General features: G+C 43.9%; 35 protein-coding genes (2 of these 35 cut by a window edge). 9 read left to right on the top strand and 26 right to left on the bottom strand.

Annotation, left to right across the window (positions count from 1 at the left end; translation table 11 throughout):
- The 5 genes from AAE02nite_RS15505 to AAE02nite_RS15525 all read right to left on the bottom strand — a co-directional run.
- A protein-coding gene (locus AAE02nite_RS15505; protein WP_146899321.1) for a SusC/RagA family TonB-linked outer membrane protein crosses the window boundary here: on the bottom strand, positions 1-2,660 show its 5' portion. 466 nt of this gene lie to the left of the window's left edge; the window shows 2,660 of its 3,126 coding nt (coding positions 1-2,660); its start codon is at positions 2,658-2,660; its stop codon lies beyond the left edge, outside the window.
- A gap of 61 nt (positions 2,661-2,721) precedes the next feature.
- Entirely contained in the window at positions 2,722-3,612 is an 891-nt protein-coding gene (locus AAE02nite_RS15510; protein WP_146899324.1) for a carbohydrate kinase family protein, read from the bottom strand.
- A 39-nt stretch (positions 3,613-3,651) separates the two neighbouring features.
- Complete coding sequence (locus tag AAE02nite_RS15515; RefSeq protein ID WP_174761958.1) at positions 3,652-4,986, bottom strand: sugar porter family MFS transporter; 1,335 nt, start codon at positions 4,984-4,986, stop codon at positions 3,652-3,654.
- Between the two features lie 595 nt (positions 4,987-5,581).
- Entirely contained in the window at positions 5,582-8,350 is a 2,769-nt protein-coding gene (locus AAE02nite_RS15520; RefSeq protein WP_146899331.1) for a substrate-binding domain-containing protein, read from the bottom strand.
- Between the two features lie 346 nt (positions 8,351-8,696).
- Entirely contained in the window at positions 8,697-9,683 is a 987-nt protein-coding gene (locus AAE02nite_RS15525) for a universal stress protein (protein ID WP_170252614.1), read from the bottom strand.
- Between the two features lie 1,264 nt (positions 9,684-10,947).
- Here AAE02nite_RS15525 and AAE02nite_RS15530 point away from each other — a divergent pair.
- Together AAE02nite_RS15530 and AAE02nite_RS15535 are read left to right on the top strand one after the other, a co-directional pair.
- Complete coding sequence (locus AAE02nite_RS15530; protein WP_146899337.1) at positions 10,948-12,339, top strand: aldehyde dehydrogenase; 1,392 nt, start codon at positions 10,948-10,950, stop codon at positions 12,337-12,339.
- Positions 12,340-12,838: 499 nt separating this feature from the next.
- On the top strand, positions 12,839-13,870 hold the full coding sequence (locus AAE02nite_RS15535; protein ID WP_146899340.1) for a spore photoproduct lyase family protein: 1,032 nt from the start codon (positions 12,839-12,841) through the stop codon (positions 13,868-13,870).
- Positions 13,871-13,935: 65 nt separating this feature from the next.
- Here AAE02nite_RS15535 and uxuA read toward each other — a convergent pair whose 3' ends face one another.
- The 7 genes from uxuA to AAE02nite_RS15570 form a co-directional block, all read right to left on the bottom strand.
- Entirely contained in the window at positions 13,936-15,105 is a 1,170-nt protein-coding gene (gene uxuA / locus AAE02nite_RS15540; RefSeq protein ID WP_146899343.1) for a mannonate dehydratase, read from the bottom strand.
- Between the two features lie 210 nt (positions 15,106-15,315).
- Complete coding sequence (locus tag AAE02nite_RS15545; RefSeq protein WP_146899347.1) at positions 15,316-16,119, bottom strand: SDR family oxidoreductase; 804 nt, start codon at positions 16,117-16,119, stop codon at positions 15,316-15,318.
- Between the two features lie 284 nt (positions 16,120-16,403).
- Positions 16,404-18,245 carry a RagB/SusD family nutrient uptake outer membrane protein gene (locus tag AAE02nite_RS15550; RefSeq protein WP_146899350.1) on the bottom strand — a complete coding sequence of 614 codons (1,842 nt, stop codon included), beginning with the start codon at positions 18,243-18,245 and terminating at the stop codon, positions 16,404-16,406.
- 32 nt (positions 18,246-18,277) lie between these two features.
- Entirely contained in the window at positions 18,278-21,442 is a 3,165-nt protein-coding gene (locus tag AAE02nite_RS15555; RefSeq protein WP_146899353.1) for a SusC/RagA family TonB-linked outer membrane protein, read from the bottom strand.
- A 582-nt stretch (positions 21,443-22,024) separates the two neighbouring features.
- Positions 22,025-23,461, bottom strand: a complete 1,437-nt coding sequence (locus AAE02nite_RS15560) for a Gfo/Idh/MocA family protein (RefSeq protein ID WP_146899356.1) — start codon at positions 23,459-23,461, stop codon at positions 22,025-22,027.
- Positions 23,462-23,513: 52 nt separating this feature from the next.
- Positions 23,514-24,371, bottom strand: a complete 858-nt coding sequence (locus AAE02nite_RS15565; RefSeq protein ID WP_146899359.1) for a ThuA domain-containing protein — start codon at positions 24,369-24,371, stop codon at positions 23,514-23,516.
- Between the two features lie 24 nt (positions 24,372-24,395).
- Entirely contained in the window at positions 24,396-24,716 is a 321-nt protein-coding gene (locus tag AAE02nite_RS15570) for a hypothetical protein (protein WP_146899362.1), read from the bottom strand.
- A gap of 715 nt (positions 24,717-25,431) precedes the next feature.
- On the opposite strand from AAE02nite_RS15570, the gene AAE02nite_RS15575 reads away from it, so the two are divergent.
- The 3 genes from AAE02nite_RS15575 (at position 25,432) to AAE02nite_RS15585 (ending at position 30,073) form a co-directional block, all read left to right on the top strand.
- Complete coding sequence (locus tag AAE02nite_RS15575; protein ID WP_146899365.1) at positions 25,432-26,481, top strand: LacI family DNA-binding transcriptional regulator; 1,050 nt, start codon at positions 25,432-25,434, stop codon at positions 26,479-26,481.
- 21 nt (positions 26,482-26,502) lie between these two features.
- Positions 26,503-28,671: an alpha-glucuronidase family glycosyl hydrolase gene (locus AAE02nite_RS15580; RefSeq protein ID WP_146899368.1), complete on the top strand. Its 2,169-nt coding sequence runs from the start codon at positions 26,503-26,505 to the stop codon at positions 28,669-28,671.
- A 280-nt stretch (positions 28,672-28,951) separates the two neighbouring features.
- Positions 28,952-30,073: an endo-1,4-beta-xylanase gene (locus AAE02nite_RS15585; protein WP_146899371.1), complete on the top strand. Its 1,122-nt coding sequence runs from the start codon at positions 28,952-28,954 to the stop codon at positions 30,071-30,073.
- A 262-nt stretch (positions 30,074-30,335) separates the two neighbouring features.
- Here AAE02nite_RS15585 and AAE02nite_RS15590 read toward each other — a convergent pair whose 3' ends face one another.
- Both AAE02nite_RS15590 and AAE02nite_RS15595 read right to left on the bottom strand, forming a co-directional pair.
- Entirely contained in the window at positions 30,336-33,740 is a 3,405-nt protein-coding gene (locus AAE02nite_RS15590) for a PVC-type heme-binding CxxCH protein (RefSeq protein WP_246151084.1), read from the bottom strand.
- A gap of 127 nt (positions 33,741-33,867) precedes the next feature.
- On the bottom strand, positions 33,868-35,109 hold the full coding sequence (locus tag AAE02nite_RS15595) for an SGNH/GDSL hydrolase family protein (protein ID WP_146899377.1): 1,242 nt from the start codon (positions 35,107-35,109) through the stop codon (positions 33,868-33,870).
- A gap of 354 nt (positions 35,110-35,463) precedes the next feature.
- Here AAE02nite_RS15595 and AAE02nite_RS15600 point away from each other — a divergent pair, with 354 nt between their 5' ends.
- Positions 35,464-36,585 carry an acyloxyacyl hydrolase gene (locus tag AAE02nite_RS15600; RefSeq protein WP_146899380.1) on the top strand — a complete coding sequence of 374 codons (1,122 nt, stop codon included), beginning with the start codon at positions 35,464-35,466 and terminating at the stop codon, positions 36,583-36,585.
- Positions 36,586-36,712: 127 nt separating this feature from the next.
- Here AAE02nite_RS15600 and AAE02nite_RS15605 read toward each other — a convergent pair whose 3' ends face one another.
- From AAE02nite_RS15605 to AAE02nite_RS15630, 6 genes are all read right to left on the bottom strand, one after another.
- A complete protein-coding gene (locus tag AAE02nite_RS15605) occupies positions 36,713-38,155 on the bottom strand; it encodes a TolC family protein (RefSeq protein ID WP_146899383.1) in 1,443 nt (480 codons plus the stop codon).
- Between the two features lie 6 nt (positions 38,156-38,161).
- Positions 38,162-39,541 (bottom strand): HlyD family secretion protein, encoded by a 1,380-nt coding sequence (locus tag AAE02nite_RS15610; protein ID WP_146899386.1) that lies wholly within the window; start codon positions 39,539-39,541, stop codon positions 38,162-38,164.
- Between the two features lie 3 nt (positions 39,542-39,544).
- On the bottom strand, positions 39,545-41,248 hold the full coding sequence (locus AAE02nite_RS15615; RefSeq protein ID WP_146899389.1) for a peptidase domain-containing ABC transporter: 1,704 nt from the start codon (positions 41,246-41,248) through the stop codon (positions 39,545-39,547).
- 55 nt (positions 41,249-41,303) lie between these two features.
- Positions 41,304-41,990, bottom strand: a complete 687-nt coding sequence (locus tag AAE02nite_RS15620) for a TetR/AcrR family transcriptional regulator (RefSeq protein ID WP_146899392.1) — start codon at positions 41,988-41,990, stop codon at positions 41,304-41,306.
- Between the two features lie 318 nt (positions 41,991-42,308).
- Positions 42,309-42,767 (bottom strand): peptide-methionine (R)-S-oxide reductase MsrB, encoded by a 459-nt coding sequence (gene msrB, locus AAE02nite_RS15625; protein WP_146899395.1) that lies wholly within the window; start codon positions 42,765-42,767, stop codon positions 42,309-42,311.
- 165 nt (positions 42,768-42,932) lie between these two features.
- On the bottom strand, positions 42,933-43,382 hold the full coding sequence (locus AAE02nite_RS15630; RefSeq protein WP_146899398.1) for a GNAT family N-acetyltransferase: 450 nt from the start codon (positions 43,380-43,382) through the stop codon (positions 42,933-42,935).
- A 295-nt stretch (positions 43,383-43,677) separates the two neighbouring features.
- On the opposite strand from AAE02nite_RS15630, the gene AAE02nite_RS15635 reads away from it, so the two are divergent.
- The 3 genes from AAE02nite_RS15635 to AAE02nite_RS15645 all read left to right on the top strand — a co-directional run bounded on the left by AAE02nite_RS15635 (position 43,678) and on the right by AAE02nite_RS15645 (position 49,043).
- The gene (locus tag AAE02nite_RS15635; protein WP_146899401.1) at positions 43,678-44,100 is read left to right on the top strand and encodes a hypothetical protein; all 423 of its coding nucleotides are present in this window, start codon (positions 43,678-43,680) and stop codon (positions 44,098-44,100) included.
- A gap of 127 nt (positions 44,101-44,227) precedes the next feature.
- The gene (locus AAE02nite_RS15640; RefSeq protein ID WP_146899404.1) at positions 44,228-44,665 is read left to right on the top strand and encodes a hypothetical protein; all 438 of its coding nucleotides are present in this window, start codon (positions 44,228-44,230) and stop codon (positions 44,663-44,665) included.
- A gap of 1,294 nt (positions 44,666-45,959) precedes the next feature.
- Entirely contained in the window at positions 45,960-49,043 is a 3,084-nt protein-coding gene (locus AAE02nite_RS15645; RefSeq protein ID WP_170252615.1) for an AAA family ATPase, read from the top strand.
- A 42-nt stretch (positions 49,044-49,085) separates the two neighbouring features.
- On the opposite strand, the gene AAE02nite_RS15650 is transcribed toward AAE02nite_RS15645, so the two are convergent.
- The 6 genes from AAE02nite_RS15650 to AAE02nite_RS26710 form a co-directional block, all read right to left on the bottom strand.
- A complete protein-coding gene (locus AAE02nite_RS15650) occupies positions 49,086-50,093 on the bottom strand; it encodes a 3-oxoacyl-ACP synthase III family protein (RefSeq protein ID WP_146899411.1) in 1,008 nt (335 codons plus the stop codon).
- On the bottom strand, positions 50,090-51,784 hold the full coding sequence (locus AAE02nite_RS15655; protein ID WP_146899414.1) for a flavin monoamine oxidase family protein: 1,695 nt from the start codon (positions 51,782-51,784) through the stop codon (positions 50,090-50,092). Before AAE02nite_RS15655 ends, AAE02nite_RS15650 begins: the two co-directional genes overlap by 4 nt.
- Positions 51,785-51,811: 27 nt before the next feature.
- On the bottom strand, positions 51,812-53,620 hold the full coding sequence (locus AAE02nite_RS15660) for a thiamine pyrophosphate-binding protein (protein WP_146899417.1): 1,809 nt from the start codon (positions 53,618-53,620) through the stop codon (positions 51,812-51,814).
- A gap of 257 nt (positions 53,621-53,877) precedes the next feature.
- Positions 53,878-55,299, bottom strand: coding sequence for a YitT family protein (locus AAE02nite_RS15665; protein WP_170252616.1), 1,422 nt, complete (start codon positions 55,297-55,299; stop codon positions 53,878-53,880).
- Positions 55,300-56,116: 817 nt separating this feature from the next.
- Positions 56,117-57,469, bottom strand: a complete 1,353-nt coding sequence (locus AAE02nite_RS15670) for a protein adenylyltransferase SelO (protein ID WP_307725549.1) — start codon at positions 57,467-57,469, stop codon at positions 56,117-56,119.
- A gap of 9 nt (positions 57,470-57,478) precedes the next feature.
- Positions 57,479-57,671 carry the 3' portion of a hypothetical protein gene (locus AAE02nite_RS26710; RefSeq protein WP_246151079.1) on the bottom strand. 5 nt of this gene lie beyond the right edge of the window, so only the last 193 of its 198 coding nucleotides appear in the window; the start codon falls outside the window, past its right edge; its stop codon occupies positions 57,479-57,481.

Genomic DNA, 57,671 nt, shown 5'->3' on the forward strand with positions numbered 1-57,671 from the left:
TCCAGGCTCGGTAAAAGGGTACCTAACCAATCCCGGTCCGAGGCATTTATTACACCATCATTGTTAAGGTCTACGTAGCGAATGCGGCCTACATCTTTTCCGGTTTGGGCGGCGTGGGCATCCACTTCGGCCTGGTTCTGGAATATGCCGTTGGTTTTATAGCCAAATACCGCCAGTTGCGATTGCCCGATGATGGATTTTTCGACACTACCTGGATAAGCGGTACGCACTTCTGCCGGGAGCTCGGTTATTTTATCTCTAAAGTGAGCGGCATTGCCAGTGATGCTGTAGTTTAGCCCTCCTGGCGTGGTATTCTGGTAAGTCAGCAACATTTCCCAGCCTTTATTACTTTTGGTAGCACCGTTCAGCCACTTTACTTTGCCTTCGCCCACCGCGCTGGCAACTGGAGGCTGAATTAATATATCTTCTGTTCTGCGGGTGAAATAATCAAAGGAGCCAGTTAACTTTTCGTTTAAAAAACCAAAATCTACCCCCACGTTTAATTCTTCAGTTGATTCCCATTTCAAACTTTGGTTCTCACCCTGAATCTGAACATAACCCGAAGGCAAGGTTCCCTGATTGGCACCGTTCAGATCATAGGCAGTTCCGGTGTTTAAATGGTCGCCTATTCTGGTACCATAATTTGGCTGGTATAACCCGTATCTGGCAATATTGCCAATTTCCTGGTTACCCACCCGGCCTACCCCGGCTCTTAATTTTAGGTTGGATATTGCACCAATGTTTTTGAGAAATTCTTCTTCATTAATCCGCCAACCCAAGGTAAAAGCCGGGAACAAGCCGTATTGGTTTTCGGAACCAAACCTAGAAGAACCATCTCGCCGCAATGTGACAGAGGCTAAATATTTTTCGCCGTAGGCATAGTTAACTTTACCGAATAACGAGAATAAACGATAACCGGTAACCATACCATTATTTGTGCTCCGGCCGGTACCCGCATTCAGCACATAATAATTTTCATCTTCGGTGGTAAAACCTTCCCGAAAAGCGCCAAAGCCCTGAAAGTCGTTGCGGATAGCTTCGGTACCAGCCAAAGCATTAATGCGGTGCTGACCAACTTCAAACTGATAATTAGCAGTATTAGCCCAGGTTAAGGTGAGTTCATTGCCCTGCTGTAGCGACAAGCTGTTAATATCTCTGCCTAAGAAACCTTCCTGAAAAGCCGGCTCAATATTTTTGAATAAGGAATTTGAATAATCTGCTCCTAAGGTAGTTCTAAATACCAAACCTTTTTTGGGGGTAACTTCGGCATACACATTACCGATAGCATTTAACCGGTTATTCTTATCCCAGCGGTTCAGGTATTGCATATGAACCGGATTATTCCGGTCGGAGTAACCCGCACCAATCGGACCAGCATAGGTTCCATCTGTTCTGAAAATCGGTAATGTAGGGGCCAGTGTTACGGCCAGTTCGGTTGTAGGCACCCCGCCTAAATCATTAACTTGTAAAGTTTCGGATGACCGGGATAATTGCATATTTTCACCTATTTTAACTTTGTCGTTCAGGAAAGTGGTGTAGGCATTAATGCGGGTGCTGTACCTATCGAAATTGGTATATTTTAGCATACCGGTATTTTTAAAATACCCCATATTAATAAGCAAACTGCTTTTATTTGTTCCGGCCGTTAGGGTCAGGTCCTGTTGGGTAACAATGGCTCTTTCGTAAGCAGCATCCTGCCAATCTGTATTGCCGGCTGGCTGAAGCGGATCGCCGCCTACGATAGGGACAATATTTACTTTATTCAGCACCGGGTTGTTAAAATCACCATTCCAGTCGTAGGTATAAAGGGCGGAAGTCGGGTTAGTTCGGTCATTAACGGCGCCCTGCCAAAGGGCGCGGCCCCGCTCTTCGGCGGTAAGTACATTTTCCCGCCAAGGTTTCTCAGATTGAACCGAAACGTTGGAATTAAACTGAACCGATATTCTTTCCTGTCCTTCTTTTCCTTTCCCGTCTTTGGTGGTAACGATGATTACGCCATTAGAGGCCCTGGCCCCATAAATAGAAGCGGCCGATGCATCTTTTAACACCTGTACCGAAGCAATAGAGCTGGGGTTTATACTGGCGAATACCTGCGCATCTTTAGTCGGCACGCCATCTATAACATAAAGCGGATTGGGATCGCCTAAGGTATTTAACCCTCTGATTAATACCCGGCTGTTGCCGCCGTTGGGCTGACCGGTTGCCTCTACGTAAAGCCCGGGTACCCGGCCTTGTAATGTACGCATGGGGTTACCAGCCGGAATATCTTTTACCTGGGTCAGGTTTACTACCGCCACCGCACCGGTTAAATCGGCTTTTTTCTCGGTTTGGTAGCCTGTTACTACCACTTCTTCCAAAGCCTTGGCATCGGGCTGTAGGGTAATATTTAGGGTAGTCTGGTTATTAACGGGCACCTCCTGGTTGGTATAACCAATAAAGGAAACCACTAATACAGCATTGGGATTAGGCACCGACACCGAAAACGTACCATCTGCATTGGTGGTGGTACCGGAAGTGGTTCCTTTTATGGCAAGGCTTACCCCGGGCATGGGTTCTCCGATTTCGGAATTAACCTTTCCGGATACGGTTATGCTATTCTGGGCGTACAGGATTTGCGCCGCACAGAGAAATAGCATAATTAAGTACAAGATTCTTTTCATGTGTTTAAGATTTAGATTAGTAATTATTAGGTGGTAATTCAGGTATTCAAGAATTCAGGAATTAGGAAGCTATTTCGGCAAAGGAAGCCTCCAGATTTTGCGGGTCGTATGCGGGGGTGGCACCTTTTTGGGAAGCTACAAAAGCACCAACCAGACAGGCTTTTTGCAAACACGCTGCTATGGGTTGCTCCTGGAGGTAATTGCTGAGGAAAGTAGCCAAAAAGGAATCGCCGCTGCCAATGGTGTCTTCTACTTCTACCTTGTAGCCCTGATGTTGGAAATATCCTTCATCCGTTAAAACCGAAGCTCCTTTTTCGCCGCGCGTTAAGATTACCATTTGCAGTCCGAACTTCTCGCGGATATAGGCCATCTGCTGCTCTTCGGCTCCGGCCCGGCCAAACCAACCCATAATCAGGTCCAGTTCCTGGTTGTTCATCTTCACGATGTCGGCAAACTGCAGCAGGTGCTGAATGCGCTCCGGGTTATAGTGGGGCGGCCGCAGATTTACATCAAACACTTTTAGTTTGGCGATGGGCAAATATTGCAGCAGCGTTTCGCGGGTAGTTGTGCTGCGAGCGGCGAGGCTACCGTAAACAAATACATCGCTTTGAGCTACCACCTGGGCTACTTCTTCCTCGTATTGAATGTAATCCCAAGCCACCGGCTCTACTATTTTGTAGCTGATTTCATTCTTATCATCTACATTCACTTTTACCACGCCGGTTAAATGCGTTATGCCAATCTGGATGTACTCGGTAGAGACTTCTTTCTTCTTTAAAAAATCTAAAAGCGCATCGCCTAAATCGTCGGTACCTACCCGGCTGATGACAATGGGGTTGTAATTATTATATTTTAAATGAATGGCTACATTCATGGGAGCACCGCCGGGCATGTGGCCGCTGGGCAGCATATCCCACAAGGTTTCTCCAAAACAGATTATTTTGTGATTCATGATTATAATTTTTAGGTGGGTGAAAATGAAATTGAATAATTAGTGCATGACAACGGTTTGCCCAATTTGCTCCAGCGAGGTACCTTTGGTTTCGGGCATTAGGCGCCACACAAATATTAGTTGCAATACCATCATGCCGCTAAAAACCAGGAAGGTGTTGCCGCCGCCAAGCGTTTCGGAGATGTAGGGGAAGGTAAAGGCAATTAAGGCGGCCATAATCCAGTGGGTAAAACTGCCCAGCGCCTGGCCGGAAGCTCGTACCTGGTTGGGGAATATTTCGGAAATAAATACCCAAAGCACGGCACCTTGCGAGAAAGCAAAAAAGGCGATGTATACAAATAAATAAATCGGAACGGAGAAGGAATCGAACTCTTCGAGATAGAAAGCTTTGGCCACCAGGCTAAGCGTTAAAATTAAACCCACTGAACCAATAAGCATGAGCGTACGACGGCCAAAGCGGTCGATCAGGTTAATGGCCAGCAGCGTAAACAGGAAGTTAATTAAACCGATACCGGCGGATGATAAAAGAGCCGAACTTTTGCCTAAACCGGCCATTTCGAAAATGCGGGGCGCATAATAAATAATAGCGTTGATACCCGAAGCCTGGTTGAAAAAGGCAAATAATACCGCTAATGTAACCGGGGTAAAATACTGCTTCGAGAACAAAGAAGTCTGCATTTTCTTCCCCTGCTCATCCTGCGCCGAGTTCTTTATTTCAAAAATTATTTGCTTTACATCCATGCCCGGATTGGCGATGGCTAAGGTTCTTTCAGCCTCGGCCACTTTGCCTCTTTTCAGAATTAACCAACGCGGACTCTCCGGTACAAATAATACCAATACCAAATAAATAAAGGAAGGAACGGCCTGTATGCCCAACATCCAACGCCAGTCGTTCTCGCCTACGCCAGCAAATGCATAATTAGACAGATAAGCTATCAGAATACCAAATACAATATTAAACTGGAACAAAGCCACCAGTTTACCCCTTGATTTAGCCGGCGCAATTTCAGAAATATACATAGGCGCGGTTACCGAAGATATCCCCACGCCAATGCCGCCCAAGAAGCGAAAAATCAGGAAAGTATACCATTCCGGCGCCAGGGCCGTACCAAGCGAAGCAAGCAGATACAAAACCGCAATTCCAAAAAGGGTAGTTTTACGACCGTATTTATCTGAAGGAATACCGCCTAATAAGGCACCCATTACGGTACCTATAAGCGCGATGGCAACTGTAAGGCCGTGCTCAAAAACATTTAAATGCCAGAGTTGCTGAATTGATTTTTCGGCCCCCGATATTACTGCGGTATCGAACCCGAACAGAAAGCCGCCTAGCGCTACCACTACCGACCAGAAGAAAACCTTTTTGTTAGCCATTATTTTGATTTTATTTTTATCAAAAGTAGGCAGTCTGTAAGCGGATGAAGTTAAGGATCATATCAAAAAAAATTAAACTTTGATACATGCCTTATAAATTATTTAACACTCTGATATTCAGATTATTAAATTCATTAACCTTATGCTAGATATTAAAATTTGTAACATGGATTTAAATTTTGATACAGACATAATCTTGCATTATTCTGTTTTAACTTTAGATTTTGCTGGAGATAGCTTGAGAAGAGGGGACTCTTAATGGTTTTGGTTTTAGAACTAGCAGATTAAAACATAAATCTGGCAAGTCAAATAAAATAATAGTCTGCTTAAAATAAGTTTTGCGGGCATCCACGCTCGTGCATATTTGTTCAGGCTGCTGGTCTGAGTAAAGTCTAATACTATAAGACATACACAGGCACAAGTGACGCTTCGCTTAACACTTGCGCCAGTTGGACCTATTTATTAATACAGAATAATCTTCTTAGTATAAAAGGTATTTTATGGGATAGCTTATTCTTTACTCGGAGAAGTTAGAGGTGGGTTCACAATTTTTATTGCAAAATATTCAAATTGAATACCAACTCAGCTACGCAGTTTAAACAGGCTCAGTACGTAAATGCTGGTTTTTGTAATCGGTGGGCGAAACCCCGAACTTGCTTTTAAAAGCGGTAGAGAAATAGGTAGCCGAAGAAAACCCAACCTGAAAAGCAACATCCGCAATAGAAGCTTGGGGTTGCCGCAAAAGCGTACAGGATTTATTAAGCCTTACTGTTTGGATGTAATCATTTACATTGCAGCCAATCAGGGCTTTTACCTTGCGGTATAACTGCACCCTTGACAAGCCAATTTCCCTACCTAAGAACTCCACACTTAGGTCTGGATCAGGCAGCTTGGCGTCAATAATTCGTTTAAAGTCTTCCAGAAACTTTTTATCCAGCTTAGAAATAGTAACGCCTTCAGTTGGGGGCAAATGCAGTACTTCGCCGGCAGAAAAACGCTCCTTAACCAGTTGCCGATTAGTCAGCAAACTGCGAACACTTTCTTTTAAAACCTGCGGGCTGAAAGGCTTCGTTAAATATAAATCGGCACCTACCTGCATACCTTCTACTTGCTGTTCCAGGCCGGTGCGGGCAGTTAAAATAATTACCGGAATATGAGAAGTACGAAGATCGGTTTTTAAGGAAGCAACTATTTTTAACCCATCCGTATCGGGCAGCGTCAGGTCGCAGATAATTAAATCCGGAATATTTTCGTAAGCTTCGGCTAATCCTTGCTCGCCTTCGGAGGCCGCTGAGACCTGGTAATTGGTTTGGAGGGTAAACTTCAGGAAATTACGCAGATCCGGGTGATCTTCAATAACCAGAACATGATGCTTTTGAGGTGTTATATTGGTAGGTGTTTCCCAAACCGGACTGGCATCTTCCAATAAATTTTTACTTAGCTGGTGCTCGCCGGTTATTACCTGGCTGGTGGTTTTTTCTTCTTCCGTAAAATGGTTGTTGCCCAATTGCAATTGTACCGTAAAGGTGGTGCCTTTATTTGGTTCGCTAATTAAATTAATATTGCCGTGGTGTAACAATACAAACTCTTTCGAAAGCGGCAATCCTAAACCGGTTCCTTTATTGGCAGCGTGCTGGCCTTGGTAAAACATTTCGAAAGCGCGGGCTGCTTCGGGTTCCGACATTCCAATACCGGAATCTTTTACTTTAATATTTACACAGTTCAGACTCAAATCCTTTTCTACCACAATCTGAATCCGGCCATAATCTTTGGTAAACTTAAAAGCATTGGATAAAAGATTAAAAAACACTTTATCCATCATGTTGGTATCAAACCAAACCGATAAATTAGAAAGGTTGGTAACTAACTTAAATTCAATATGGTGCTTTTTAGCCAGTTGCTCAAACGGCAGCATGATCTCCCTTATAAAAGAGATTAAATCATTTTCGGTAGCGGTAACCCTTATTTTGCCACCTTCCAATTTCCGGAAATCCAGCAATTGGTTCACGAGCCAGAGCAAACGCTGCGCATTCTTCTGAATCAGTTTTAAATTCTGCTTTACCATTAAATGGTCGGCTTTGCCGTGCAACAAACCTTCTATGGGCCCCAGGATAAGCGTCAGCGGCGTCCGGAACTCATGCGAAATATTGGTAAAAAATCGGAACTTCGATTCGGTAGCCGCCTGGGCCTCTTCGGCCATTTCCTGAATTTTATTCCGTTGCTCTATAATTTGTCGGTTTTTGGTCTTTAACTTCTTGTTTATCTTTTTTCTCTCTACAGAAGAATACAAGGCCCAAGCCCCCAACACCACCGAGCAAACCAGCAGCCCCGACAATGAATACAATAATATTTGCTGGTTTTGGTAAAGCGCAATCTGCTCTTCGTTCCGTTTCTGTTGGCGCTCAATATCTTCCTGCTGGGTCAGGATTTTATCGGTTTGCATTTTAATCATGCGGGCATTCGACGAATCGATAACGGCAGTACTTAAAATATTCTCTTTATTAAAAGGCTTGTTCTGCAATATTTGCATAGCCGTCCGGATAGCTTCTTCGCCCCCGGTTGGGTATAACATGGTGGCATTTAAAATGCCATCGTTTACCATCTGAATTCCACCCAAAGGACCTGCCAGTCCATCTATGCCAACAAATTTGGTATTCGCTACTAATCCTTTTTCTTTAAATACTTCGTAAGCACCCAGGGCCATTTGGTCGTTGTGGGCAAAAACCAAATCTACGGTGGGCAGGCCGGCAATATTTTTTTGCAGTCGAGTTTTGGCTATGTTCTTTTCCCAATCTCCCGGAAAGGTTTTTACTAACGTTATACCCAGATATTTGCTGATTGCCTCAGAGAAACCCCGGTGCCGCTCTACGGTAGGAGAAGATTTGGGCAATCCGGATATTTCCAGCACCCGGCCCCGCCCCTGTAAAGCAACCCCAATATATTGCCCGGCGGTTTTGCCTACTTCGTAATTATTGCCGCCTACGTAAGCCGTGTAAAACGAGGAAGCCGTTTTGCGGTCTACCACCACCACCGGAATGCCTTTTTGGTAAACTTCTTCTACAATGGGGGTTATGGGTTCAGCTTCGTTCGGCGAAACAATGAGGAGGTCGGGTTTGGCCTGAATTAATTCTTTTATCTGGCTAATCTGGGTTTGGCTGTTACCTTTGGCATCTAGGTATAGTAAACGGGTATTCGGGTGAAAAGCCAGTTCCCGCTGCATGCCCCGGAGCATATCCTGGCGCCAGACATCATTACCGGTACACTGCGAAAAGCCAATAGTATAGGTTGGTTCTTCTTTTTCTTTACAACCGCACAGAAATAAGAAGCCAATAATTAAAAAGAAAAGTTTTCCCCGGAAAGGCATCTAAGTCAAACAATTAATTCCGATAAGTCTTACCGCTTAACAGACTGACTAATTTAACATAATTAAATCAGATGCAATATTATACCACTTTGATAAATTACAATACAACAGATTATTTATTTATAATAAAGCAACATTAAAGGTGTTTTATTATTAAAGGATGTTCCATAATCTGCAAAAACTAAAATATTCTGATATTTAACTTTGGTAAGGCAATTACCACCAAAGTCGCGCTTCCTCATTGTTTTAAAAAGGTTTGACTTAACCAATGCTTAAACCAAGGCTATTATACCCGGCGTTTTTTTCAATGTTCCTATAAATACTTCCTTGTATTAACTAATAAATATTAAATGGTTCTTGCTTCCCGAGAGAGTGGTTTGATTGTGCTGGGCAAAATAAACAGGGGCAAATTAGCTTTTTGCGTAAATTGGCCGGTTATGCTTTTCCGAAGTAATTTTTCCAGAAAGGTATGGCGATGCGGCACCAGCGCTAATAAATCGGCCTGCTGCTCCTGCGCAAACTGCTGAATACCGGTTGCAATGTCGGCCTCCTGCCGGAAGTGTACTTCAAAATCCAAATCACGCAATTGTTCATCCAGCAATTCCAATGCTTTTAGAACTTTAGCCTGTTCCACCTGGGGGCTATTATCCTGGTAAAGATGCAGCACCTGCAAATGCGCGTTAAAAAGCGAAACAATCTGCTGCAACGAACGCAGTGAAAAAGCCTCCGGTAAATGGGTAAGATCGCTCGCAAAAACGATATTACGGATTGGTTTATTCGGTGCTACGGCCGGTAACGCCAGCACCGGTACGCGCGTCGATTGAATTACCTCAGAAACGGTACTGCCCATAAAAGCCTGGCTTACGGCACCCGCACCGCGCATGCTCATTATTATCAAATCGGGTTTGGAAGCGACAGTCTCTTCCAGGATTGCCTCCGCAGCCAGACTAAATTTACTTACACAATTAATTTTCACGGCGGCTTTTCCGGCGGCTATGGTATCGCTTACCAATACATGGTTGCCGCTTTTAGTTAAAGGCTGGTTAGCGGGTATATCCGGCGCAACGTTTTGAGGCCTGATAAATCTTAAACTAAAGTTTTTGGCGGTATCGCTTTGTACCTCCGCCGCAAATTCTTCCAGAACCCGGTTCTTTTCTTTTTCCAGTTGCGCAACAGCCTCATCCACTCTTAAAGCGCTTCCGGTAGATAATGGCTCATGAAAAGCATGTAATAAAACTATTTTGGCCTGTGCCAAACGGGCTAAGTCGATTGCAAAAATCAAGGCCTGACGCGAATCCAGAGAATAATCAACCGGAACTAAAATAGTTTTCATGGTGGCAGGTTTTAGAATGCTGAAAAGAGGAATGATACTAAAAACGAATAACAATAGCCAAAGGTAGCCATTCGCTTTCTCGATTTCGATGATCCGCATTCCCTACCAGTATGATCCTGATCAGTTAATATATATTGATTTTATATTATTTATTTTTAAGCTATTATGGTGATTTAGTGTCAGTCCGGAAAAGCCTTTGTAACCGGGATTAAAAAACAAGGTAAACGGCAGTCCAGCACCAGGAGAAATTAAGGTCGCCAAAAAGAACCCCGGTGCATCAGTTTTATCTTCCGGATTGCATTTTGCTACGCTCCTTTTTTCTTTTCCAGGTACTATGAACTTTGGCAGCCCCGATAGACACGACCAGCCACAGGGTGATACATATATAATTCAGATCGGAAATATGTTTCATAATGGTGTCTTAAAAGGTCGGTTTATTATAAAGTACAAATTAAGCTAATTATCAATCAGATTAAAAACTAAAATATTAAATTTACATAATCCAATTGTTTAAAATATTTTAAAGAATAAATAAAATTAAACTCCACCCCATACCCCTATAAATCAATCATCAAACAGATACAAATCAACAACACCCTTTTAACTTAAAAAAACAAATACTAATTACTAACCCGCATAACTAATTTGTTAAGGCTATATCTTTATTAAATTATTCCTATTTACTAAAGTTACGCAGAGGAGTAGTGATGGACACCTCATCCCCCAGCCCCTCTCCTCTGGAAGGGAGAAGGAGAGTTGCGGTAATGTATTGTTTAAGGAAAAAGCTTCTAGCAGCAGAAGAAATATTGTACTGTAATGCACAGTAATTTACCATATAGCGGATGAGGTAATTAGCCGATGCATTAAATTCCTTTAGAACTACTTTGTTACTGATTATTGCATTCGGAATATCAGGATTATTTATTCATTCCCTTTATAAACCTTCTAAAGAGAAAAAACAACATTATTACACCAGTAATTCTCCAAAATAGATTTTAGAAATAGATGAAGACTGATATATCAAAATAGCTCTTCTAACCTAAAATTTATAATTTCTAATTTTTAACTTGGTGAAGCACTAGCTGTAACATTAATCAAAGTGCCTCTCCTTTTTCAGGAGAGGGATTTAGGGTGAGGTCCTCCCGCAACCGCAGTTAAACTAATACTCAACAATTGGGTTTATCAGTAATTACACGATGCCGGCACCAACCCTCTAATACCGATATCGTTTATAACAGCAATTTTTTATTTTAATAAATACGTTATGAACGAAGCGCCAATAGAAGAATTTAAACGTCTGTACAATCAGCAGCGACAATTCTTTGAGAGTGGAAGAACCAGAAGTTATGCTTTCCGGCGTCAGCAGCTAATCCGGCTTAAAAACGCGGTGCGCTCACACGAGGAACTGATAACAGAAGCTTTGTACCAGGATTTGCACAAGGCGCCCACCGAAAGCTACACCACCGAAATTGGCTTCGTTTATGAAGAAATTAATTATGCCCTGAAGCACCTGAAAGAATGGATGAAGCCCCAACGGGTGCCAACCCCTTTGATTGCGCAACCCGCACACAGTAAAATTTACCGCGACCCACTTGGGCTTACTTTAATTATTGCTCCCTGGAACTATCCCTTTCAACTCATGCTTTCGCCGCTGGTGGGAGCCATCGCCGGCGGTAATTGTGCCATTTTAAAACCATCCGAAGAAACCACCCGCACTGCCGAGGCTATTGAAAAAATAATTAAAGACACTTTTCCGCCGGAATATATTGCAGTAGTGCAGGGTGCGGGTGCCGTGGTAGTGCCGGCGCTGATGGATAATTTTCCCTTCGACCACGTTTTCTTTACGGGCAGTGTACCGGTTGGGAAAATTATTATGGCTGCGGCGGCTAAACACCTGACACCAGTAACCTTAGAACTAGGTGGTAAAAGCCCCTGCATTGTAGACGATACGGCCAACTTACACGTAGCAGCCCGCCGGATTGCCTGGGGCAAATTTCTGAATGCCGGTCAAACCTGCGTAGCGCCGGACTATTTAATTCTGCATCAATCTGTTAAAGACCAGTTTGTAACTTTAATTAAAGAAGCCATCCGTGATTTTTACGGCGATGACCCGGCCCAAAGTCCTGATTACCCCCGGATGCTTAATCAAAAACGGTACAATGCGGTGGCTAAATTTCTGAAGAGCGGAAAGATTCTGGTTGGTGGCCAAACAGATGAAGAAGAAAAATATATCTCCCCTACCCTGCTGGATAATATTTCTCCAGATGACCCCATCATGCAGGAAGAAATATTCGGGCCGGTATTGCCTATCCTGACGTACCAGCACCTGGAAGAAGTACCCCGGATAATCGCCCGCCAGCCTTACCCCTTGGCTTTATATTTATTTACCGGCAGCAGCGCCCACGAAAAATATATTATGGAACAGGTACGGTTTGGGGGTGGCTGTGTAAACGATACGGTTTTACATTTAGCCAACCCAGCTATTCCGTTCGGTGGCGTGGGCACCAGTGGACTGGGCAATTACCACGGCAAATACAGTTTCGATACCTTTACCCACGCCAAAGGTGTATTAAAGGCCACTACCAAATTAGATATTCCGCTGCGGTATCCGCCCTATGAGAAAAAAGCCCGGTACGTTAAATGGTTTATGGATTAACTGTGAAGCTTTTTATTATCTCAATTGCCAGCATTTATAGTTACCATTGGCGGTGTTATCACAGCCAACCATAAAGCAGACTACTTGCCGGCGAAAACTCACACTCACGGTAAGGGCTGCTGACTAAGTAATTTCAAAATGCCAAACAGCTTCTAAAATACTTAACAGCTTTCATTTCAAAGAAAATTAATATTTTCTTTGAACTATTACTTACAAAATTCCGGCTTAGTTCTCAATGCTTTTCACCCAAACCTTATTAATCAGAATGATGAGGAGGTTTTCGGGTTTCCGTTAAATTTAGAAAACTTAATTCGATTGAGTTGGTTTATCTCTACAAATCAGGTTCTTTTAGTTTTGTTTTTACACCCGGTTTTCGCAAATAATTTTTGTTTATCCCGGAGCATATCTGTTAAAAATATATTTATAAACTATTGATAATCAATAAATACAATTAGTACTCTTCTGAACCAAGCCCAGGTTACACCTGTTATAATTCTGTATGCAGAAACTTAATCCTTCTACTATTTTATATACTCCCGACGCCCTGAACCAGCGCGGGTTACAGGCTTTGGCAGACTACCCGAATGCTATCCGCGAAGAGATAAAACAACATAACCGTTTGCCGATTTTAGACGGCAATCATTACCAGGTAAAGTCTAATGTATTGGTACTAGGCCGCCTGAAAACGCTGGTTTGCAAGGAAAGTGGCCGGAGTTCTGATTTTATTTCGCCAAGTTTGGCAAACGGCTGTTTAGGAGCCTGTGCTTATTGCTACGTAGACCGCAACAAGCCCGTAAACCCGATTACCTTGTTTACTAATACCGAAGAAATATTGGCCGCCGTAGACAAGCACGTGCAAAAGCAAGTTTGGCCCAAAGTGCCTAATCAAACACACCCCTTGTATTACAGCTACGATATTGGCTGTAACTCCGATATTTCGGTAGATGCTTCTATTTCGGACAATGTAAAAGTAGCCGTAGATTTTTACCGGAAACACCCGAAAGCTTTTGCCACTTTCGCCACTAAATTCGTGAACTCCGACATGCTTACTTGCGACCCGCAAGGCAAAGTTCGCATTCGGTTTAGTTTATTGCCGCATAAGGTAAGTAAGTTAGTAGATGTACGCACCGATTCGGTAGACAAGCGTATTGCTGCTATTAATGATTTTTACCAGGCCGGTTACGAAGTCCACGTTAACTTTTCGCCGGTGATTGTCTACGAAGGTTGGCAAGATGATTACCGCGAGTTGTTTGAAGAACTAAACGAAGCGGTACACCCGCAGGTAAAAGCACAGATGAGTTGCGAAGTAATATTTTTAACGCATAACTTCTGGCAACACGAAGCAAACTTAAGCATCAACCCGAAAGCAGAAGACTTAATCTGGACGCCGGCTACGCAGGAAACCAAGAGAAGCCAGTTTGGCGGGATTAATGTACGCTATCAGCACCAACTAAAAGCCCAGTTAATAGAAGAATTCAAGCAGTTGCAGCAGGAAATTATACCGTGGTGCTCAATCCGGTATATTTTTTAAGCCAGGATTATACATACAAAAGCCCCGGTACTTGCAACAGGTACCGGGGCTTTTTACATTATGCACTAAACCCAGTTTTCGGAGCGGCAGATGCCCTCTTGCAAGCCGCGCAGTTCTGCCAAGCCGCGCATCCGGCCAATGCAGGAATAACCAGGATTAGTTGTTTTATGCAAGTCATCCATCATCTGGTGACCGTGATCGGGCCGGAACGGAATGGGTTCTGCTACCTGCTGCTGAATGGTCAGGATTTCTTTCATCACGGCATACATATCTACGTCGCCGCCCAGGTGGTCATCCTCGTAGAAATTGCCGTGCTCATCTTTTTTAACATTTCTTAAATGTACAAAATGAATGCGGTCGCCTACCATCCGGGCCATTTCGGGCAAATTATTGTTGGGGTTAGCACCCAAAGAACCGGTACAGAAACAAATGCCATTGCTTTGATTGGGTACCGCCGATAAAATATATTCCAAATCCTCGGCCGTACTCACAATACGGGGCAAACCCAAAATATTAAACGGCGGATCATCGGGGTGAATGGCGAGTTTTATTCCTACATCTTCGGCTACCGGCGCTATTTGCTGCAAGAAATATTTTAGGTTTTCCCGTAGTTCGGTGCGGTCAATATCCCGGTACCGGGCCAAATTTGCCCGCATCTCCTCCAGGGTTTGTTTTTTCTCGCCGGGTATACCAAACATCACAATATTTACCAATTTTTCTATTTGTGCCGGCGTATATTGCTTAAATCTTTTTTCTGCTTCCTGCAAAACAGCTTCGGAATAATCCTGGCAGGCGTTTTCTCTTTGCAGAACGTGGATATCAAAAACCGCCAAGTCGAACCAATTAAAGTAAAGCGCTTTAGAGCCATCGGACATAACCAAGTCCAAATCGGTCCGGGTCCAATCGTTAACGGGCATAAAATTGTAGGTTACAATCTTAATGCCGCAGGCCGCAATATTCCGGAGAGATTCTTTGTATAAATCAATATAATGCTGGTAATCGCCGGTTCGGGTTTTAATAGATTCGTGAATAGTAACGCTTTCTACTACATCCCAAGTAAGATCATAAGCGGCTAATTCGGCCTGTCGCTTTTTTATTTCTTCTACTGGCCACACTTCGCCGTGTGGAATGTGGTGCAAGGCCGTTACAATGCCTTCAGCGCCGGTTTGTTTAATATCCTGCAGCTTTACCGGGTCCTGCGGCCCAAACCAACGCCATGTTTCTCGCAATTTCATGTATTGTATTTACTTTTTTATTTTACTAAATTTTACGAAGTTCTCCCTTTAGAGGGGTAGGGGGGAGGAGCTATACGAATTCAATATTTTAATATTTAACTTCAGGATAAGAATCCTATTAAAAAATTATAATATCCTTTTCCTGAGGAAATATAAATAATCCTCCCCCTACTGCCTCCAAAGGCGACTTAAAATTACTTTTGGTAATAACTAAACGCCCGAAAAAACCGAGAAACCGCCGTCTACGCAAATTACTTCGCCGCTAACAAATTTAGAGGCATCGCTTAAAAGCCAAATTAGCGCGCCGTTAAGTTCTTCGGGCTCGCCAAAACGTTTGTAAGGCGTGCTGCGAATTACGGCCTCGCCCCGGGTGGTATACCCCCCGTTGGGGGTGGTTAACAGATGCCGGTTTTGTTTCGTTACAAAAAAGCCGGGGGCAATCGCATTCATCCTGATTTTATCACCGTACCGGTTCGCTAGTTCTACGGCCATCCAACGGGTATAATTATCGATAGCCGCTTTGGCCATAGAGTAACCCAAAACCCGCGTAATAGCTGTTTGAGCCGCCATTGAAGAAATATTGATTATAGTGCCGCCGTTATTTACCATGTGCCGGCCAAAAATAGTAGTGGGTAAAACCGTACCGTATAAATTTAAATCAAATACCTGTTTCAGGGCTTCAATATTAACCGAAAAGACATCCTGATCCGGGCCAATGACTGCTTCGGCCACGTTGCCACCGGCAGCATTTACCAGGGCATCTATTCGGCCGTAGGTTGCTAATATTTGCTCGCAGGCACGCTCCAGATCCTCCGGTTGCAGTACATCTGCTGCGATGAATAAGGCTTCGCCGCCGGTTTGTTTCACTTCCTGCTCCCGCTCGCGGCCCACCTCAGCATTCCGGCCCAAAATTATTACTTTGCCGCCGGCTTCAGCAATGGCTTTGATAAAGGCACCTCCCAGAATACCGGTGCCGCCGGTAATTACTATCACTTTGTCTTTAATATTGAACATGTATTTCTAGAATTTAAGCAATTATATTGTGGCCAAAAAATAGCCGTTATAAGTTTATGAAGCGGCAATATAAAAAAACCTGTAAGATTATTTCTCCAGGTCTTTTTATATTTAACATAGTAAAACACGCGTAATCTGTGTTTAAATAATAAGGTTACCCTTGTCGTTGCTTAATCCTTTACTTTGCAGCCCTTGGCCCGAAATTACATGGATTTCGACAACTTCTTGAACAGTCAGTTTTTTCATTAATCTACTGACCTTGAGAGTTAGTTTTACCAATCAAACTACTCGTCTATAATTTCAGTTAAAGCAGGTATATTGGTCTCTGCCCCAGCATACCCAATATTTTGATTTAAGTGGCCTTTGCTATTTGAGACAATGGCATTGATCGGAATAGGCCACAAAACATGGTAAGGACTCATGGTATATTTATCTCCGTGAATGGTTTGCACATTCTTATTATAAAACTCATTCTTCTCCATCACCCGATCATAAAAGAAATTATCTTTAGAGAAATCGGCCAAGTTATAGGTTTTACCATTATAGGCGGGTTTACCAGTTTTAGCAAATAAATAGGCAATACGCGTAAGTTCCGTTTTACGGGGTTCTTCGTAATATAATTCCCTTGCCCGCTCATCCAGAATAGTGCCAATGGTAATATTGCCGGCTGCCACCGGGGCCGCCTGGGCCCGGGCTCTTACCTTGTTAATATCCGCGGCAGCAAGCGCCAGGTTATCTTTCCAGTAGTAAGCTTCGGCTCTCAATAAATAAGTTTCGGCCAACCGGAAAACGTACCAATCGGTATGTCCGCCACTGGGCTGCACCCGCTCCGGATCCGGAACAAATAATTTATAATGCGGCCAGGAGAACCAATTCCGGATGGTATCGGAGGTGGTACGGGTGCCATTGGTATTATACTTAACCAGGTTTTTACCATACCAGGGATTATTTGCTTTCTTCAAAGCCGGATCATTATAAACCAAATCCTCCATATTCATCCAGTTACCAGGAGAATGGCGCAAATCTTTATTATCACCCTTCCAAATGGTTTCGGTATAGTACCAAGTTGGCCGGAGGCGGCCAATTCCTCTGCCGGTCATTAGAACCTGCGGAATTTCTGCATTAACGGCATCGCTGGTTCCTTTCAAACCTCCCGGCGTTAATACTCGGTTATTACCCCAAAGGGGCACGCCATTGCGCATACTCTGGATGCCACCTTCCAAATTACCGTCCAGGGCAAGCCGATCGATAACCAGCAACAGGGCTTCCTTATTTTCGGCCAGAGCTTTGTTTTCCGGCCGGTGTAAATCCCAGATTACATTTTTAGTGGCATTGGCTTTATCAACACCAAACCGGGTGGTCATAAGGGCGTGGTTGCCCCCGTCTATTACATTGGAGGCCGACTTAATAGCAGCATCAAATTCACCTAAGGCCAAATTCACCTTGGTTAGTAAATGGCTGACAGCTCCCCGGGTTACTTCTCCTTTATCTATCGTAACCGGTACCCACTTCTCGGCAAACTCCAAATCTTCCTTCATCTTTTGCAGAATAACCTCCCGCTTGGTAGAATAAAAATCCATCTTTGGCGTTTGAATTTCCTTCAGTATTAAGGGCACATCTCCAAACTGTTGAGTCAGGCGATAATACCGGAAAGCCCGATGAAAGTAAGCTGTACCCAAAACGGCATTCCGTTCGGCCTCATCCTTAAAAACGGCTTCATCGATCCGGGAAATGACGACATTGGCATATTTAATACCTTTAAATCCTTCATACCAGTACCAGCCTATTTTATTGCGGTCGGTATGATTTAAATTAGCATCCGGCGTAATCATCAAATTCATATCCTGGGCCGGCCCCGATTTATCGGTAGTACCTTCCACTGCCAATTCGGAAAAAATATGTTCAGTAACAATAGGCGGGTTATCTCCATACCACTCATAACGCATATTCCGCAAGCCGGCAACCAAAGCTGACCGCATGCCATTGGCATCGTTAAAGGTATTTTCAGGAGCATAAAAAGATAGAACTTTGGGTTTTAAAAAGTCCTCTTTACAACCAATAACTCCAAAAGTGCTTATACCAGCCAAGGCCAGAAGGTATATCGTTTTTTTATATAATATTTTCATAATCTGATTCCGTTATATTTTACCACATTATTTTACAAAGTCATGTTTAAGCCCAGGGTATAGGTTCTGGGAGTAGGACCACTATTTTCCGGATCCCAAAAGGACCAATCAGGGGCATAATAGGCTACGTTGCGGGTTGTAAAATATAATCTTAGATTCTGAATACTGGCCCGTTGAATAATTTCCCGGGGCAGGGTATAAGCCAAAGCAATATTGTCTAACCGGATGAGAGACTTTTTCCGGTAAATATCGAAACTGGCCCCGCCGTTGCTGGAATATAGCCGGGCATAATCATTGCGGGCATTTTCTGGCGTCCAGTAAGGAACTACATAAGAACTGGAGCGATCCAGGAAACCGGTATTATTTTTTGCCTGGTTAAACGTATTAATATGACCCCAGTAGGAATACATCATAAAGGAAAAATCAAGGTTCTTCAATATTTTAAATTCGTTCCGGAGGGTCCATCTGAACCGGGGAGCAGTATACCCCAAGAATTCTTTATCGTCGTTGGTGTATTTAAAATCGCCGTTTACATCTTTAACCTTAAAATCGCCTGGCTTTACACCATATTTCGCGGCTTGTTCAGCCTCATTTTCCTGCCAGACCCCAAGCGTTCTTAAGCCCCATCTTTCGTCGATGGCGTGGCCGATAAACCAGCTATTAGAAATATCATCCTGCTCCTTCTGACCGATTACGTTGCCGGCTTCATCTTTAACATCCACCATATCACCGTACAGATGCACAATCTTATTCCGGTTCAGAGAAAAATTAAAAGTGGTTTTCCAGGCAATATTTTCTCTTTCGAAATTATGACTGGTAAGATTAAGCTCAATACCTTTGTTCTGGACTTCACCCAGGTTGTCTAAAACATAGTTAAAGCCTAAAAAATCTGGCAAAGCTCTTTGTACCAACAGATCGGTGGTAGCCATTTTATAGGCTTCTATACTGCCGTCAATTACATTATTAAAGAGGCCAAAATCCAAGCCCGCATTCAGAGACTCTGTACTTTCCCATCTTAAACCCGGGTTAGCCATCCGGTTAACATACAGCTGGGAAACTTGGTAAACAGTGCCATCCGGCTTTACCAGGAGGTATTTACCAGAAGTTAAATCCGATATAGCATCGTAGCGACCAATATCCCGGTTTCCGTTTTTACCCCAGGAAAACCGCAGCTTCCCATAATTCAACCAACTCAGGGCAGGTGCTGCTTTCACAAAAGATTCGTCGGTAAAAATCCAGCCGAAAGCGGCGGCCGGGAAAGTAGCCCGGGGGTTAGATTGTCCAAACGCGGAATAGCCATCGCGGCGCACCGATAAGGTTAAAAGGTAGCGCTGCTTCAAGGCATAATATACCCGCGCCATGAGGGCATCGCCGGTACTGTAATTGTCGCTGGCGCTAATAATGGGATTTATACCCGCCTGAATCCGATGGTAACCAAGTTTGTCGTGCGGATCAAAACCTTCGTTGGACATGGCGTTTTGCCAGCTTTGATATTTTTCGGCATTGGCCAGGAGCGTCACATCTAATTCGTGTATTTCTCCAAATTTTTTATTCCATTTTATCAGGTTATCAATTTGCCAATTATAAATATGGCTTTGTTCCCGGCTGGCTAATCCACCTTTTTTGGCCCAATCCGGGTGGCCTGCTCCCTGATGATTGTAATACCGGAACCACTCTAAACGGGGTGAAAAATTAACCTGGTAAGTGGCGCCAAATGGCAGGTTAACCTTACCATATATGGTTGAAATAAGCGTGGTATATTTTCTTAACCGATCGGTATAACTCATCGAAAGGAAAGGATGCCTGGATCCTCCACCCGGCTCATCTACCGGGCTATACCGGAGGTTACCTTCATTATCATATTCCGAGCCCCAGGGGGAGTTATTAATAATTCTACCCCAATCGGCATAAGTAGGGCTTGGATCATCATCAAAAGACACATGGCTCTCATCCCGGTCCGCAAATTGGGTATTTAGTCCTACCGTCAGGAATTTATTTACTTTTCCTTCCAGGTTGAGACGGCTGCGATAAGTAGTAAACTGATCGCCAACAATTACCCCTTCATTATCCTGGTATCCCAACGACATATAATAAGAAACACCCTCTTTCTTTCCCGAGAGGCTTACATTATAATCTTGCCGTTTCCCGTTGTGAAATACCATATCGGCCCAGTCGACAGTATTACCGGCTTTATAATTTTCAATTTCGATGGGGTTGAAGCCCAGCCTTTGCAACCAGACATCAGTCGGGTCGCCGGTGGCACCATCTAACCAGGTAGCTAAAGGATAATTGCCAGGCAAAGTATTTGGGTTAGAATAGGTATAGGGCTTTGCATTAACATCACGGCTATTTTGCACATCCTCCCGCCACTTAATAAATCCTTCGGGGCCGTATACTTTCTCTTCTTTCGCCAGGGTAGCCAATCCAAAACTTGCATCGAAAGTAACCACCGGCTTGCCCTCTTTCCCTCTTTTAGTAGTAATAAGCACAACGCCGGAAGCTGACTTGGCTCCGTAAACCGCTGCAGAACTAGCGTCTTTTAACACATCAATCGTTTCAATATCGTTGGGGTTTATATCGGCTAATGCACCGTAATAAATAATACCGTCGAGTACAATCAAAGGAGAGGAACCAGCCGAGAGCGTGTTCTGCCCACGTACTTGCAAACTGCCGCCTCCTTTGGCAGAAGCACTAAAACCTACGTTTAAACCAGGTACATTTCCACGCAATACATCCTGTACCGAATTTGGATTCTCATTTTCCAGCTGGGTAGCCTTAACCTGCGATACGGCACCAGTCAAATCCCGTTTTGTCTGGGTACCATAGCCAATCACCACTACTTCATCCAGAGCTTTTACATCATCGGTTAAGGTAACATTTAAAGATTGCTGCCCATTTATAGGCACTTCTTTGGGCGTGAAACCAATGAAAGAAAAAACTAAAATACCTTTATTGTCGGGAACCGCAAGGGAATAGCGCCCACCGGCATCGGAAGTGGTGCCAATAGTCGTACCTTTCACTACAATAGTAACACCCGGCAGGGCTTCGCCATTATTAGAGGTTATGCGGCCGGAAACGGCAAATTGCCCCTGGCTTTGCGTTTGTCCCGCTTGTGCCTGGGCGAGTTGCACAGTAAGCAGCAGACAGAGCACGATTGGGATCATGCTCCAAGGAAGTTTGAGTAAGGGATTTTTCATGTGGCGGATTAAGTTATTTGAATGAGAAAAAATTGAAAATTATTATGCTAAAAGCAGACCGCACTCGTAACTTGACTTTCGTGAGCGCTATATTTAACCAATCTAAAAGCAGAAGAATGTTCCGGCGAGAAACATAAATATTATTACAACTGTTTTCTGCTTTAAAAAAACAGCAACGCGCTATGCAGCCAAACTACTACGTTGTTGGTTTATCCAGAATTTAATAAACAATAAATTATAAATACAGCTAAGACAAACTTTAACTTTAGTAAAGGCTATTCTTACAATATTAATACTTTCATAAAATTACCTTTAAGTACTCTCATAAGTAGTAATATCAAGTCCCTATACAACCAAATGGCTTCTACCCAGGAGGTATTGGGGGAGAGGTATATTCCGGATTTCCGGAAGGCCTATTTACCTTTACCCGAAAATTAAATTTGACTATCTGTAAGAGCCGATTCTAAAAGGCTACTCCTGGCTTTAAAAACGCATTTCTGCCGGTAAGGTCGCGAACGGAGAAGATTAGTATATCACTTTCTCCATTCGCGTGAGGCTTGCAACCAGGAATTAGAAAATTAATTAGCTTTTTCTGTTTACCACATAATTTGTGCCGTACGGGTACCGCTGCGGTCTGGAGAGTAATTTATTAGCTTCGGCATTACCTTTAAACTCTTCTTTTTTCGGATCCCAATATAGTTTACCCGGCACTTTCATGGCGGCGTGCGCCAGCAAACAGGCACTGCACGAACGATGCGCCACCTCGGCCGGACTAATGGTTTCCTTTTTATTCTGGATACAATCGAGCCAATTACCGTGCTGTTCCGGACTGGCGTACAGATGGGTTTCTTTGGGTCCTATTTGGGAAGTTAATATTTTTGGATCGCTGGCGGTGAACGCTTTGCTCTGTTTGCCGCCAGAAGTTGGGTCCGATGCGGTTACGCCCCCTTCGCTGCGGGTAACAAAAATCCAGCCGTTGGTTCCTTCAAACTTAATACCGTTCGGGTTTTTGCTGTTTATAAACATGGTAACCCCGTTGGCATATTTCGATTCTACGGCATAATCGCCGTGCACCGACCATAATCCTTTTTTCGGGAAATCCGCAAATTTTGCTTCAATCTCAATGGGGCCGGTTAGTTCGGTATTCATTCCCCAATGGGCAATATCGATGTGGTGTACGCCCCAACCGGTAATCATGCCGGCCCCAAATTGTTCGCAGCGCAGCCACCCCGGACGGGAATTAACATCTTTTTGCGAATGTACCCGCTCTTCGGTATAATAGATATAAGGGGTAGAGCCCAACCACATATCGTAATTGAGGTTTTCCGGAATAGGCATTTCGGCAGTGCTGCCACCGGCAGGGTCGGAAGGCAAACCTACATGCACATTTACTAATTTACCAATGCGGCCATTCCTAACCAGTTCGCAAGCCTTTTTAAACTGGGGCCAGGGACTGATGGAACGCTGCTGACTGCCTAACTGGAACGTAACACCCGATTTACGCACGGCATCGCTCATTTGCCGGCCTTCTTCTATGGTAAGGGAAGTTGGTTTTTGCAAGTAAATATGCTTGCCGGCCATCGCGGCTTCTATAGCGGGTTGCGCGTGCCAATGATCTGGGGTACTGATCATGACGGCATCAATATCTTTATTGGCCAGCAGTTCTTTATAGTCGTCGTAGATTTTTACATCCAGGTAGCCTTTGGTATTCATTTTTTTATCGTACCAACCTTCTATCAGCTGCTTGCCGCTTTGTAAGCGGCTTTTATCTACGTCGGCTACTGCCATAATCCGGGCCACATCATACTTAAAGGTTTCGGGTAAATCATGGCCCCGGGCTATCCGGCCAATCCCAATCTGCCCGATATTTATTTTATTGCTGGGCGCATTTTTACCAAACACCGAGGCAGGCACTATAGTAGGAAAGCCGGTGATGGCCACAGAGGTAACTAATGCGCTTTTTGCCGCTTTCTTAATAAATTCCCTTCGGCTATTTAAATTATTCTCATTTGTATTCATAATAAGTTTGATGTGGCTAGTGGATAATTATAATAATAAGGTTTAGTTAAATTCAATATCGCACGGGAGCATCTTTCGATTGGGCATACGCTTTGGTATAATCGAGTTTTTTGCTTTGGCTGGCAATAAATTGTATTCCTTGTAACAGGTGTTTGAGGAACATAGGCTCCTGGTAATATTCTTTGTTATGGCCCAAGGTGGTAACCCAAATATTACCACCATCGAAATTCTGATACCATACCGCTGGAAACAAATCTTTATAAGGGCCGGAATATTGCTTTACCTTTTCCGCATCGGCAGCATCTAAGGCTTTGAAAGAGGTCAGGTCGTGGGCCATGGTAACTTTTATGCCCGGATAAAGCTCTTTCGTAAAATAGCATTCGTCGCCTAAACTGCGCTCCCAAACCTTTGGTAAACCTTGCATGGAGGGGTGCGCCGGGTCAATTAATTTTACACTAAATACCTGGTTTTTGGCATGCCAGACAAAGGTTCCGCCCACCATTTGCTTAAACCAGGTCCAGTTTCGCTCGGTACCGGTTACTGAATGAACACCTACAAACCCGCCACCGGCCTGTATATACCGCCGGAACGCAGTTCTTTGCGCATCGGTGTCAAATACATCGTTGTTGGTACTGGTAAAGATGAGCATGGTAAAATCTTTCAGTTTCGCCTCGTTAAAAATAGTTGGGTCATCGCTTACCTCTACCGTAAACCCATTCTCCTGGCCCATCTTCTGAATACTTTTTGCAGCAAACGGAATATTATCATGTACATATCCTTTACCGTTCTTGGTATACACCAAAACCTTTACTTTTTTCCAGTTTACATTGGCGGCGTTCTGGGGTGGCGCACCTGCTGTTAAACAAGCTGTTATTAAACAAAGAAGTAAGCTTTTAAAAAATACTTTCATAGGTGTAAGCAGATGGGTACTAGTTTAAAATTTTGTCCTGGATTGGTGTAAATAGGCAGAAACCGGTCTTTCCACAATGGCTAAGGCGGGAATTGCCAGCATATAATTAAACTTATAGGCTTCGGCCGAATGCCGGATGATAGAGGTTTGCCAATGGCCGGTTGCACAAATAAATATGGCGCCTCCTTTTTTGCTTTGTAATAGTTCCTGGTAATCGATAGACATATTAATACCGTTGTAAATCTGGCCCGTGTTTTTCGAACAGCAGTAAGAGATAAGTTTTACAGCTTTAGGATCGGCATCAAAGTGATTCTGATAGTTTAAACTACTTTGTATAACCGGCATAAAAATATTTGAATAATTGTTGTGGCAACAAACGCTCACAATTAATAAAATGTAATTGTAAATCAATGATTTATAAATACCAACTATAATTTTGTCTGCATTCTATAGTCGAGTATGAGGTAATTAGCACTGGAAAAATCCAGGAATATTAACCTAATACACAAAAGCTTTATGCAATATTTTGAAATCCCAATTAAGTAAAACATTTTAGAAATATCAACCGATTGCATAAATTAATTATTAAATATTCTATTATCCCTACAACTTCCACTTCCTATTAAAAAATCTTTAACTAAATCCGTAATAAAGGAAATATATTTTAATACACTTCGTACCAACCTCTTTCATAATAATGCTTACTAAACTGTGTCATTTAATTATATAATTAAGTTTCCTTAATCTGGTAGTTCTGGCACATAAATAAAATACAGCATCGGAGCTTATTCCATTGATAATTAGTGATGAATGCAATATTTTATCCATTTAATTTTACAACCAGTTTGATTAAGGAAGCTGTTCTTACCAGCTTATAAAGATTTTTTTTGTGAATAAATCGGCCTGAATTCCACAGTTAATAAATTAGATTTAAAAAGAATATAATTCTGAGATTTTTAATTAGCCAGCATACAAGCACAATAAAAGAAAAACCTTAAATTGCAATCGATTGCATAAAATTTCATTTTAGTTTCAGTCTGATAAAAGCAACTATAAATTCATGCAAATAATTAGTACCGGAAATAAGGAAATTACCATCTACGATATAGCCCGGAAATTGAATATTTCACCGGCAACGGTTAGCCGCGGCCTGAACGACCATCCGGCTGTTAATAAGGAAACCAAAAAGAAAATATTTAGTATGGCAAAGGAAATGGGCTACCGCTCGAATACTTTTGCCAGCAACCTGCGCCGGCAGCGAACGAATACCATTGGCGTTATTGTGCCCCGGCTCAATAGTAATTTTATGTCGTCGGTAATAGCAGGAATGGAAAAAGTAGCCAACCAGGCCGGCTATAATCTAATTATCAGCCAATCTTTGGAGACAGCCAAAAAAGAAGCCACCAATGCCCAAACTATGTTTAACAGCCGCGTAGATGGCTTACTGGTTTCCCTGGCCTACGACACCGACAATATTGACCACTTTAAAGACTTCCTGAAAAAAGGAATTCCGGTCATATTCTTCGACCGGGTATTTAATCATAAACAGTGCACCGGCATTGTTATTGATAATATAAAGGCGGCGCAGGAAGTTACCGCCCATTTAATTGGGCAAGGATGCCGCCGCATTGTTCATATTACGGGTAACCTGAAAAGAAACGTTTACGCCGACCGGCTAAAAGGCTATAAATATGCGTTGACCGACCACAATCTGGCATTAGACCCGAACCTGATCTTAGAAACAAACCTGAGTGTGGAAGCCGGGGTGGAAGCGGCCGAAAAAATTCTGCAGATGAATCCCTTGCCCGATGGCGTATTTGCAGCCAATGATGCCTGCGCCGTTAGCTGCCTGCAAACCCTGAAACAAGCCGGTATTGCTATTCCGCAGGATATTGCCTTTGCGGGGTTTAACAACGACCCGGTTTCGAAAGTAGTGGAACCAAACCTAACTACGGTAGATTATCCGGGCTCCGAAATGGGAGAAGTTGCGGCCCAAAACCTGATTAACCATTTAAATGGCACTGCCAATATTAACAATACCAATACCATAATCTTGCGTTCCGAACTGATTATCCGGGAGTCGTCGTTGCGGCACCCAGAGCATATTTAAAACCAGAGCAGGTAATATTTTATGATGCGAAACATAATTGTTTTTACTTTTTTATTTTTCTTTTGCCTGACCGGCCTTTCGGTGGGCGCTTACGCCGAAGATGGTTACCGCCTTTGGCAACGCTACGATTTAATAAAAGACGCCAGAAAGTTAAAACAGTATCAGGGCCGGGTACAGCAGGTAATAATCGAGGGCAGCTCTCCTACCCTTACGGTAGCCAGACAGGAATTACAACAAGGCCTGCAAGGTTTACTAGGCAAAGCGATAGAAATAAAAGACAACTTAAAACTTAATAATAGCCTGGTGGTGGGTACGCCCCAAAACTCGCCGGCTATTGCCGCTTTAAACCTGGGCCAAAAACTTAGCTCGGTTGGTAAAGAAGGATATTTAATTTTAACCACCACCGTTAACAGCAAAAAAGCCACCGTAATTGCCGCTAATACCGATGTAGGCGCACTTTACGGAGTATTTCATTTCCTGCGTTTAATCCAGACCCATCAAAATATTGATCAATTAAACATCAGCAATGCGCCTAAAACCCAGCACCGCATCCTGAACCACTGGGATAATTTGGACAGAACTGTAGAAAGGGGTTACGCCGGCTTTTCGCTGTGGGACTGGCACAAACTACCGGATTATATCGATGACCGCTACCTGGACTATGCCCGGGCCAACGCTTCTATCGGCATTAACGGCACGGTGCTAACCAATGTAAACGCCAATGCTTTAATTTTAACTAAACCTTACCTGGAAAAAGTAAAAGCTTTGGCCGATGCTTTCCGGCCGTACGGTTTAAAGGTTTACCTGACGGCCCGCTTTAGCGCCCCGATCGAAATTGGTGGCTTAAAAACCGCTGACCCGCTAGATGCACAAGTTCAAGCCTGGTGGAAAAATAAAGCCGAAGAAATTTATACCTACATTCCGGATTTTGGCGGCTTTTTAGTTAAAGCTAACTCCGAAGGCCAACCGGGTCCGCAAAACTATAAACGCACCCATGCCGACGGCGCCAATATGCTGGCAGATGCCGTAGCGCCTAGAGGTGGTATTGTGATGTGGCGCGCCTTTGTATACGACAACGAAGTACCCGAAGACCGGATTAAACAAGCTTACAACGAGTTTAAACCCTTGGATGGTAAATTCCGGAAAAATGTAATGGTACAGGTTAAAAACGGTCCGCTCGATTTTCAGCCCCGCGAGCCATTTCACCCCTTGTTTGGCGCCATGCCCCAAACCCCACTCATGATGGAATTCCAGATTACGCAGGAATATTTAGGCCAGGCCACGAACCTGGTGTACCAGGCGCCGCTGTACAAAGAAGTTTTGGATTCGGATACGCACGCCAAAGGCGCCGGTTCAACGGTAGCCAAAGTGGTAGATGGCACTTTGCATAACTACCAGCTTACCGGTATGGCCGGTGTAACCAATATTGGTAACGACCGCAACTGGACCGGGCATATGTTCGGGCAGTCTAACTGGTACACCTTCGGGCGGCTGGCCTGGGATCATACGTTAAGCTCCGAAGCCATTGCGGACGAGTGGCTGCGCATGACCTTTAACAACGAGGAAAAATTTGTTTCGCCGGTTAAGGATATGATGCTGCAGTCGCGCGAAATATTGGTTAATTACATGACGCCGCTGGGCCTACACCACATTATGGGTTGGGACCACCACTACGGTCCGGGCCCGTGGGTAGATAAAAAGAAACGTGCCGACTGGACCGCGGTGTATTACCACCGGGCCAGCGCCGATAGCATTGGATTCGACCGCACAGCCTCTGGCAGTAATGCCCTAGCCCAATATTTCACGCCGGTGCAGCAGCAATTTGGAAACCTGGCTACCTGTCCCGAAGAATTCCTGCTATGGTTTCATAGGGTAAGCTGGGATTACAAAGTAAAATCAGGGCGCACTTTGTGGGATGAGCTTTGCCACCGGTATTACAGTGGCGTAAATGGCGTGCAGCAAATGCAGCAAACGTGGAACCAGCAGGAAGACTACGTAGACCCGGAGCGATTCCGGCACGTGAAAACCTTTTTAGGCATTCAGGAAAAAGAAGCCCGGTGGTGGCGCGATGCTTGTGTATTGTATTTCCAATCCATCTCGAAGAGACCATTGCCGGCCGGCTTACCAAAACCAGAAAATACTTTGGAGCATTACATGAAAATAGAGACCAAATTTGTGCCGGGCATATAAATAGCTCATGTTACGCAGAAATAAGAAAACAAAGATTAAGGAACTCACCCCTGTTATTCAGGAGCAAACTTATTGGCTCACTGCTAAATAGGTTCCTCCTGAATGACAAGGGTGGACTCCGCAACCTTAAAAAGGTAAGCGAGCGATTATTGCCTGACATCAGTAAATAATTTTTCAGCTTGTACAACAGCGGTTTTATTAAAAAATAATTCTGTTGTAAGGATTGTCTCTCCCCAAAATATTCTTCTAATTAGAATTCCCTTAAACGCTTTCCCATAAAATGAAAAAAATAATTATCAAAGCTTGCCTGGCGGCGTTTGGCCTGGGCTTTGTGCAAAAATCGGAACCCAGCTTAAAAGAAGCTTTTGCCAAAGATTTTTACGTAGGTGCGGCCTTAAACAATGCCCACGTAGGTGGCCGCGATGAAAAAGCGGTTGCTTTAATCAAAAAACAATTTAATACCATCAGTCCGGAAAATTCGCTGAAATGGGGACCTGTACACCCGCAGCCAAATACTTACAACTGGAAACCTGCCGACGACTACGTAGCTTTTGGTCAGCAAAATAAAATGTTTGTAGTGGGGCATACTTTGGTTTGGCACCAGCAAACGCCTAATTGGGTTTTCGAAGATGCAGCCGGCAAACCGGTTAGTCGCGAAGTATTGCTGAAGCGGATGGAAGACCACATTAATGCGGTAGTAGGGCGTTATAAAGGTAAAATACACGGCTGGGATGTGGTAAACGAAGCCATAAACGATCAGGATGGTGGCATGCGTAAAACCAAGTGGCTTGATATTATCGGCGAAGATTTCGCAGCCAAAGCTTTTGAGTTTGCCCACAAAGCCGACCCTAAAGCTGAATTATATTACAACGATTACAGCCTGTACCGCGCTGATAAACGCGAAGGCACCATTAAACTGGTAAAAAGCTTGCAAGCCAAAGGTATTCCGGTTAAAGCTATCGGGATGCAAGGGCACTATGGGTTAACTGTACCAACTATTGCCCAAATTGAGGCCAGCATTGTGGCTTTCTCGAAACTGGGCGTAAAGGTTAATTTTACCGAGTTTGATATTGATGTGCTGCCGAACCCTAGTCGCCGGCAAGGCGCCGATATTGCCGAGACTTTTGGTCAGGACGAAAAATTTAATGTTTATACCCAAGGTTTGCCGGATTCGGTGCAGCAAAAGCTATCCAAGCGCTATGCCGAAATATTTACTTTGTTCCACAAGCACGCCGATAAAATAGATCGGATAACTTTCTGGGGGGTAACGGATGCGAACTCATGGCTGAACAATTGGCCCATTAAAGGCCGTACCAGTTACCCACTGCTCTTCGACCGCAATTATCAACCTAAACCAGCTTTCCGGGAAGTAATTAATACGGCAAAAAAAGCAAAATCTTAAATAACCCTTTTTGGCTGGATTTCCGGTAAATAATTAACAACCCCATACCCAATGCAAAAAGAGGTATTTTTTATCGTACCAAATTGCTTTAGGTAGCGGTCATTAACTGACAAAAAAAGCCTGAGCAGACGATTAAACCAGATGGATAAGAGCCTGTTCTTTAGGAGAGATGAGATTAAATAATATTATATGGCAGCAGATATAAAAATAAAACCCACTTATACAGTGGGTTTTATTTTTATAAAAGATAGGCCAGCCATCTCTATTGCCCCATAACCAGCCGGGTTTGAGCAGCTGTATCGCCAGCCTCTCGTAACATTATACTAAGCGGTCCTTTCGGGCGTATGTTCCTATCAATAGCCAGCGTAATTTGATGGATACCTTGGGGAAGCTCGGTAACCGTGGCCTGATTGTTAGCTAGCGCCAGTGGCTTTTGCCCGGCCCATGCCGTAAGGCCGGCGGTAGAGTTGAAGGCAAAGTTTACCTGACCTTTATTCAATACTTCTACCTCAAACCGGACAATACTGTATGGCTGTTTTCCATTAACCCCGGCAATGGGCAATTCTTCAATGGGCAAGTCGCCGGCAACTTTGCTGTAGGCTGGCACCAACGCTATCTTGGTATTTTCTTTCAACAGATAACCTAATCCTTCGTCGCTGAGTTTTTTAGCGGTTTCTTTATTCGCGGCCAGGGTTTCCCAGCGCCGGACAAAACGGTCGGTGGGCACCCGGTATTTACCCGATTCACCTAATTTAGAAAGAAACCCAACCAGATTCATAAATTCTTCTTTCTCCAAGCCGGCCGTTAAACCGGGTGGCATCAGGGAACCAGGTATTTTTGTGAGTGAATTAATCTGGTTTTTAGGAATAGCGACACCCTTGCCGGCGGCATCGCGCATCACAATCTCCGAGGTACCGTTACTTACCAGGTAACCCATCATTTCGGAGCCGTCTTTTTTAGCTACCCGTTGCAGTTCGTAGCCTTCTTTTATGGAGTTAGACGGGTAAAGAATAGAATTGATGATAGTTTCTACGGGTGAGCTGGTGCCCAAACTGCTTAAATCCGGACCATTCAGGCCACCGGCGCCGCCAATAGCGTGGCAGGTAGTACAATTGGTTTTACGAAATACGGCCTCGCCTAAATCGGGATTAGCGCTGCCTCTTATTTCTACGGCTAACTTGTTAATATCCTGGCTGCTGAGCTGCTGCGGCATGCGTTCGGTGGGCAGGAACCCACCGGAAGCTTCCAGGGCTTTTATCATCAATAGCACCTCTTCGTTTTTTTGCTTACCCCAAGGAATCTGTCGCTGAAAGGCTGGGCGGATGGCTTTAGCTGTATTTGCCGGTATTTTTTTCGCCATAATGGCTTCGGCCAATAACTGTGTGCCCTGCTTATGCGCAAAAAAGGCCTGGAACAAATCAGCAGCATCGGTTTTTTCCGGCATTGTGCGCAATAATTCAGCCCCAATCCGGGAAGCTTCCGTTACGTTTAAAGGTACCAGTTGGGCCGTTGCTAAAATTTTTAAGTCAGCCGGATTTTTTCCGCGGGCCAGTTCCGTTAATAATTTTTCACCTTTATTTTTATCTAATGTAACCAGCGCGGCTAAAGCCGCTTTCTTAATATTTTTATCTTGGTGCTGAATGAGTTTGGTTAACTGCGGCCGCATTTCTATTAGCTGCCAATAGCCCATTAAACGCACTGCATTCAGCACAATGGCCTCGTCAGGACTAGTGGTAAAGCTGGCAATCCGGTTTAAGTTTTTGTCCGGTTTTAATCCCCGCTGCCGGGCGGCCTCCGCCAAGGCACCTAACTGAGCCGCTACATTTTTACTTTGCCCGGCATAACCCTGCACCGCCATATCGAACAAAATATTTAAATCAGCGGTCTTCCCCCGCTTGGCAACCGCGTTTAGTACATCTGCCTGGTACGCTTCGGGCACTACATTTTTCTGATACAACTGCACGAGCGGGGTAACGGCCTCCGGATTATTTACCGATTTAAGCACAAAAGCGGTTTTCTGGGCACTCCCTAAAAATTCCGGCTCCGTTTTCAGGCGGGCCATTAAGGCTGGTTCCAGTTCGCGGGTGGTTTGCCAAAGGGCATAATCTAAAAATTCATCCATCGGCTGGTCTAATACCGCTAAAGCCGTACGAGCCGCTTCGGCCGTTTTTACTTTCCGGAGGGCAATTACGGCTTCTAACCGCACCTGCGGATGCTTATCCTGCACGGCTTTGGTAAGCAGGGCGGGCATATTCGCTATTTTGTTATGCCAGAGTTGCAAGGCCCGCAATCCGGCCGCGCGGGCCTGGTGGTTTTGGGCATTTATTAAATTCAGGAGCAGCGGCTCGTTTACCACATCCAGCGACTGGTACACCCACAAGGCCTCTAACAACTGATGTTCGTAATCCGAATCTTTTTTATCCAGGTTGCTGATCCATTTTTGCAATGCCGGAATTACTTCTTTTTCGCCGCGGGATTTTAGTACCAGCCTAGCCTGCGAACGGGTCCAGTCTTCGGGTAATTTTAAGGCCTCTAATAATTCCGGCACCGAAGCTTTTGTTAGTTGCGGCGTTTTCACCAGCGGCCGGTTTTTCGCCACAATCCGCCAGATACGGCCGTGCTGCTGGTCGCGGCGCGGATCATGAAAATCTACTTCGCCGTGCTGAATAATGGGGTTGTACCAATCGGCTACGTAAATAGCGCCATCAGGGCCCACCGAAATATCTACCGGCCGGAAAGCCACGTGATCGGTCCATAATAAATCTTCTACCTGCTTGGAAGCATAGCCACTACCCTGCTCTTCCAGCCGGAAACGGTTTATGCGGTTGGCCCGGAAATCGTTGGTGATAACGCTATTTTGCCACGATTCCGGTAAGTGCCGGCCCGAAATAACTTCCAGGCCGCTGTGTTTGGGCTGGCCCGGATTTAAACCCCTAATAATTCTTTCGGCGCCCGGCGAGGTTACAAACGTTGCTCCCGGAAAGGCATAATTAATACCTTCGTTACCGGCCCCATCGGTCAGAAAAGATTGGCCCCAGCGGTTGAATTGCAGTCCCCAAGGGTTAATCAGGCCTTTGGCGTACACATCTAACGCCAGGTTTTTAGGTCGTAGTTGCCACACGCCGCCGCCTTCCAGGCGCTTAACACCCGCGGGCGTTTCAACGTGGCTGTAGATATAAATTGACTGATTAAAATACAGGCTACCTTCCGGCCCCCAGCGGAAAGTATGAATCAGGTGGTGGGTATCGGCGGTGCCAAAACCGGTTAATATTACCCGCCGTTGGTCAGCTTTGCCATCGTTATCGGTGTCGGCAAAGTGTAATATTTCGGTGGAGTTGGCCACGTAAACGCCGCCATCGCCCGGCAATATTCCGGTGGGTGTGAGTAAGCCTTCGGCAAAAACCGTTGATTTATCAGCCTTGCCATCTTTATTTGTATCTTCCAGCACAAATATTTTATCGTTGGCTTCTTCGCCTGTTTTCAGGTGCGGATAAGCGGTACTGCTTACGACCCACAACCGCCCATCGGCGTCCCAGTTCATCTGAATTGGCTTAGCCACCAGCGGCTCCGCGGCAAACAAAGTTACTTCAAAACCATCGGCAATTTTAAAGGAGGCCAGTTCGTCTTTCGGGTCCGGATTGTCCTGGTCGTCTTCCTGGTTTATCATTGCCGTAAAAAGCAGCACCACCGGAATAATAAATATTCCGCCCCAAACTTTTGCGGCCCACCCCGAAACGGAAAATATTCGATTTAATCCAGGTTTAGCTGTACTTATTCTTTTTTTCTCTTTCATGTCATTTAACAAGGGTAAGCTGATACACCATTGGTTTTGGGTGGCGGGTTAAAGCAATTTGTCCTTCGAGCCAGGCAATAATAATATTTAAATCTTCTAAGCCCTTGACGTGCCGGCCTTGTTCGTGGGAGCGAAACCCCAGAATATAAGTCCGGTTCTGCGGGCGGTACTGTTGAAAAAATAACTGGTTCTTTTTAAAAATCAAATCCCGCAATTGCGCCGCCTGGTTAAATGAAGCCCCGTGCCGAATGGCTACCCCTTCTTTCCATTGCGCGGCCGAAGCCGTAATAACCTGGTCATCGTTGGCCGTAAGCGTATAAATGCCTTTTTTCAGGCCGGGTATTTTTATTAGCTGAGCTTTATCTGCGGTTCCTTCTGCTATTTGCGGCAATGGTAGCGGCAAATATTCCGGTTCCAGGGTAAATGTAACTTGGCCTTTATCCTTACCCGCATTTATAATTTTAACCGGAGCAGTGGACTCTCCCGCGTTTTTAGAAATATTGATAATGGCCGAATCCTGGCGCGGTGTTAAACCCAGTCCTTTTTCTAAGGTGGTAGCCAGATAATAGTAACCGGTTTCGTTCAGGTGCACCCCATTATCCGATATTTTCACCTGTTTGTTGAGCGCCAGCATTGGCTGGTAGATATCAATATATCGCTGGCTGCGCTCCGCCGCTGTTTTGGCAATAGTGGTTGCGTACAGTTCCAGCATGGCATTCCGCGGCGCTACCTGGGTGGGTGTTTCGGTAGTCATCATCGGTATCGGCGACAACAGAATGGCCTTGGCACCCAGTTGTTCTATTTTATCGAGCAATTTGTTTAAGCCCTGTTTAAAACGGGCAACACCCTCCTCTTCTTCCTGGGCCTCGATGGCACCGTAAGAGATAAATACCACCGTAGGTTGCGCCTTGGTTAATTGCTCGATTAATAAATCATAGGCGCTCGGCGAGGAAATATAGCTGCGGGCTTCGCCCCAAACGGTATCTCCGGTCCAGCCAATATTCCGGAAAGTAACGTTTTGGTTCGGCCAGCGGGTAGTCAAAACGAACTCCAGGTAACCATACGGCATGTCGTTTTCAAACAGAGAATTTCCCAGAAAAACTACCCGATCACCGTTTTTTAGGTTAAAGTTGGTATCGGCTGGCGCAGTTTTCGGAGCGGCATTTTGGGCAGTTACTTTTCCGTAGGATAAGGTAAAAAGCCAAAATAAAATATAGCTAAGTGTGGTGGATAGCTTTCTCATGCAATATTAATTTAAGTAATATTTCCGGCAGAAATAATCCGGATAAATGCACTTGGTTAAAGTGCTGCGATTGAACGAGAAATATAATAATATTATCTGCTTACCGGATTGAATTAGCTATATTTTTATTGTAAAACAGAAAACTTTTGGCAAAAAATGGAGTCTTAACTTTAAGAATGAATCAAAATAAACAGGTACAAATATTTACTACTACTGTTTTGCTGCTTGAATTTAAAAATATTTAGTTTCTAGGGAAGCACTTTCGACTTAACGACGGCATATTTTAGGCAGTTTAAATATTACTGGATTAATACCTTGAAGTGGCCTTCCGGTACATTAAGAAGTTGTAAATTAATGCTGCTATTGACTGGAATAAACGCTTTAACTCCACCACTATTTGCCCAGGTTGATTCCACTCAGAACAGAAGCAATTCCGGCAGGCTGCAAGACTTATTTTCGGTTGGCACAGGTTTGCAGCACGGTTTTATTTTCCCGCACTCCCAGGCCGTACAAAATACCAAAGGTGCCCGGCCTACCGGCGTAGAGGCCATCCTGAGTCGGCAACGGAACGATGCGCCCACCTGGAACCTGTGTAATTGTTTTCCGCGCCAGGGAATATTACTCGCTTATTATAATTTTGATAATGCTATTTTGGGTAAAGGCACTACTGCCGCTTATTTTCTGGAGCCTACTTACCGCATTAGCCGCAAAACACTTTTTCCCTTTAAAGGAGCCGCCGGTTTAGCTTACCTTACTAACCCGTTTGATAGCATCCGCAACCCGGCCAATCAATCGTACAGTACTGCCGTGAGCGCTTACCTGTTGTTTGGGGCCGGTGCCTGGTTTCGCCTGAACAACCACTGGTGGCTAAACCCTTCGGTTAATTACCAGCATGTATCCAACGGAGGCATGAAGCAGCCTAACAAGGGAATAAATTGGCCGACTGCCGGCATTTCGGTAAGTTACCAGCCGCTGATCCGGCCTTATTATAGGGGCACGCGGTTAAAAGAAAAATATTGGAGAACTTATGCACCGCGCTGGGAGGTTACCGCATTTGGCACTTCCCGACGAGGCTACGATGCCAACCGGAATCGCATCCGCTCGCCTTTAATGGGCTTAGCAGTACAGAGAGCCAAGCAGGTTGGCCGTATTAGCGCTTTAACCCTAAGCGCCGAAGTTTACCACGACGAAGAACTTCAAAATGAGCTTACCAAAGCTTCTATAAAGGCCAGTCCGGTAAAAGCCGGTGTAATGGCCGGACACGAATTTATTTTAGGCAAATTTTTATTTAGCCAACGGTTAGGCTACTACGTTTTTGATCAAACTCCGTACTTCGAAAAATTATTTCACCGCTGGGGTTTGCATTACCGGATTAACCAACAGTTTGGGGCAGGGTTTAATTTATTGGCGCACAGTGAGGTGGCTGAATTTATTGATTTGCGGTTATCTTATTCTTTTCAGAAGAAACCCAATTAATACCACAGAGCTTTGAAGTTTGCTTTCACCCTTTTGTGTTATCTTTTTAATGGAAGCCGTATTCGATTTATTCTTCTAATAAATTTTGAAAGCACAATTTTAAGCATAATCATTTTTGCAGGTAACACTACTCCACCACCATATTGCCGGCAGACCAGTAAAGTAAAGTTTTAGCTTTCGCGTACTTCGTTTGGAGGGAATAAAGCTTTTGTTGCGACTCCAGCAGTTTGGCTTCCCGGGAATTTACCAGGAACAAAGAACTCTCCCCGTTCTGAAAACGAATAACCTCGCCGTTCCGGAGCTTATTTGCATTTTCTACCATTTGCTCCTGCAATTTTATTTGCGCGGCCAGCGACTCCCAATCGTTAAAAGCGGCCAGTAAACTGTTTTCTATTTCACGGGTGGTTTGCTGGAGTTCCAGGTTGTTGGCTTGCTGCTTGGCTTTGGTAAGCTGGAGTTTGCCCCTTTCTTCCCGCAGAAATAATGGCACATTAAAACTCATCCCTAATTTGTAGTTGGCCCACAGGTACTGCCGCTCGAAAGCATCCGGGCGGAGGTAAAAATCTTTTTGGAGTACATTATATTCTACATTGAGTTTTGGTTTTAACTTCTCGGTAGCCAGGCGTTGTTCTACCTGTAATTGCTGGCCTTTCAGGTTAATTTTGCGCAAATCCGGGTGGTTGGTTTTGGCTAGTTCCAGCAATTGCTGCATCGAGTCCTGGGGCAGCGTAGTAAGTTCACTGCCGGTTAAAGCGGGCACGGTTCGTTCCTGTAACTCCAACGGGACCGCGTTTTCAGCCCAGAGGTGCGTGGCTACCATTAGCCGGACATTATTATAGGCAAGTTGCGCCTGCTGCACCAGCACCTGACGGTTTTGTACTTCGGTTAAAGCTTCTACGGTGTCAATAGCGGCCAGGTCGCCTTCCCGCACGCGTATCCGGACAGCTTTCAGCCGGAAATCAGCAAGTTCCAGGGCTTCGCGGTAAAGCTGCATTTCGCGGTAATACAAAAGCCAGTCCCAGTAATCTTTCGTTGCCTGCAACAAAAGCTTGTTTATGAGTTTTACCCACTCGGCCTCGGCAATATCCTGCAGCAACACGGCTTGCTTAATAGTAGCCCGGCGCTGGTCGATAAACAAACCCTGGCCCAGTGGTACCGAAACGCCCGCAAAGCTTAAACCGCCGGCCGGCGTGTTGTTTTCAGGGTTTAAATATTGGCCGCGGGTTTGATCATAGCCAGCTTTTAAATCGAAGCCGAACCACGTAGGAATTTCCAGGGTATTATTCCAGAGATGATAATATTCTTTCCCGTTGTATTCTTTGCGGTAAATTTTAGAACTGATAACCGGATCGAGCGTGCCGCGGGCCATCCGTAATTCTTGCCGGGCTTGCTCGGTTAGCAATGCGGCCTGGGAGGCAACCGGGTGGTTTTGCAAAACAAGCCGGTGAAACTCCTGTAAGGTAAGCACCTGCACCGAATCGGGGTTTTGCGCTTTTGCCGGAGATAAACCCAGCACCAGCAAACCCAGTACCAGCTCAAGTTTTAGCATATAAAGCTGAATATTTTTCATGATGCCTTAATATTCTTCTTTAGCTTGGTCTGTACTGGCTTTAGCGGTTTTCTTATCCTGGGTGCCGGTTTCCTTGCCGCCGGTGTAATCGGCCGGAAAGCTGTTTAACTGCCGCCAGATTTCGTACCACATCGGTACGGTATTGAGCATGGCCCACCCGAAAACCCCCGAACCTACCCGCAAAGCATTGGGCCACGGTTCCTGTTCAGGGTCGGGCACCACCAATAAACGGTACTGGCCGTTGGTGCCGGTGTTATCGATAACCGCTACCTGCCCCCCGAAGGTACCAAAACTAGCACCGGGCCAACCCGAAAAGACCAGAGCAGGCCATCCTTCAAACTGCAGCCGGACCTTATCATCGCGCTTAATCAAAGGCAGGTCCAGGGCATTAACGTAAAGCTCCGCGGCTAACTGCGGGTTTGCCGGCATAATAGTAGCTACCGGTTCCCCTTCTTTTATGGTCTCTCCTAATCCGGCTTTCAACGTCCGGACCAGGTAACCGTCCTGCGGGGCCAGAATGTGATAATACTGGCTCCGGATCTGGGTGTTACTGTATTCATTTTGCAGCTTCGAAAGCTCGGCCTGGGTGCCGTAGATGTACGAGCGGGTGGCGTTTAATTCAGCATCAGCCTTAGCTATTTTATCGGCGTATTCGGCCTGCAAAGAGTTTAGCTCGGTGCGGGCATTCTGCAACTCGGCCCGGGAGGCATCATATTTATTCTTTACCGAAAGTAGTTTGGCCTGGGCTTCCTGTAGTTTCAGGCGACGGGATTCCAGTTCGGTCAGGGATTTTAAACCTTGGTTGTAGAGGCTTTCCTGGCGGGCAAACTGCGATTCGGCAATGGTTAAGTCGGTGCGTTGCGCTACCACGTCCATGCTGTCGCTTTGCAGTTTCAGGCGCGTTTGCTGTACTTTATTACGGGCTTTCTGCAAGCTAAAAGTTAAACCCAGGCGCAGGGCTTGTATTTGCGCCTGCATTGCCTGGGCTTTGGCTTCGGTAGCGTTGGCGGCACCATGCTTGGCTTCTACCTGCTCGCTCAGGCGGGCCAGTAACTGCGGATCCAGATATTTTTCCTTAACTTCAGTAATGCTTACAATGGTATCACCTTTTTTTACCAAAGCGCCTTCCATTACATGCCAGGCCTGAATCCGGCCGGCAATAACGGCTTCTATGGTTTGGGGCCGGTCTTGCGGTGTTAGAGCCGTCAGCGAACCAGTAGAACGAATATTCTGGGTCCAGGGCAAAAACAAGCAAAGGATTAATACCAGGAAAATCCCGCCCAGCCAATAAGTAAGCAGCCGGCCCAACCGGGGGGTTTGTACCTGCCGCATCGATTCCAGTTGCATCAGGTCCGCGCTGTTTATTTCATTATTAATTTCAGGCATAACTTAAGCCGGTATTTCGGTTAATTCTCTTAACAATTCGTGCTGGCTTATTTCGGCAAAATTACCCGAGGCTACCAGTTTCCCTTCCTGCAGCAACAAAGTCCGGTCACAAAGTGCCATTACATCCGGTTCGTTCGAAACTATAATCATGGTCCATTCGAATTGCTTACCCGTCAGCATCCGCATCAGGTTCATTTTTTCTTTTCTACTCATGCCCACCCAAAAATCATCAATAATCAGGAGCTTAGGGTGTTGCAACAGGCTGCGGGCCATTACTATTTTGCGGGCAATGGTGCTGGGCAAACGCTGACTGCCCCCGACGAGGTAAGACTGAAACCCTTCTGGTAATTCATGCACAAACTGATTCAGGCCTACCATATCGGTTGCCCAAAGTATATCCTGCATGGGTAATTCCCGCCCCAGGGTTAAGTTCTCCAGCAGAGTGCCGTCAAAAACCTGATCTTTTGAAATATTATCGCCGATCAAACTTCGTAAGCTGCCAATGTGCAGATCGCGCAGCGAAACGTCATTGTAAACAATGCTGCCTTCGTAGGCCGAATACAGCCCCAGTAACAAGCTAACCAGGGTACTCTTACCCGAATTGTTGTAACCAGCCAGGCAAATACGTTCCGAAGGCTTAATGCTGAAGTTAATATTTTCCAGAGAAGCTTTTAAGGTATTCGGATACAGGTACCGCAGGTTCTTAACCTGTATACCTAGCCCACCCGGCAGGGGCATATCTTCTAGTTTTATGCCCTTTATTTCTTCAATCGGTAAATCGGTTACATGGCCTAATTTGTCCAGGCTGGTTAAAACATCGTACACGGTATCGAGCTTTACAATAATTTTTTCTACCGCCGTCATTATTAAAATGATAATAATTTCAGAAGCAACAAATTGCCCAATGTTAATTTCCCGTTGTACTACTAAAATACAACCCAGTACCAGCAAGCCCCCGGTTATAACCGTTTTAAACCCCACAAAGCTCAGGTATTGGGTCATTAATACCCCGAAATGTTCTTTCCTGACTTTCAGGTAGCTGCTTACATAAGAGTCGGTGCGCGAAGTGGGCAGATTGGTATGCTCCACAAATTTAAAGGTACTCATGGAGCGGGCTAACTCTTCTAACCACGCCACCAGTTTGTACTTATATTTCGATTCCATGATGCTGGTTTCTACACCCTTTCTGCCGGTACTCCAGATTATATAGACCAGAACCGTTATCAGAATAATACCCAGGAAAATAAAGTACGGGTGGTACAAGGAAAGCAAAATCAGGCCAAAAAGAATTTGAATGACCGCCGTAGAAAAATCGAGCAATATTTTAGCAAGCCCTTTTTGCAGCGATACCACATCGAAAAAGCGATTCATGAGCTCTGGCGGATAATATTTACTTAAGGCTTCGGCCTGAAACCGCGGAATCCGGTGCGCAAAGTCGAAGGCGGTTTTCACAAAAATGCGTTGCTGCAGATATTCCACCAACCATAACTGCATTACCTGCAGGCCACCCACAATAAGCAAAGCCAAAACAATGAGGCCAATCAGCACTACCACCGAAACCGGAATCTGCCCGCTGGAAACGAAACCAATAATACTCTGTATACCCAGCGGCAGCGCCAAACTAATAATACCGGCTGCTACCGCGTAGATATACAGGTAAACAATTTCTCGTTTTTCTGAAGCCAGCAGGCGCAGAAACCGCTGCATGGGTGTTATAGGTTTTAGACTTTCAGAATTTGCCATTGCTTCGTTCGTTTTTCCATTATTTTGAATTATCAATTGCCGAATAGACCAAATGTTTCAGAAATTGAATAGTTTCTTCAACCGGTCGTTGTGAATATTTGATTTCGGTTAGAGATGGAAGGTGGCTGGCAAAATATAATTGCTGGTGGGCGGCTTCCATAACGGTACTAACGAGCGCATGCGGATAAGGATAATCCGGATTTACCGCCAGCACCAATTGGGCCAGGTGTCGGCAAAATTTTTTAATCTCCAGAAAAAATCCTTCCTTATTTTCGGCATCTACTTCTTTTGTCAGGTAAACCTTGGAAGATTCTGCCATTACAATCCGGTACAGAATACGCTCATCAATATAGGCTACACTCGGGTCGTCTTCTTGCCCGGCATTAACCAGCTCTTCTAAAGCCCGGTCGAGACGCTGCCGCGGATCTGGTAAATTATGCGTTTGAAAAGTAACGGTATAATCTACCCAGGCCCAGTACCACGATACCAGGTAAACCAAAAGCTTATGCTTGTTCTCGAAGTACCGGTAAATAGAGGCCTCCGTAGAGCCAATCTCAGCGGCCAGTTTTTTAAAAGTAAACTGCTCAAAGCCTAAAGCATCAATCATTTTAATGCTCTCACTAATAATTTTCCGGCCAAGTTCTGTGCTCTCGGGTTCCCGCAGGTAAGATTTATGATTTAAACTGATATGGATGCTTGCTGCCATTTTTAATGAATATCTTCTTAATTGCCCAACTCCAACGGGCAGCTAGTAGCTTAATACCACTTAGCTGCTGGATCTTCAGAAACAAAGATAATGAAGCTTTTAATAATAATAGTAATACTATCAAAAATATATGCAACACTTTTATTTGTCTAAAATATAGTTCTTGGTTTAAGGTGTACCGAATCCGGAAAGCTGAGAAAGGAAGTTTTGAAGTATTTTGAGTTTGAGAGAGCTCTTGCCTCGGAACTTTTTAATAAAGGGCAATTGAAAACTCTCTCTGTATTTATTACTTAATTTTCTCTTTTAATCTCAAGAATATCAATTATTTATAACCGGCTCGATTCTAATAATGCTTTTGGAATTAATACAATAACGCAAGCCGCTGGGTGCGGGACCATCGGGAAATACATGGCCTAAGTGGCCCTCGCAAACATTGCATTGTACTTCTATGCGGTGCATGTGGTGGGTGTCGTCGAAGAGGTATTTAATAGCGGCTTTGGTAATGGGTTGGGTAAAGCTGGGCCAACCCGAAATGGCGTGGTATTTTTCGGTGGAATTAAACAGCAAACTACCGCAGCCTACGCAGGCATAAACCCCGGGTTCATACGAGCGGCAATAAGCATTGCGGTAAGGTGGCTCGGTGCCTTTCAGTCGCAAAATATTAAACTGCGCCGGGGTGAGTTGCGCCTGCCATGCTGCGTCCGTTTTCTCAACCCGGCGATAAGGCTCCGGATTGCTGTACTTGGCAAATTTTAAAACATCTATCCACCGTAACATACAGCGTCTGGCTTTTTTCTGGTAAGTTTAACAGAAAACAGGCTGGCTTAAGGTTAGGTTCAAGGTTAGTTGCACAACCAGGTAGCGGGTATTAACACACCAGGACTTTACCAGCGCATTTCACTTCTGGCTTTTAGCACGGCAATGGCAAAATAAGATTTTAGGTTATGCTGGTATCAACATCTGGATATGGTCGATGCCGTCTTCATCGTAAACCGGGCCATCGGGTACAAAACCGAACTTTTTGTAAAAGCTAGTGGCGTACAGTTGAGCGCCAATCCGGATGGGGCCTTTACCAAATAATTTATAAGTTTGTTCAATAGCGTGTTCCATTAATATCCGGCCAATACCAGAGCCTCTAACCTTGCGGCTGGTAACAATCCGGCCAATAGATAGTTCGGGATAAGTTAGGCTAGCCGGCACTAACCGGGCATAAGCCACCAGTTCTTCCGCCTGGAAAAGCATTAGATGGTGGCAGCCCTGGTCTTTGTTATCGGCATCCTGGAAAACGCAATTTTGCTCTACCACAAATATTTCGTTGCGGAGCCGTAAAATAGCGTATAACTCCAACGGCGTTAACTCGTGGAAAGGCTTGGTAATTGCTGTTAGTTCCATTGGTTTAAAAGTACCGGATAGTTTTTTGGTGGCAGCTATTTAACAACTTTAACCTCCAGATTATTTGGGGTGGCAAGTATACGCGAATACCATTAGCTGCGCAACTAACCAGCAAGCCATTTAGTTTAAAAATCGGGCCCGGGGTATAATAAATATTGCTGGCTTAGCTTTAGTTTAAAGCGCTTAACCACAAGGAAGAAAAGCTTAATATTACACAGCACCGGGCTTCCGGCAAAAGACATTAATAGATAATAACAACTAATATTTCGCTGAAAAAAGCGCTAAATCAACCCAAATGAATATTAAAGGCGACATCCTGCAAATAAAAAACAAACGAGACAGCAAGCACCAGGATATACAAATCCAAATAGACACGATTACTTATATCACCCACAAAAAAGATGGCCGGTACTTTCAGCCTTTCGAATTAATCGATAATCTGCAAAATTCGCTGCTACTAACCGGCGACCAATTGGCGCGTTCTGATAATAAATACTTAGAAGAAGGCGAACACGAATTTAAAGTTTACGATAAAGCTGGCGACAATTACGAGCTTAACCCGAACAAACATCTGCTGGTAACGCTGGAATACGATTTTGACCTGGCCGAATCTATTTTAACCTCGGTTGAATATTCGGTAACAGTGAGTACGGAAGAGTTTAAGGAATTACAGAACCGAAAAAATCTACCGAAAGGAAAAGACCGCAGAAATAAATGAAATAATAATTTTCTACATTCAAACAAAATACAGGGCAGATTAGTTATTCTGGTAAGCGTAAAACCATTTTAGCTTAAAGAAGTAGATAGTTTTATATTCTTCATAATATTTTCAAAAAGCCAGGCGTATGGCTACCTTATCTTTAAAACCACTTTACGAAGACGAAGCTTTCCAAATCCGGGTTGATAAAGCCTTTGCGGTACTGGAATTAACTTTTCTGAAAAACCCGGATAAGGAACATTTCCGCAATGGCTACCGCCTGGCTTTTGATGCGGCTGCCAGTAAGAATATTAATTATTGGCTGACCGATGCAACCCAGATAAAGGCCATGGAACGCGAAAACCAGGTTTGGTTGCTGGAAAGAATGACGCCTTTGCTTAAAGCTAACATTATCCGCTGCATTGCCATTGTAATGGCACCGGAATGTTTTGTAATGACGAACCCAAACCAGGTTTACGAAAAAAAAGAAAGTGACACGTCCTCTGCCGGCCAGATAAAAGTACATTTCGACAAAGAGGCCGCTTATGACTGGCTTTTCAGCAGTATAAAAGCTACCGTGGTTTAGGAGTGGTAATTTTTTCTAACTGAATAATTATACCAAATAGTTATAACAGCTAATAAAAAGCACTTTTCATAGGGGCGGTATATCTCAAGGGTATAAGGAGCTTAAAAAAAGGTAGCGGTACAGGAAAGGTCGGAAGCATTGCAGGCAGGTCTTAGCAGAAACGCCAAAAAATGCTTAACAATACAACAACTTTTTATTCACCTCTTACCAACAGACTTAACGGTGGCGGCAGAAAGAGCATCACTTACGCACTTCTGCCTGGTGCACTGTTATTATCTGTATATCATAAATAATTTTAACCACTCTGGTATTTCTTTCTTTCATTTAAATTAATCTTTCTGTACTTTCCTTATATTAAATTGTATCTATAAGAAAGTGCAAGTTTACGCTACCTTGTGCTATAATCATGAGCAAAAAAGGAATAAATACTAGCCAACCCAATCAATTAGCGGTAAGTTTTGTACCCGCAGTATTAAGGAGAAAATATTCTGACTACTCGGAGGAGAAAATTGTTATCGGGGAGAATGAGAATTATACAGCCCTGTTATGGATAGATATCTGTAATTTTTCACCGCTCTGTAACCGGTTAATGAAGGATGCGGCTAGTGGAGTGGAAAAAATAACCAGTATTCTAAATAGTCATTATGATTTTATATTGCATTTAATAAATGAATTCGGAGGGGAACCTTTATTTTTTGCCGGTGATGGGCTTATGTCAGCTTGGCCTGTTACCAAAAAAAATAAGGGGCAGGCAGTATCACTTGCTACAGCTTGCGCACATAAAATTTTAAACGAAAGAGTTACCTTAGACGACAACAATCAACTTCTTTCCCTTCATGTTATAATTGCAACAGGTTCGTGGCAGCTTTCTGTATTTGAAGAAAGTTACCTTAACCATCTGTTTAGTTTTTATGGCGAGGCTTTTAGAAATTTAGCATTAGCTTCAAAGAACCATTTTCCTAACCAGATAATTATTTCTGATACTGCACTTGGTTATCTAAATAAAGGAATAAGGAGCGAACCAGTTGACTATGCTGCGTCAATATTGTTAGATGTTCCTGACGTGCTTTCAATACCAGCAAAAAGCAACCTGCATTTAACGAAAGAGGCTACCCAAAAGCTAAAATCATTTATTCCCCAAACCTTAATATTTCAGCTTAATAATGAAAAGCTTAAATGGATTGCGGAAATAAGACCGGTTACTATATTATTTGTCAGGTTACCGAATAATAAAAAAAATGCATCGGCAAACCTTAACCAATTACGTGATTCTGTAAGATTAACCACACCCTTGGTGCTTAAGTATGATGGTTTGCTGAACCAGGTGTGGATGGATGAAAAAGATTCTAATTTATTAATTTGCTTTGGCCCTCCACCATCTGCCCACATGGATAACCCGGAACGCAGTGTGCGGCTTGCTTTAGAAATTCACCATCTACTGAACAAATCGGGTTATGTAAATACCATAGGAATTAGTGGTGGCATGGCTTATTGTGGCATTTTAGGTAACGACATTCTGCGGCAATATACCGTTATCGGGGATGTGGTAAACCTGAGTGCCCGCATTACCAGCATTGCCCAAAATAAAGTACTTTGTGATAAGGCTACTTACCATGCCAGTAATAAAATTGTTAATTATGAAGCTCCCCTAATTCAAAATATTAAAGGCTTTGCAGAACCTGTTTCTTTATATGAACCTAAAAACCTTCTGGAACATAACCAAAATGCATTAAACATACCACAATCCGTTGGCCGCCACGCCGAACTGACCCAATTAATGGACGCTTTTAATAATACATTATCTGGTAAAAGCGCCTGTATTCTGCTGGAAGGGGATAGTGGGATGGGGAAAACAAGATTACTGGAAGATTTTAAAGCACAAGTTTTGCCTGGCCAAGGAGTTCTCCTACCCACTTCAGGTGATTTTATCAGCCGTCATACGCCTTATATTATATGGGTGAATATTTTCTCTACCTTGTTAGGGTTAAACCAAGTAACATCAGCTAAAGATAAACAGGAAGCATTAAAAGTTATTGAAGCAAAATATGGCGGTAAAGCTTGCCTGTTAAATGTTGTACTGCAATCTAATTATAAGGATAGCGAAGAAGTAAAAAGTCTCACCGAAAGCCAGAAAGTAGTTGTTACCCACCATTTCCTGTTCCAAATATTAGAGGAAGAGAGTAGAAAGCAGCCATTGGTAATAGTTATTGATGATGCACAATGGATGGTGGATGAAGCCTCGTGGAACCTGATTAAAGCTGTGAACGCAGATTTAAATAGTTGCCTGCTCGTAATGTCGTTTCAGAAAACCGAAGGCTTTCCGGAAGTTAAAGCCCTGCAAGATAAAAACGCCCAGCGTATAATTCTGCAGGAGTTACCGGACGAGGCTATTGATAAGCTTATTTATGCAAAGCTAAATACAAAAAGAATATCGGATGAAGTTTCCGAGCTGGTTAAAAAAATAGCCAAAGGCAACCCATTTTTTTGCCTTGAACTGGCTGGCTCTTTACTAGATCAGGAACTGCTTTCATTTGAGAACGATAGTTGTGCATTTAATACAGATGTAAGTATCCATAAATTATCCATGCCCGAAACGGTGCGGGGAGCTGTACGCCAGCGGATCGACCGGCTGAACCATGGGTCTCAGTTATCTCTGAAGGTAGCTAGTGTTGTAGGTAACCGCTTCGGTAAAAAAATTGTTACCAGTATCTACCCAATCAAAACCGAAAGAAAGCTGGTGCCTGCTTTCTTACAGGATGCCGAAAAAGCCGGATTTATAAATACGCAGGTAGTGGACAATCTGGAGGGTTACCTTTTTAACAATGCCACTACCTCGGAAGTTGCTTATGAAATGACGCTGGCCGAACAAAGAAGATATTTACACCGGGTAAGCGCAGAATGGTACGAAAATAACTTTAGGGAAAACTTATACCCCTATTATGTACGATTAGCTGACCATTGGTTAAAAGCAGGCGATAACAACAAAGCATCAGATTACCATGAAAAAGAGGCCATACGACTGTTCCGGCTAGGATTTGTTAAACAAGCTCTTGCTGTGGGCTTAGAAGGTGTTAAACTGCTCAACCCCGCTTTTGACTGGGAACAAGCCACGTTAGGACAAAAGATTGGGGAGCATCTGGCCTTTATACATACTTATATGCAAACCAGAAGCATCGAAAGCTTACTGGACCAAAAACAACTAAATAATTCAAACACAGAAAAAGTTATTAAAATATTGCTGGAACTAGCTCCGTTCGCGCACCAGAGCCAGCAAGTAGAACTTTTTGCGTTTATGTCTATTATGTGCCTGCGCCTTACATTAGAGGAGGGAAATGGCCAATCGGCGGCCGAAGTGTATTCCATGTACGCCATCATTCATAAATCGCTAACCAATGATAGTGCGGCGGCATTGGCCTGGAGTAACCTGGCCTTGGCCGTTGATAAAAAAAACAATCACACCCTACAAGCCCGGGTTAGTTTTATACATGGCTGGTTTATTGCCCATTGGCTGGTACCTCATAAAGACCTTATTGCCATTGCCAATGAAGGAGCCGATGCAGGGTTTAAATCGGGCGATATTTTATTTGGCTGTTTTTCGCTTTCTCTGGCTGTAGTACTTAAAAGTACTGCCGGGTTACCTTTAAGTGAAGTAATAACAACGGCGGAGAATCATTTAATCCGAAATAACCACACCGTTCTGAATGCAGCCTTTCACCTGGTTCATGAAGCCCAGGTAGCAAAAGCTTTACAAGGCCGCACGACAGCATTTACTTCGCTTACCGATAACCAATATGAGGAAACAAAAGACCTTGCCAGCATTTGTAATACTGATTTATATAACCAAATCGGGTATTATTTGATTTCCAAATTAAAGCTGAATGCGCATTTCGGAAACTGGGAAGAAGCTATTAAGTGGGGTAATCAGGCCTTGCCCCTACTGCCTGCATTTGCCCACCAGCCTGGAGAAATTGACCTGGAACAATTTTATACTATAGCAGCCTTATATAGAGCAACGGAAACTTCAGACCAGGCATCTGATAAATTAATGCATATAGCCAATACAAGTATCCATAAAATAAGTGCCTGGGCAACGCTTTCACCAGGCAATTTTTCGCATAAATTATTATTGCTACAAGGTATAAGGGAGGGTTTAAATGGTGATTTAGCGGTGGCTGAACAAATGTTTGAGCTGGCGGCAGAAAAAGCCTTAACCGTTGGATATATACAGGACAGAGCCCTTGCCTATGAGCACTTAGCCAGAATACAGAAGCGTTTTGGGGTGAATACTGAAAAAGCCTTAAAGGCTTCTCTTGATGCTTATTCCAGTTGGGGCGCAACGGGCAAAGTCAAATATCTGCATGAACAATTTACCGATTAAAAAGCCGCCCCGAAAAGTAATTCAGTATAACGGTTAATATTCTCAATCGCGCTTGAGCAGCATGGCATTGGCGTGTATATCCGGGCCAAGTGCCAGCATCACTAAGTTGTTTTTTTCAATTTCCGCGTTTTCTTCGTACCAAGCCATATTTATGGCATGGATAGCAACAGTAAGGTTCGCAAATTTTTTGATAGTTGTTAAAACCTGGGTCGGTTTCGGAGACATATTAGCACACCAATAATCTATAAGTACTTGCGATGTTTGGTGAGGCATAAAGGCAATATCAGCGCCGGTAAGCTGATTTTTTTGAAGCAAACTGGTTACGGCACTAAGCGCCATCTTAGTACCGAAATTTTTAAACCCTTCCAGGCCCTTATCAGTTATCTGAAAAAAGTGGGGAGAAAAAACTACCTTATGGCCCTGCAAAGGAGGATCTGCGTCCAGTTTTAAGCCGTCGGTGTACATACTCCCATAATAATCCGAATTGGTTACTGTACAGTAATCGGCCACATACCATTGCCCAGCCTCGGAGCTCATACCCACCACGGCCGCACCAGCGCCATCTCCAGCACTAACAGATTGGGGAGTATGGTAATCGACATTTCTGGTCCAGTTGCTCCCAATACAAATAAGTACATTTTTGGCACGGTTAGCTCGAACCAGCCCATCAGCCATCAGTAAACAGGAAGCATAATTGGAGTAATCGTTGCCAATAGGTATTACCCAAGTGCTGGCAGGTAACCCTAACTCTTTGTGCAACTGCGACAGTACATTGGGTTGAATATAGGTACTGATAGAACCAAGCCCGATTAAAATATCGATGTCTTTTGGCTCTTTGTTAGCTTTTTGCAGGGCCATTTTGGCTGCCGGTAACATTATATCAATCAGATCCTCACCGGGTTCTAAGACGTGCCGCTCCTCGTACCCTTCAAACATGGCTTGGTTAGGCTCATTTTTTTTCAACCAATCAAAAATAGGATCATTGTTATACCGGATTTTTTCCGGAACCGCCCACCCGGTACCAATTATTCTAGGAATTGCTTGTATCATGGTTTCAGTAGCCAATTAGGTTCAGGAATGTTAAATTTTCTTAATACTAATTCTGCCGTTTGCAGAGCACCTTCTACCCAGGTTTGGTTGGTAGAATATGCTTCGCCGCAGATATAACAAGGATAATCTTTTACAGGCTGAATCATGCGTTCCAGTATTTCAGTTGATTGGTAACCTGAATTCCAGAAGTGGACAGCCCCGCCATAAGGATCGTCGCCCCAGTCTACAAAAGCCGCCTCCAGCGGCTCCGGCGCATCTGTAACACCATGCAATAGTTGCAACTGCCGATGCATTTCATTCACCATTGCTTTGGGCGCTTCACTTATTTTCCAATTATACCTTAATCTTTCGTGCCAGTCGTTTTTCTGGTCGGTTGGTGTATGCGGCATCTTTTTTCTTTTAAACTTAGGAGCAGGACTGTCGTCGTTTATATCTCCCGGCCCTAATGGAATTTCCCGCAATCCACCCCAGAAATCTGAGCTCAAGGCATCGTTATAAATCATGAGAATGGCATTGGTATTTCCGGTATTTCCAATATTCTGTTTGCTTTCACCGCCCCAGTAGTAACATTGCCGGATAGGAATATCGGTAAGTGAACGCCCTTCTGTAACACCTTCCTTTTCCCACCAGGGGTGACCATAGGCAATAAACATTTTGTATAAATGAATGGGCTCCACTGCATTCATCATAAAACGTACATGCGGCGCAAGTTTAGGGTCGAGTACCGGTCCTCTGGGGGTTAATAATTCTAAGCTTCTTTGGGGCATAGCCAATACAACGGCCCGGGCAGTACGTATATTTTCATCGTCCCTGAATTGCAAAGCAACTCCTTTACTTGTATCCGACAGGTTTACATTATCAAAAGCTTCCAGCCAGGTATTTGTTATTACTTCACCTCCAGCGGCTTCAAACTCCTGCTGAAGGTTCCAGATTACAGAATCATAACCATCGTTGAGTAAGTAATATTTAACATCAGGTGTAAAATCAAAATATTCGCATATGGCATCAACGGCATTGGTATTATAACCCAGACAATCATAACCGACCGTAGTAACGGCTATGCTATAGGCCTCATGGCTTAACTGGGTGGCAACCACATTCCAAAAGCCATGTTTATAAAGTGGCGTGCCGTTAAAAACCTGGTTATTCAGATAATTGCGAAGCTCCGTGCCGCTGTATTTCTCAATATCCGGAAACAATTTAACCACGGCATAACCCAGAAAATTATCGGCTGTATTTCTAGGCGTTACATCTTGATTTAACCAGTCAATTTCGTCCTGAGCAAAATTGTAAGGCAGTTTCTCAGAGCGGGACAGATCGCCCACTCTTAATTGTTTTCCTCTTAAAAATAATAAATTATTAGGCTCCGTAACGGCCTGTTCGTGCCTGGGCAGGTTAAACTTATTTTCGATTAGCGATTTTATTAATACTTGTGAGGATACATAACGCATGCCCCCGATTTCACAAATTATATCGGGTAAGCCCGGTGCTTTAGCCGATAGGATTCGCCCACCAATTCTGCCACTTCCTTCAAATACAGCAATTTTTAAAGAACCTCGTTCTTGCTGCCATTTTTTTAATTCATCTGAGTATAATGGCCCGTCGAGCAGCATCCTCCAGGCCGTATAAATACCCGAGGCACCACCGCCAATTATGGCAACATCATAGTCCGGTAATTCTTTACTAACCATTGGTCATTAAATTTAAAGTTGTATAAATTATTTGTTAGCTTTCTTAGGCAGGTAAACAGGATTATAATAAGGTGGCGTGGCGTTTTTATTTATATCGACAATAATTACCTGGGGGATATGTTTGGTGTTAGCTTGTTCTAGCACTTTCGGCATGATTAACGCTAAATCAGCCGGGGAATCAACCTTGCATGCCTCGGCTCCCATACTTTGGGCATACATCAGCAGGTCAGGATTACCTAGTTCATACAAGTTTTTCCACACATCCGGATTTTCGTTATCGGGTGCAAAATAATCCATGCCCTGGCTTACCATAGATAAATTATTATCGAATAATACAATCCAGATAGCACCTACCTGATATTTTTTGGCGGTTGAGATTTCGTTTCCCTGCATTAAAAAAGCACCATCACCAACTATGGCCAGGCAAGTTTGATTAGGGCACCCAATTTTTGCCCCCACTACGGCGCCAACCGCAAAACCCATCGGCCCCATGGCCAGAGAGGTGTAGAAAGAAGCAGGAGGTTGTATCGCCAGATAATGCACCGACCAACCAACACAGTTACCCGCATCAATAAATATCTTTGTATCAGGTGGTATTGTTTCTTGCAGGACGCGCATCAGGGCAGCCGGTTCAACAGGGCTGCTGTTTGAATAATAAGAATCCGGATTGATAAATGGAGTTTGCTTTTTAATAGTGGCAATAGCCTGTTTTCTCTCTTCTATTAGTTCCGTATCTACCTTAACCGCTGGTATCAGTTCGGCTAAATCATTGATGAAAGCGCCTGCTTCGCCTACAATGCCTTGGGTTACTTCAAAAGAACGGGCAATTATCTTCTGGTTTATATCTACTTGTATAAATGGTGCATCAGGGCCCTGTGGTTTAAGAATCGGCAACCAGGAATTGGTAGAGAGTTCACCTAAGGACGAGCCAATTATCATAATACCATCATATGGCACATCAGTAGCCGTAAGGTATGCGTAAGGCCACATACAGTCTGCCATTCCATAAACCCGTAACGATAATTTATGCGTTTCCGGGAAAATTCCTTTTCCATCAGCCGTCGTAATAACTGGTATGCCGAAAGTTTCTACAAACAATAATAAATTATTATAAGTAGACATATCAGTTAATGCTTGCCGGCACCCATTTCCTAAGAATAACAAGGGCCGTTTACAAGCTAATAAGGAAGTCATGGCTTTTTTAACTGCACCGACGGGGGCACCTTGTGGATTGGTGCGGTAAGCCGTTGTGTTAACAGACATTACGGCATTGGTGAGCGGCTCTATGGATACATTTACCGGCAAACTAAGATGTACTGCCTGGCGGGGAATGGAAAGTGCATCGCGGAAAGCCTGTTTAATAATTGTTTCTGCGTCAGTGCCACTTGTAACAACACTGCTGTAACCCGTAGCGGCCGTAAAAATGGCGTTTATATTCAAGCCTCCATCAATACCTTCCTGCAAATAGCCCATTCCAAAATACTTCTGGTCTATTTCGCCGGTTAGTAACAGCATCGCTGATCCATCGGCCTGGGCATTCATTACGCCGGTAAGCGCGTTGGTTGCGCCTGGCCCGGTAGTTACCACAACCACCCCTAATTTTCCAGTTGCCCGGTAATAGCCGTCGGCTATGTAAGCGGCTCCCGTTTCCTGTCTGCAGATGATATATTCAATACTATCGGTATTGTTTTTGAGATCTACCAGGAAGTTCATTAATCCACCCCCAGGAATTCCGAAAACATGTTTTACACCCTCTAAATTAAAGTAGTGCATAATCATATCGCCTACAGTAGGAGACGATGGGGAAGCAGGAGCAATCGTGGTTTCCTTTGCCATACAGGTAATTTTAAATAAGGTTGGAATAAGCTAATTTAAACTTATCAATGTGTTAAATATGTAAGCTTTACACACCACTATCCTTTGCACCTGCTACCCATCACAAGTTTTTACTTCAAATGCAGTTATGTTTAATCTCTACTCGTATCCAGAAATTATTTGATTATCTATAAATAATGGTATACTTTAATTTTATCAGGAAATAAATGAATTATGAAAAGGCCTGTAAGAAATTATGATGTGCAGGCAACACCAGTTTAATGAGCCGCCCTTCTTTTTATTATTCCACCGGATGCCTCCCGAATGGTAGTGGCAAAAACAAAGGCTTTTGCATCTGCTTCATACACCAATGTTTTCAGCTTGCGTAGCTCCATTCGGGTAACTACCGTAAAAATAATATCGCAGTTACTGCTTACATCAAATTTGCCGGGAAGAAAGCCTCTTTCGCCTTTATAGACCGTTATGCCCCGGCCCAGCTCATTTACAAGCCTATATTTTATCATTTCACTTTCACCAGATATAATCGTAACGCCGGTATAAGCTTCAATACCTTCTATTACATAGTCTATCATGCGGGAAGCAGCAAAGTAAGTTAAAATAGAATACAGCGCCGTTTCGAGGCCAAACTTAAACGCCGCAATGGTAAAGATTATAATATTCAGCCCCAGTATAATTTCTGTAATAGTAAAGCTGGTTCGTTTTAAAGTATATAAAGCCAGTACTTCTATGCCATCTAAAGCACAGCCGGCCCGCATGGTTAAACCTACTCCTAAGCCTAAAAATACGCCCCCAAAAATAGAAATAAGTAGTTTATCGGAAGTAACAACGGGGTACGGTATTAAGAGCAGGCAAAACCCCAGCAGCAAAACCGAAAGAAATGTTTTAAAAGCAAACTTTTTGCTAACCGTAAAATATGCCGCTATAATAAGGGGCAAATTTAAGGTTACAATAATATACGCTAAATTAAAGTGGTACAGCTCGTGGAGCAGTAGGGACATGCCGGTTACACCCCCATCGAAGAACTGATTAGGTACCAGAAATCCTTTAAGGGCAAAACCTGCAAGTATTACCCCGGCCATTATTAAAAAGAAGTCCTGTAACTCCGAAACAATAAGGTGACGTCTATCCACATTATTGGCATTACTCAATACTATATTCAGATGATTAACTTTATGCTCGGCATAATGGGTTTTGGCGTACTGTGTAAAAAAGCGGTGTGAGGTTAAAAACGCTATTTGTTTTCGATTCCATTCCAACCTGTTTTTTACAAGGCCATTGGCTTTAAACTCCTGGTACAAATGTTCGGCATTGGGGAAATAATCAGTAGTTCCTAAATATTGCAAGTCTGCATCGCATATAATATATTGCAACTTATCTGCGGGTGCATGCGGCAGCTTAGTAGCCATAATTATCTGGCAAATGGTATCAATTTGGAGAGGTTCAAAACCCAATGCCGGAAGTGTTTTCCGGGCAATGTGGCAGGAAGCTTCTTCGTGATTTTTATAAGCATTCAAAAATCCTGCATCATGATAAAGCGCAGCCGTTTTTAGCAATACCAGTTCTTCATCTGTTACCCCTTCTGCTACTGCTATCTTTTCTGCAGCAGCAATAACAGATTTTGTATGATCGGCATTATGATATTTAAGATGCGCCGGCAAATTCTTTTCTAGTTGCGGCATTAAAAACGAATATGCTATCTGATACAGCCTGGTTCCTGTATTTGAGTTAATTACTGGTTCCATCTAAAAAAATTAGTGAGTATTTTGTGAATTACAGAAGGTGTAATTTTACTTTTCAGAGACGCCTCTCTTACTATCTGGTATTGGAAAGATTCTCAAATTATATTAAAGCAGTCTTCTGTAATTTTTTTTTTATTATAGAAAAATACGCTTCAGCCGCTCCACGTTATTTTATACACCAGAGCTAATCCTATTTAATTTTTAAAATCATTTTGTAAGCAGGAAGATAAATAAAGCGCATCTTTAATTTATAATTTCCAATTCTTGATTTGTCGAAGCACAAATAATAGTAAAATCAAATTAGCAGCCCTTAATAATACAAACTGTAACATAAATTATTACCCTTTCTTATCATGCCTTACGGCTTTATGCTTGATGCACATTCCCCACAGGATACAACTATTTTAATCTTCTTAATTCTCACCTACAGTTCTTATAAATTTATAAAAAATAATGAAAAAATATATATTTTTCTATCTTTTTATAGGAGATATTAACTTTAGCTGAAGATGGCCTAAAAACGATAGCGTTTACTTGCTTAACTTTGCAGGAGAAGAGAAAAACTGAAAGAATTAGGGCAGCGCAAATTGAGCGCTGTTTTAATGGCGAACTATTAAAAAAGATAGCCAATATTACCAGATGAAAATATTGTTTGCTGTCCCGGCAAGATAAAACCAAAGAGAAATTAAATTACACCTTTGGTTTTATCTTATCGGAAAGTACTTAAAACGAATATTTTAATAATATTACGGGCATTTTATGAGCTACAAGACAACATAGAGCAGCCTGCTTTTTGGCTGGCCCAGTTAGGCCGCTTTACCATAAACGCATCCCACTTCCCGGAATAAGGTTCTTTTATGGCTTCCTGTAGTTTACCAAACAAGGTGCTTTCTCCCCTTTCCAGTTCTTCAATGGCCTGATGTAGTAAGTAATTCCGTAGAATAAAACGCGGATTGGCTTTTTGCATACGAGTGATTCTTTCTTCCGGCCCGATGCTATTCTTCTGAATTCTTTCCTGGTAAGTTTTAATAAAATTTAAGAATAGTTCTTGCTCTTTTCCTTCGGGTGCGCGGTAAAAGCTATCTTTAAAATGGTTTAGCACCGCTTCTTCTGGTTCCGGGTGTATTGGCAATGCTATTAGCAACTGATAGAAAATAGTCATATCGGGTTTTATCCGGGTAAGCATATCCTCCAGGGCTACCAATAAGTCAATATCTTCTGGCTTTACTTTGTCGAGCCCCAGCTTATTACCCAACATAGATTGGTATTTTGTGCTGTAAATATCCTCGAAGGTTTCCAGGGCGGCTACTATTTCTTCGGTGCCGGATAGCAGAGGGGCGATGGCACTGGCCAGGCAACCCAGATTCCAGTAAGCAATGGAAGGCTGCTGCCCAAAGGCATACCGTCGGCCCGGCAAATCCGTAGTATTGGGCGTAAAATCAGGGTCATAATCATCCAGGAAGGAATAAGGTCCATAATCAATCGTCAGACCCAGGATAGACATGTTGTCGGTGTTCATTACGCCGTGGACAAAACCTACTCGTTGCCATTCTACCATTAAACTCGCAGTACGGGCTACTATCTCTTTAAACCACAGTAATATTTTATCTTCTCCCTGAAGGTGCAGAAAATATTGCTGAATGGTCCAGTTGGTTAAGTTTTTTAAATTTTCGTTTTCCTGGCGGGCAGCGAGCAACTCAAAATTCCCGAAGCGCAGAAAACTAGGGGCTACCCGCATCACAATAGCGCCGGGCTCAAATTCCGGATTTCCGTTATAAAACATATCGCGCATGACTTGGTCTCCGGTAGCTACCAGGCTCAGAGCCCGGGTAGTTGGTACGCCCAGGTAATGCATGGCCTCACTCATTAAATATTCCCGGACCGAAGAGCGTAAAACGGCCCGGCCATCGGCCCGCCGGGAGTAGGGTGTGCGGCCAGCCCCCTTTAATTGCAGTTCCCAGGTTTGCTCGTTACCGCTATCCCATTCACCCAAGGTTATCGCCCGGCCATCGCCCAACTGACCAGCCCAATGCCCAAACTGATGGCCGGCGTAGCAGGCCGCATAGGGCTGCATCGACTCCGTTACAAAGTTGCCCGCCAGTATGTCAATATCTTTTTGTTATGTAGGCTTTAATATACCCAGTTCGGCAGCCAGTTCATCCGACCAGGCCAGTAACTTGGGTGATCTGACAGGAGAAGGATTAACCTTACTATATAAAACACCCGGGGTTTGGCGGGGGCGCGCATCACCGGATACATCGCCCGGAAAATTATTTACAAATGCATTCTTGTATTCTTTAGCACTCAGGCTT

It is taken from the genome of Adhaeribacter aerolatus (assembly GCF_007991635.1).
GTDB classification, from domain to species: domain Bacteria; phylum Bacteroidota; class Bacteroidia; order Cytophagales; family Hymenobacteraceae; genus Adhaeribacter; species Adhaeribacter aerolatus.

Bases quoted from the DNA above. Each gene is read 5' to 3' on its own strand.
- AAE02nite_RS15510 (WP_146899324.1), bottom strand. From the start codon at position 3,612: ATGAATCACAAAATAATCTGTTTTGGAGAAACCTTGTGGGATATGCTG.
- AAE02nite_RS15515 (WP_174761958.1), bottom strand. From the start codon at position 4,986: ATGGCTAACAAAAAGGTTTTCTTCTGGTCGGTAGTGGTAGCGCTAGGC.
- AAE02nite_RS15520 (WP_146899331.1), bottom strand. From the start codon at position 8,350: ATGCCTTTCCGGGGAAAACTTTTCTTTTTAATTATTGGCTTCTTATTT.
- AAE02nite_RS15525 (WP_170252614.1), bottom strand. From the start codon at position 9,683: ATGAAAACTATTTTAGTTCCGGTTGATTATTCTCTGGATTCGCGTCAG.
- AAE02nite_RS15530 (WP_146899337.1), top strand. From the start codon at position 10,948: ATGAACGAAGCGCCAATAGAAGAATTTAAACGTCTGTACAATCAGCAG.
- AAE02nite_RS15535 (WP_146899340.1), top strand. From the start codon at position 12,839: ATGCAGAAACTTAATCCTTCTACTATTTTATATACTCCCGACGCCCTG.
- uxuA (WP_146899343.1), bottom strand. From the start codon at position 15,105: ATGAAATTGCGAGAAACATGGCGTTGGTTTGGGCCGCAGGACCCGGTA.
- AAE02nite_RS15545 (WP_146899347.1), bottom strand. From the start codon at position 16,119: ATGTTCAATATTAAAGACAAAGTGATAGTAATTACCGGCGGCACCGGT.
- AAE02nite_RS15550 (WP_146899350.1), bottom strand. From the start codon at position 18,245: ATGAAAATATTATATAAAAAAACGATATACCTTCTGGCCTTGGCTGGT.
- AAE02nite_RS15555 (WP_146899353.1), bottom strand. From the start codon at position 21,442: ATGAAAAATCCCTTACTCAAACTTCCTTGGAGCATGATCCCAATCGTG.
- AAE02nite_RS15560 (WP_146899356.1), bottom strand. From the start codon at position 23,461: ATGAATACAAATGAGAATAATTTAAATAGCCGAAGGGAATTTATTAAG.
- AAE02nite_RS15565 (WP_146899359.1), bottom strand. From the start codon at position 24,371: ATGAAAGTATTTTTTAAAAGCTTACTTCTTTGTTTAATAACAGCTTGT.
- AAE02nite_RS15570 (WP_146899362.1), bottom strand. From the start codon at position 24,716: ATGCCGGTTATACAAAGTAGTTTAAACTATCAGAATCACTTTGATGCC.
- AAE02nite_RS15575 (WP_146899365.1), top strand. From the start codon at position 25,432: ATGCAAATAATTAGTACCGGAAATAAGGAAATTACCATCTACGATATA.
- AAE02nite_RS15580 (WP_146899368.1), top strand. From the start codon at position 26,503: ATGATGCGAAACATAATTGTTTTTACTTTTTTATTTTTCTTTTGCCTG.
- AAE02nite_RS15585 (WP_146899371.1), top strand. From the start codon at position 28,952: ATGAAAAAAATAATTATCAAAGCTTGCCTGGCGGCGTTTGGCCTGGGC.
- AAE02nite_RS15590 (WP_246151084.1), bottom strand. From the start codon at position 33,740: ATGATAAACCAGGAAGACGACCAGGACAATCCGGACCCGAAAGACGAA.
- AAE02nite_RS15595 (WP_146899377.1), bottom strand. From the start codon at position 35,109: ATGAGAAAGCTATCCACCACACTTAGCTATATTTTATTTTGGCTTTTT.
- AAE02nite_RS15600 (WP_146899380.1), top strand. From the start codon at position 35,464: ATGCTGCTATTGACTGGAATAAACGCTTTAACTCCACCACTATTTGCC.
- AAE02nite_RS15605 (WP_146899383.1), bottom strand. From the start codon at position 38,155: ATGAAAAATATTCAGCTTTATATGCTAAAACTTGAGCTGGTACTGGGT.
- AAE02nite_RS15610 (WP_146899386.1), bottom strand. From the start codon at position 39,541: ATGCCTGAAATTAATAATGAAATAAACAGCGCGGACCTGATGCAACTG.
- AAE02nite_RS15615 (WP_146899389.1), bottom strand. From the start codon at position 41,248: ATGCAGCGGTTTCTGCGCCTGCTGGCTTCAGAAAAACGAGAAATTGTT.
- AAE02nite_RS15620 (WP_146899392.1), bottom strand. From the start codon at position 41,990: ATGGCAGCAAGCATCCATATCAGTTTAAATCATAAATCTTACCTGCGG.
- msrB (WP_146899395.1), bottom strand. From the start codon at position 42,767: ATGTTACGGTGGATAGATGTTTTAAAATTTGCCAAGTACAGCAATCCG.
- AAE02nite_RS15630 (WP_146899398.1), bottom strand. From the start codon at position 43,382: ATGGAACTAACAGCAATTACCAAGCCTTTCCACGAGTTAACGCCGTTG.
- AAE02nite_RS15635 (WP_146899401.1), top strand. From the start codon at position 43,678: ATGAATATTAAAGGCGACATCCTGCAAATAAAAAACAAACGAGACAGC.
- AAE02nite_RS15640 (WP_146899404.1), top strand. From the start codon at position 44,228: ATGGCTACCTTATCTTTAAAACCACTTTACGAAGACGAAGCTTTCCAA.
- AAE02nite_RS15650 (WP_146899411.1), bottom strand. From the start codon at position 50,093: ATGATACAAGCAATTCCTAGAATAATTGGTACCGGGTGGGCGGTTCCG.
- AAE02nite_RS15655 (WP_146899414.1), bottom strand. From the start codon at position 51,784: ATGGTTAGTAAAGAATTACCGGACTATGATGTTGCCATAATTGGCGGT.
- AAE02nite_RS15660 (WP_146899417.1), bottom strand. From the start codon at position 53,620: ATGGCAAAGGAAACCACGATTGCTCCTGCTTCCCCATCGTCTCCTACT.
- AAE02nite_RS15665 (WP_170252616.1), bottom strand. From the start codon at position 55,299: ATGCCGCAACTAGAAAAGAATTTGCCGGCGCATCTTAAATATCATAAT.